60 protein-coding genes (1 of these 60 only partly in view) are annotated in these 56,715 nt (G+C 70.0%); 24 read left to right on the top strand and 36 right to left on the bottom strand.

Annotated features, from left to right (window positions below; translation table 11 throughout):
- From VF106_RS06005 to VF106_RS05980, 6 genes are all read right to left on the bottom strand, one after another.
- A protein-coding gene (locus tag VF106_RS06005) for a cation diffusion facilitator family transporter (RefSeq protein ID WP_330838556.1) crosses the window boundary here: on the bottom strand, positions 1-167 show its beginning. Its footprint begins 754 nt before the window's first position; 167 of the gene's 921 nt are visible here — the first part of the coding sequence; its start codon is at positions 165-167; its stop codon lies off the left edge, out of view.
- Between the two features lie 50 nt (positions 168-217).
- Positions 218-1,417: a mannose-6-phosphate isomerase, class I gene (manA, locus tag VF106_RS06000; RefSeq protein WP_330838555.1), complete on the bottom strand. Its 1,200-nt coding sequence runs from the start codon at positions 1,415-1,417 to the stop codon at positions 218-220.
- Positions 1,418-1,424: 7 nt separating this feature from the next.
- Positions 1,425-2,525 carry a phosphoheptose isomerase family protein gene (locus tag VF106_RS05995; RefSeq protein ID WP_330838554.1) on the bottom strand — a complete coding sequence of 367 codons (1,101 nt, stop codon included), beginning with the start codon at positions 2,523-2,525 and terminating at the stop codon, positions 1,425-1,427.
- Between the two features lie 43 nt (positions 2,526-2,568).
- Complete coding sequence (locus tag VF106_RS05990; protein ID WP_330838553.1) at positions 2,569-2,778, bottom strand: Trm112 family protein; 210 nt, start codon at positions 2,776-2,778, stop codon at positions 2,569-2,571.
- Positions 2,779-2,794: 16 nt separating this feature from the next.
- Positions 2,795-4,150: a phosphomannomutase/phosphoglucomutase gene (locus VF106_RS05985; RefSeq protein ID WP_330838552.1), complete on the bottom strand. Its 1,356-nt coding sequence runs from the start codon at positions 4,148-4,150 to the stop codon at positions 2,795-2,797.
- A gap of 525 nt (positions 4,151-4,675) precedes the next feature.
- Positions 4,676-5,044, bottom strand: a complete 369-nt coding sequence (locus VF106_RS05980) for a DUF3499 domain-containing protein (RefSeq protein WP_330838551.1) — start codon at positions 5,042-5,044, stop codon at positions 4,676-4,678.
- 93 nt (positions 5,045-5,137) lie between these two features.
- Between VF106_RS05980 and VF106_RS05975 the strand changes: the two genes are divergently transcribed.
- Positions 5,138-5,611, top strand: coding sequence for a metallopeptidase family protein (locus VF106_RS05975; RefSeq protein WP_330838550.1), 474 nt, complete (start codon positions 5,138-5,140; stop codon positions 5,609-5,611).
- Between the two features lie 118 nt (positions 5,612-5,729).
- On the opposite strand, the gene VF106_RS05970 is transcribed toward VF106_RS05975, so the two are convergent.
- Positions 5,730-9,056 (bottom strand): glycosyltransferase, encoded by a 3,327-nt coding sequence (locus VF106_RS05970; protein WP_330838549.1) that lies wholly within the window; start codon positions 9,054-9,056, stop codon positions 5,730-5,732.
- Positions 9,057-9,093: 37 nt separating this feature from the next.
- Positions 9,094-9,417 (bottom strand): WhiB family transcriptional regulator, encoded by a 324-nt coding sequence (locus VF106_RS05965; RefSeq protein WP_414638877.1) that lies wholly within the window; start codon positions 9,415-9,417, stop codon positions 9,094-9,096.
- Positions 9,418-9,666: 249 nt separating this feature from the next.
- Between VF106_RS05965 and VF106_RS05960 the strand changes: the two genes are divergently transcribed.
- The 4 genes from VF106_RS05960 to VF106_RS05945 are packed head-to-tail and all read left to right on the top strand — an operon-like array spanning position 9,667 to position 13,110.
- Positions 9,667-10,437 (top strand): site-2 protease family protein, encoded by a 771-nt coding sequence (locus VF106_RS05960; RefSeq protein WP_330838547.1) that lies wholly within the window; start codon positions 9,667-9,669, stop codon positions 10,435-10,437.
- A 15-nt stretch (positions 10,438-10,452) separates the two neighbouring features.
- Entirely contained in the window at positions 10,453-11,418 is a 966-nt protein-coding gene (cofD, locus tag VF106_RS05955; protein WP_330838546.1) for a 2-phospho-L-lactate transferase, read from the top strand.
- On the top strand, positions 11,411-12,580 hold the full coding sequence (locus VF106_RS05950; protein WP_330838545.1) for a coenzyme F420-0:L-glutamate ligase: 1,170 nt from the start codon (positions 11,411-11,413) through the stop codon (positions 12,578-12,580). Before cofD ends, VF106_RS05950 begins: the two co-directional genes overlap by 8 nt.
- Entirely contained in the window at positions 12,577-13,110 is a 534-nt protein-coding gene (locus VF106_RS05945) for an NUDIX hydrolase (protein WP_330838544.1), read from the top strand. Before VF106_RS05950 ends, VF106_RS05945 begins: the two co-directional genes overlap by 4 nt.
- 553 nt (positions 13,111-13,663) lie before the next feature.
- Here VF106_RS05945 and VF106_RS05940 read toward each other — a convergent pair.
- Positions 13,664-14,575, bottom strand: coding sequence for a DNA-3-methyladenine glycosylase family protein (locus tag VF106_RS05940; protein ID WP_330838543.1), 912 nt, complete (start codon positions 14,573-14,575; stop codon positions 13,664-13,666).
- A gap of 68 nt (positions 14,576-14,643) precedes the next feature.
- Between VF106_RS05940 and VF106_RS05935 the strand changes: the two genes are divergently transcribed.
- Both VF106_RS05935 and VF106_RS05930 read left to right on the top strand, forming a co-directional pair.
- Positions 14,644-15,108, top strand: coding sequence for an adenylyltransferase/cytidyltransferase family protein (locus VF106_RS05935; RefSeq protein ID WP_330838542.1), 465 nt, complete (start codon positions 14,644-14,646; stop codon positions 15,106-15,108).
- A gap of 132 nt (positions 15,109-15,240) precedes the next feature.
- The gene (locus VF106_RS05930; protein WP_330838541.1) at positions 15,241-15,741 is read left to right on the top strand and encodes a hypothetical protein; all 501 of its coding nucleotides are present in this window, start codon (positions 15,241-15,243) and stop codon (positions 15,739-15,741) included.
- Positions 15,742-15,816: 75 nt separating this feature from the next.
- Here the strand turns inward: VF106_RS05930 and VF106_RS05925 are convergent, their stop codons facing one another.
- The 3 genes from VF106_RS05925 to VF106_RS05915 all read right to left on the bottom strand — a co-directional run bounded on the left by VF106_RS05925 (position 15,817) and on the right by VF106_RS05915 (position 19,043).
- Positions 15,817-16,683 carry a glycosyltransferase family 2 protein gene (locus tag VF106_RS05925; protein ID WP_330838540.1) on the bottom strand — a complete coding sequence of 289 codons (867 nt, stop codon included), beginning with the start codon at positions 16,681-16,683 and terminating at the stop codon, positions 15,817-15,819.
- Positions 16,684-16,695: 12 nt separating this feature from the next.
- Entirely contained in the window at positions 16,696-17,844 is a 1,149-nt protein-coding gene (locus tag VF106_RS05920) for a glycosyltransferase family 4 protein (protein ID WP_330838539.1), read from the bottom strand.
- A 68-nt stretch (positions 17,845-17,912) separates the two neighbouring features.
- Positions 17,913-19,043, bottom strand: coding sequence for a glycosyltransferase family 4 protein (locus VF106_RS05915; protein ID WP_330838538.1), 1,131 nt, complete (start codon positions 19,041-19,043; stop codon positions 17,913-17,915).
- Positions 19,044-19,067: 24 nt separating this feature from the next.
- Between VF106_RS05915 and VF106_RS05910 the strand changes: the two genes are divergently transcribed.
- From VF106_RS05910 to VF106_RS05900, 3 genes are all read left to right on the top strand, one after another.
- Positions 19,068-20,114 (top strand): glycosyltransferase family 2 protein, encoded by a 1,047-nt coding sequence (locus tag VF106_RS05910; protein WP_330838537.1) that lies wholly within the window; start codon positions 19,068-19,070, stop codon positions 20,112-20,114.
- Positions 20,115-20,176: 62 nt separating this feature from the next.
- The gene (locus tag VF106_RS05905; protein WP_330838536.1) at positions 20,177-22,687 is read left to right on the top strand and encodes a glycosyltransferase; all 2,511 of its coding nucleotides are present in this window, start codon (positions 20,177-20,179) and stop codon (positions 22,685-22,687) included.
- The gene (locus tag VF106_RS05900; protein ID WP_330838535.1) at positions 22,680-23,759 is read left to right on the top strand and encodes a glycosyltransferase family 4 protein; all 1,080 of its coding nucleotides are present in this window, start codon (positions 22,680-22,682) and stop codon (positions 23,757-23,759) included. The genes VF106_RS05905 and VF106_RS05900 overlap by 8 nt, the downstream gene beginning before the upstream one ends.
- Here the strand turns inward: VF106_RS05900 and VF106_RS05895 are convergent.
- Positions 23,701-24,093, bottom strand: a complete 393-nt coding sequence (locus tag VF106_RS05895; RefSeq protein ID WP_330838534.1) for a DMT family transporter — start codon at positions 24,091-24,093, stop codon at positions 23,701-23,703. The genes VF106_RS05900 and VF106_RS05895 overlap by 59 nt on opposite strands.
- Complete coding sequence (locus VF106_RS05890) at positions 24,090-24,731, bottom strand: FMN-dependent NADH-azoreductase (RefSeq protein WP_330838533.1); 642 nt, start codon at positions 24,729-24,731, stop codon at positions 24,090-24,092. Before VF106_RS05890 ends, VF106_RS05895 begins: the two co-directional genes overlap by 4 nt.
- A 53-nt stretch (positions 24,732-24,784) precedes the next feature.
- Here VF106_RS05890 and VF106_RS05885 point away from each other — a divergent pair, with 53 nt between their 5' ends.
- Positions 24,785-25,342 (top strand): TetR/AcrR family transcriptional regulator, encoded by a 558-nt coding sequence (locus tag VF106_RS05885; protein ID WP_330838532.1) that lies wholly within the window; start codon positions 24,785-24,787, stop codon positions 25,340-25,342.
- A gap of 88 nt (positions 25,343-25,430) precedes the next feature.
- Here the strand turns inward: VF106_RS05885 and rfbD are convergent, their stop codons facing one another.
- Positions 25,431-26,324: a dTDP-4-dehydrorhamnose reductase gene (gene rfbD / locus VF106_RS05880; RefSeq protein ID WP_330838531.1), complete on the bottom strand. Its 894-nt coding sequence runs from the start codon at positions 26,322-26,324 to the stop codon at positions 25,431-25,433.
- A complete protein-coding gene (gene rfbB / locus VF106_RS05875) occupies positions 26,324-27,310 on the bottom strand; it encodes a dTDP-glucose 4,6-dehydratase (protein ID WP_330838530.1) in 987 nt (328 codons plus the stop codon). Before rfbB ends, rfbD begins: the two co-directional genes overlap by 1 nt.
- 173 nt (positions 27,311-27,483) lie before the next feature.
- On the opposite strand from rfbB, the gene VF106_RS05870 reads away from it, so the two are divergent.
- The 4 genes from VF106_RS05870 to VF106_RS05855 all read left to right on the top strand — a co-directional run bounded on the left by VF106_RS05870 (position 27,484) and on the right by VF106_RS05855 (position 31,838).
- Positions 27,484-28,980 (top strand): LCP family protein, encoded by a 1,497-nt coding sequence (locus VF106_RS05870; RefSeq protein ID WP_330838529.1) that lies wholly within the window; start codon positions 27,484-27,486, stop codon positions 28,978-28,980.
- 98 nt (positions 28,981-29,078) lie between these two features.
- Positions 29,079-30,530 (top strand): LCP family glycopolymer transferase, encoded by a 1,452-nt coding sequence (locus VF106_RS05865; RefSeq protein WP_330838528.1) that lies wholly within the window; start codon positions 29,079-29,081, stop codon positions 30,528-30,530.
- A 10-nt stretch (positions 30,531-30,540) separates the two neighbouring features.
- Entirely contained in the window at positions 30,541-31,227 is a 687-nt protein-coding gene (locus VF106_RS05860) for a TIGR03089 family protein (RefSeq protein ID WP_330838527.1), read from the top strand.
- 47 nt (positions 31,228-31,274) lie between these two features.
- Positions 31,275-31,838 carry a DUF2716 domain-containing protein gene (locus VF106_RS05855; RefSeq protein ID WP_330838526.1) on the top strand — a complete coding sequence of 188 codons (564 nt, stop codon included), beginning with the start codon at positions 31,275-31,277 and terminating at the stop codon, positions 31,836-31,838.
- Between the two features lie 112 nt (positions 31,839-31,950).
- Here the strand turns inward: VF106_RS05855 and VF106_RS05850 are convergent, their stop codons facing one another.
- Together VF106_RS05850 and VF106_RS05845 are read right to left on the bottom strand one after the other, a co-directional pair.
- Positions 31,951-32,073, bottom strand: coding sequence for a hypothetical protein (locus VF106_RS05850; protein ID WP_330838525.1), 123 nt, complete (start codon positions 32,071-32,073; stop codon positions 31,951-31,953).
- A gap of 30 nt (positions 32,074-32,103) precedes the next feature.
- A complete protein-coding gene (locus VF106_RS05845) occupies positions 32,104-32,457 on the bottom strand; it encodes a putative immunity protein (RefSeq protein WP_330838524.1) in 354 nt (117 codons plus the stop codon).
- Between the two features lie 337 nt (positions 32,458-32,794).
- Here VF106_RS05845 and VF106_RS05840 point away from each other — a divergent pair, with 337 nt between their 5' ends.
- A complete protein-coding gene (locus VF106_RS05840; RefSeq protein WP_330838523.1) occupies positions 32,795-33,436 on the top strand; it encodes a hypothetical protein in 642 nt (213 codons plus the stop codon).
- 166 nt (positions 33,437-33,602) lie between these two features.
- On the opposite strand, the gene VF106_RS05835 is transcribed toward VF106_RS05840, so the two are convergent.
- The 5 genes from VF106_RS05835 to VF106_RS05815 form a co-directional block, all read right to left on the bottom strand.
- Complete coding sequence (locus VF106_RS05835; protein ID WP_330838522.1) at positions 33,603-34,748, bottom strand: acyl-CoA dehydrogenase family protein; 1,146 nt, start codon at positions 34,746-34,748, stop codon at positions 33,603-33,605.
- Between the two features lie 39 nt (positions 34,749-34,787).
- Positions 34,788-35,321, bottom strand: a complete 534-nt coding sequence (gene purE, locus VF106_RS05830) for a 5-(carboxyamino)imidazole ribonucleotide mutase (RefSeq protein WP_330838521.1) — start codon at positions 35,319-35,321, stop codon at positions 34,788-34,790.
- Entirely contained in the window at positions 35,311-36,501 is a 1,191-nt protein-coding gene (locus tag VF106_RS05825) for a 5-(carboxyamino)imidazole ribonucleotide synthase (RefSeq protein WP_330838520.1), read from the bottom strand. Before VF106_RS05825 ends, purE begins: the two co-directional genes overlap by 11 nt.
- A 10-nt stretch (positions 36,502-36,511) precedes the next feature.
- The gene (locus VF106_RS05820) at positions 36,512-37,780 is read right to left on the bottom strand and encodes a glycosyltransferase 87 family protein (protein ID WP_414638876.1); all 1,269 of its coding nucleotides are present in this window, start codon (positions 37,778-37,780) and stop codon (positions 36,512-36,514) included.
- A 211-nt stretch (positions 37,781-37,991) separates the two neighbouring features.
- The gene (locus tag VF106_RS05815) at positions 37,992-38,756 is read right to left on the bottom strand and encodes a GGDEF domain-containing protein (RefSeq protein ID WP_330838518.1); all 765 of its coding nucleotides are present in this window, start codon (positions 38,754-38,756) and stop codon (positions 37,992-37,994) included.
- Positions 38,757-39,049: 293 nt separating this feature from the next.
- Here VF106_RS05815 and VF106_RS05810 point away from each other — a divergent pair, with 293 nt between their 5' ends.
- The 3 genes from VF106_RS05810 (at position 39,050) to VF106_RS05800 (ending at position 42,486) form a co-directional block, all read left to right on the top strand.
- Positions 39,050-41,278: a sigma-70 family RNA polymerase sigma factor gene (locus VF106_RS05810; RefSeq protein ID WP_330838517.1), complete on the top strand. Its 2,229-nt coding sequence runs from the start codon at positions 39,050-39,052 to the stop codon at positions 41,276-41,278.
- A gap of 62 nt (positions 41,279-41,340) precedes the next feature.
- On the top strand, positions 41,341-41,901 hold the full coding sequence (locus VF106_RS05805; protein WP_330838516.1) for a GtrA family protein: 561 nt from the start codon (positions 41,341-41,343) through the stop codon (positions 41,899-41,901).
- 36 nt (positions 41,902-41,937) lie between these two features.
- Complete coding sequence (locus VF106_RS05800) at positions 41,938-42,486, top strand: GtrA family protein (protein WP_330838515.1); 549 nt, start codon at positions 41,938-41,940, stop codon at positions 42,484-42,486.
- A gap of 224 nt (positions 42,487-42,710) precedes the next feature.
- Here the strand turns inward: VF106_RS05800 and VF106_RS05795 are convergent, their stop codons facing one another.
- From VF106_RS05795 to VF106_RS05780, 4 genes are read right to left on the bottom strand one after another with little or no spacing between them, the layout of a single operon-like run.
- On the bottom strand, positions 42,711-44,000 hold the full coding sequence (locus VF106_RS05795) for an ATP-binding protein (protein ID WP_330838514.1): 1,290 nt from the start codon (positions 43,998-44,000) through the stop codon (positions 42,711-42,713).
- Between the two features lie 3 nt (positions 44,001-44,003).
- Positions 44,004-44,663 (bottom strand): response regulator transcription factor, encoded by a 660-nt coding sequence (locus tag VF106_RS05790; RefSeq protein ID WP_330838513.1) that lies wholly within the window; start codon positions 44,661-44,663, stop codon positions 44,004-44,006.
- A 10-nt stretch (positions 44,664-44,673) separates the two neighbouring features.
- Entirely contained in the window at positions 44,674-44,853 is a 180-nt protein-coding gene (locus tag VF106_RS05785) for a DUF397 domain-containing protein (protein WP_330838512.1), read from the bottom strand.
- A gap of 14 nt (positions 44,854-44,867) precedes the next feature.
- Complete coding sequence (locus tag VF106_RS05780) at positions 44,868-45,686, bottom strand: helix-turn-helix domain-containing protein (RefSeq protein WP_330838563.1); 819 nt, start codon at positions 45,684-45,686, stop codon at positions 44,868-44,870.
- Between the two features lie 119 nt (positions 45,687-45,805).
- Between VF106_RS05780 and VF106_RS05775 the strand changes: the two genes are divergently transcribed.
- Both VF106_RS05775 and hisN read left to right on the top strand, forming a co-directional pair.
- Positions 45,806-46,015, top strand: a complete 210-nt coding sequence (locus VF106_RS05775; RefSeq protein ID WP_330838511.1) for a hypothetical protein — start codon at positions 45,806-45,808, stop codon at positions 46,013-46,015.
- Positions 46,016-46,027: 12 nt separating this feature from the next.
- Positions 46,028-46,813 carry a histidinol-phosphatase gene (gene hisN / locus VF106_RS05770; protein ID WP_330838510.1) on the top strand — a complete coding sequence of 262 codons (786 nt, stop codon included), beginning with the start codon at positions 46,028-46,030 and terminating at the stop codon, positions 46,811-46,813.
- Here hisN and VF106_RS05765 read toward each other — a convergent pair.
- The 9 genes from VF106_RS05765 to VF106_RS05725 all read right to left on the bottom strand — a co-directional run bounded on the left by VF106_RS05765 (position 46,780) and on the right by VF106_RS05725 (position 54,070).
- Positions 46,780-47,049, bottom strand: coding sequence for a hypothetical protein (locus VF106_RS05765; protein ID WP_330838509.1), 270 nt, complete (start codon positions 47,047-47,049; stop codon positions 46,780-46,782). The genes hisN and VF106_RS05765 overlap by 34 nt on opposite strands.
- Positions 47,046-49,589 (bottom strand): TNT domain-containing protein, encoded by a 2,544-nt coding sequence (locus VF106_RS05760; RefSeq protein WP_330838508.1) that lies wholly within the window; start codon positions 49,587-49,589, stop codon positions 47,046-47,048. The genes VF106_RS05765 and VF106_RS05760 overlap by 4 nt, the downstream gene beginning before the upstream one ends.
- Entirely contained in the window at positions 49,590-49,910 is a 321-nt protein-coding gene (locus VF106_RS05755; protein ID WP_330838507.1) for a WXG100 family type VII secretion target, read from the bottom strand. It lies immediately after the preceding gene.
- The gene (locus VF106_RS05750) at positions 49,900-50,343 is read right to left on the bottom strand and encodes a YbaB/EbfC family nucleoid-associated protein (RefSeq protein ID WP_330838506.1); all 444 of its coding nucleotides are present in this window, start codon (positions 50,341-50,343) and stop codon (positions 49,900-49,902) included. Before VF106_RS05750 ends, VF106_RS05755 begins: the two co-directional genes overlap by 11 nt.
- Positions 50,344-50,418: 75 nt before the next feature.
- Positions 50,419-51,024: an adenosylcobinamide amidohydrolase gene (locus tag VF106_RS05745; RefSeq protein ID WP_330838505.1), complete on the bottom strand. Its 606-nt coding sequence runs from the start codon at positions 51,022-51,024 to the stop codon at positions 50,419-50,421.
- A complete protein-coding gene (locus tag VF106_RS05740; protein ID WP_330838504.1) occupies positions 51,021-51,578 on the bottom strand; it encodes a GNAT family N-acetyltransferase in 558 nt (185 codons plus the stop codon). The genes VF106_RS05745 and VF106_RS05740 overlap by 4 nt, the downstream gene beginning before the upstream one ends.
- 1 nt (position 51,579) lies before the next feature.
- Entirely contained in the window at positions 51,580-52,521 is a 942-nt protein-coding gene (locus tag VF106_RS05735; RefSeq protein WP_330838503.1) for a hydroxymethylglutaryl-CoA lyase, read from the bottom strand.
- Between the two features lie 83 nt (positions 52,522-52,604).
- Positions 52,605-53,150 carry a PH domain-containing protein gene (locus VF106_RS05730; RefSeq protein WP_330838502.1) on the bottom strand — a complete coding sequence of 182 codons (546 nt, stop codon included), beginning with the start codon at positions 53,148-53,150 and terminating at the stop codon, positions 52,605-52,607.
- Between the two features lie 98 nt (positions 53,151-53,248).
- Positions 53,249-54,070: a biotin--[acetyl-CoA-carboxylase] ligase gene (locus tag VF106_RS05725; protein ID WP_330838501.1), complete on the bottom strand. Its 822-nt coding sequence runs from the start codon at positions 54,068-54,070 to the stop codon at positions 53,249-53,251.
- 44 nt (positions 54,071-54,114) lie between these two features.
- Between VF106_RS05725 and VF106_RS05720 the strand changes: the two genes are divergently transcribed.
- From VF106_RS05720 to VF106_RS50840, 3 genes are all read left to right on the top strand, one after another.
- The gene (locus tag VF106_RS05720; RefSeq protein WP_330838500.1) at positions 54,115-55,752 is read left to right on the top strand and encodes an acyl-CoA carboxylase subunit beta; all 1,638 of its coding nucleotides are present in this window, start codon (positions 54,115-54,117) and stop codon (positions 55,750-55,752) included.
- Positions 55,749-55,967, top strand: a complete 219-nt coding sequence (locus VF106_RS05715; protein WP_330838499.1) for an acyl-CoA carboxylase subunit epsilon — start codon at positions 55,749-55,751, stop codon at positions 55,965-55,967. Before VF106_RS05720 ends, VF106_RS05715 begins: the two co-directional genes overlap by 4 nt.
- Positions 55,968-56,158: 191 nt before the next feature.
- Positions 56,159-56,512 carry a transposase family protein gene (locus tag VF106_RS50840; RefSeq protein ID WP_414638875.1) on the top strand — a complete coding sequence of 118 codons (354 nt, stop codon included), beginning with the start codon at positions 56,159-56,161 and terminating at the stop codon, positions 56,510-56,512.
- Positions 56,513-56,715 lie beyond the last annotated feature (203 nt).

Below are 56,715 nucleotides of genomic sequence, written 5' to 3'. Positions count from 1 at the left end.
CCCAGGAGCAGCAGGCCCTGGTTGGACGTGTCCGCGACCGAGTGCACGGCCTCGGCGAGCATCGACGACGCTCCGGTGATCGCGAAGCCGATGAACTTGGCCACCGCGATGCCCGCGTTCGCCGCGAGCGCCGCGAGAATCGCCTTGGTCCCGCCCCCTGTAGCCACAGCCGCTCCCTCACGCCATGTCGGATTTGTCGCGTGTGCAGATTAGAGAGTCAGGCGAGATCGCCCAAGCCAGGGGTTGCCGCGAACGCCCGTACGTATGCCTCGGCCGGCGACAACACCACGTCCGGGTCGGTCGCCGGGATCCACAACGCCTGACCCCGCCCCAGTGTCAGGTCCGACACCGTGAGCGTGCCGTCGATGGTAACCACGATGCGCGGGGTGCCGCCGGGTAGCGTCACGGGCTCGCGGGTGCCGTCCGTCCACTCCAGCCTGGACAGTTCGAACTCCGGCGCCGGGGTCCGGTAGACGTGCCGGGCCCCCACCGGCTCACCCGTCGTCACCGCCATGTCACCGCAGCTGAAGTCCAGCACCCGTAACAGCTCGGGCACGTCGACGTGCTTGGGCGTCAGGCCGCCGCGCAGCACGTTGTCCGAGTTGGCCAGCACCTCGACGCCCGTGCCGTGCAGGTAGGCGTGCAGGTTCCCGGCCGGCAGGAAGATCGCCTCGCCCGGCGCCAGCACCAGGCGGTTCAGCAGCAGCGCCGCCAACACGCCAGCGTCGCCCGGGTAGCTCTCGCCCAGCTCCAGGACCGTCCGGCACTCCTGTTCGAACGAGCCGTGCTCCTTGACGTGCAGCACGCACTCGTCGAGCAGCTCCGGCAGCAGCGCGTCGATGGCCGGCTGCGGCAGCGTGATCCATGTCGTGAACAGCGCACGCAGGCCGTCGCTGTTCGGCTCCCCCGCCAGCAGGTCGACGTACGGGGCGAGGCCGGGCGTCGACACCGACCGTAGTAACTCGACAGTCCGATGTGGATCGCGGAACCCGGCCAGCGCGTGGAACTCCGTCAGCGCGCACAGCAGTTCCGGCTTCGGCGTCGGGTCCGGGTAGTTGCGGTTCCCCGCGTCCCTGGCGATCCCGCGGGCCTCCTCGCGGGCATACCCCTCCGCGGCCTGTTCGGCCGACGGGTGCGCCTGCAGACTGAGCGGTTCCTCGGCGGCGAGGACCTTCAACAGGAACGGCAGCCTGCCGGCCCAGCGGGCCGCGACGGCCTCGCCGAGCTGGCCCTTCGGGTCCGCCGCCAGCACGTCCAGAAGCGGCTTGTCGCCGACGCGGGACGGGTCACCCGGATGGGCGCCCAGCCACAGCTCCGCCTCCGGGTGCGGCGCCGGCACCGGCTTGCCAAGCAGGTCGGCGATGGCGGTCCGGGAACCCCAGGCGTAAGGCCTTACGGGGTTGTCAAGCAGCTCCACGAAGGTCTCACTCTCTTGGCCGGGCCGGCAGGTACCTGGCGGTGCCGCCGGTCGTCCCGGCCGCCAGCCCCAGGTAGAGGGCGGCCAGTTCGAAACGCAGCGCGAGCACCATCGCGACTGCCGTCGTGTCCGCGGTGATCTCCTCGCCCGGCGCGACCAGGTCGGCGTCGGGCAGCATCTCCGCCGCCATCCGGCGCACCGGGTCGGTCGGCAGCGCGTTCACGGCCAGCAGGAACGCACGCAGCGGCGACGTGGCGGACGGGTCGAGGTCGTCGGGGTCGGCGAAGATGTCGGTGCCCGCGGCGGCCTGCGTGGCGGCGCGGTGCAGGGCGGTGCGGCTCGCGGCCTGCTGGTACGGGGCAACGTCGCACACGAGGTCGGTGTGGGTGGCCAGTGTCTGCGCCGCGTACATCGCCACACCGGTCGCCACGTCGTCGAGACCCCACAGCAGCGGGGTCCGCTCGGCGAGCCGCAGCGCCAGCGACTTGGCCGGATTGACGAACGTCTCGTGCTGCATGTGGTCGCGCTCGGCCTCGCGGTCCAGTTCGTCGGCCACCATGTCGAGGTCGGTGCGCAGCAGCTCCAGCGTGGTGCACGCGAGCAGGCCGGCGGCGAGCGCACGGGGGAAGCCGAAGCCGGGCGGCACCGGCACGCGCGGGGTGATCAGCACGGCCTGGCCTGCGGCGGCCGCGGCGACCGGGCCGTCCTCGGGGGCGGTCAGCACGACGCTCGCGCCGTAACGGCCGGCACGGTCGATCGACTCGGCCAGCTCGATGTCACCCGGGTCGTCGGTGTGGGCGACGAGCACGTCCAGCGGGCCGAGCCACGGCGGGGCGGTGTCGGTGAGCACGACCGGCACCGGGCAGGCGCGGCCGAGCAGCATCATCAGCACCTTGGCCGCGACGGGACCGAGACCGGGCCTGGTCAGCAGCACCAGGGCCCGCGGGCGGTGGCCGGCGAGCCGGGCGATGTCCGCCTCGCGGCCGGCCTCCACCGTGGCACGCACCTGCGCACCCGCCCGTGCGGACGCGGGGAGCAGCCCGTCGGCGTCGACGTCGGCCAACCGGCCGAGGTCGTCGAGAAGGGTGTCGTCGACCGCCGCGCTCACGGCCCCTCTCCTAGCGCCTCAGGTTTCGCCCCGCAAGGTCCTCTCACTCCTCAGCACTCTCCTTGGCCGGCATGATCGCCTCGTCGAGCAACAGCACCGGGATGCCGTCCTCGACCCGGAACTGCCGGCCGCACGACGTGCAGGTCAGCACGTCCGCCTCCGGGTCGGTCGGCGAGCCGACGTGCAGTGGCGCGTGGTCGTCGGAAGGACACGCGAGGATCTCCATGAGCCTCGGGTCGAGCTGGACGGCCATGTCCTCTCCTCTTTGTTCAGGCCCGGACGATCCCGAGCACCTCGTCGCGGATGGCCGCGACGCCGGCCTCGTCCGGTGCCTCGATGTTCAGCCGCAGCAGTGGCTCCGTGTTGGACGGTCGCAGGTTGAACCAGCCTCCGCCAGGCAGTTCCACGGTAAGCCCGTCCAACTCGTCCGTGCGTACCCCGTCCCGGGCTTCGAAAGCCTCCTTGACGGCTGCCATCCGGCCGGCCTGGTCCGCCACTGTCGAGTTGATCTCGCCGGACGCCGCGTAGCGGCTGTACTCGCTGGTCAGCTCGGACAGCGGCTGGTCCTGCTCGCCGAGGGCGGCGAGCACGTGCAGAGCGGCGAGCATGCCGGTGTCGGCACGCCAGAAGTCGCGGAAGTAGTAGTGGGCGGAGTGCTCGCCGCCGAAGATCGCGCCCGTCCTCGCCATCTCGGCCTTGATGAACGAGTGGCCGACGCGGGTGCGGACCGGCTTGCCGCCGTGCTCGGCGACGATCTCCGGCACGCCCTTCGACGTGATCAGGTTGTGGATGATCGTGCCGCCGGGGTCCTTGGCCAGCTCACGCACGGCGACCAGGGCGGTGATCGTGCTCGGCGGCACCGGCTCGCCCCGCTCGTCGACCACGAAGCAGCGGTCCGCGTCGCCGTCGAACGCGAGCCCCGCGTCCGCGCCAACCTCCCGGACCTTGGCCTGCAGGTCGACGATGTTCTTCGGGTCGAGGGGGTTGGCCTCGTGGTTGGGGAAGCTGCCGTCCAGCTCGAAGTACATCGGGACGATCTCGAGCGGCAGGCCCTCGAACATCGGCGGCACGGTGTGCCCGCCCATGCCGTTGCCGGCGTCGACGACGACCTTCAGTGGCCGGCTACCGCTCAGGTCGACGAGTTTGTGCAGGTAGGCGACGTACTCGGTGAGCATGTCACGGGTCTCGAGCCTGCCGGCCGTCTTGCCCTCGGACGGCGCGGTGCCGGCCTCGACCTCGCGCTGGATGTCGGTGAGGCCCGTGTCCTGGCCGACCGGGGCGGCGCCGGCGCGGCACAGCTTGATGCCGTTGTACTTGGCCGGGTTGTGGCTCGCGGTGAACATGGCGCCCGGCAGGTTGAGGTGGCCGGAGGCGAAGTAGAGCATGTCGGTGCTGGCGAGGCCGATCAGCACGACGTCGACGCCCTCGCGGGTGACGCCCTCGGCGAACGCGTTCGCCAGCCCAGGGCTCGACGCGCGCATGTCGTGGCCGATCACGATCGCGCCGGCCTCGGCCGACTGGCGGGCGAACGCCGCGCCGATGTCCCGGACGAGGTCCGTGTCGAGTTGTTCGCCGACGACGCCGCGGATGTCGTAGGCCTTGAAGACTCCGGACAGGTCACGCACCAGTGCTCCCCGAGAGGTCAGCGGATTTGCCTCAGGCGAGCCTACCGGCGCGGAGGTCAAGCGTCCGTAGGTGTTACTCGGTTCTGTGTCGGCGGGCCGGCCGACCCTCGCAACCCTGTTCGAATGTGTCCCGAACAAACCCGAACAGCGTTTTCACAGTCCACCCCCGGAAACAAGATCTTCGTGACCTGGTACGACGGCTGCAGCGACGGCCAGCCGGGGCCTGCCAACCAGGGCTGCCAGAGCGGTCCGACCGCGGCCCAGAACCCGAAGAAGGGCGTGCAGGTCAGCATCTACACACCAGGCAGATCTTCGACATGACCGAGCGGCACGGCACCCATAAGTGGGTCCCCGGCGACGTGACCAAGGTCGGCCGGCACAACAACCAGTGGTACAGCCACGGCTACCTGAGGACCTCAGCTACGACACGAGCGGCGGGCGGGTCTACTCACTCTCGGAGTACTACGGCAGGCGGGCGATCTACTCGGTACCCGCCAACTTCTGAGCTGACCCGGTGACCGGTGCCTAGTCGGTCACCGGGTCCGGCAGGACGCGCAGATGACCCCGGCGACCCGTGGTCGTGTTGACCGCGGGCTCGGGCGCCGGCTCGACGGGACGGTCGGGCCGGCCCGCCTCACGGACCGCCTCGGCGAGCGCGGTCAGGTCGTCGACCGTCGGCTCGGGGGCGGCGAACTCGCCGTCGTGCCGGACAACCTCCCAGCCCCTCGGGACCGTCAGGCGCAACGCATGCTCCTCGCACAGGTCGTAGCTGTGCGGCTCGGAGTAGGTCGCGAGCGGTCCGACGACGGCGGTCGACTCGGCATAGGCGTAGGTCAGCGTCGCGACCGCCGGGCTTCCGCACCCGGTACGCGAACACTTCCGCACGCTTCGCACGAACGTGGACGATAGCGCGTCGCGATGGAAATAGCCGCTCGCCACACCGTGGTCGTGTACACCCCGGTGCGGGCACTGGATACGCTCAAGCCCGTGACCTCGACACGTGGCCGTCTCGGGCGCAGGCGGCGCCCCAACCGGGACCGCCATGGCCGTGGGCTGCGCGGCTCGCTGTACCCGTCGACGCTGCCGGCGGCGTCCACCCGTGCCGAGCGGTTCGACGCGCTGGTCCTGGCCGCCCTGGAACCGATCGAGGCACGCTGGCGCACCGAGCTCACGAAGCTGGACGTGGCGGTCGACGACGTCCCCGACGTCCGAGGTGACGACCCGACCATCGCGGCGGAAGGCACCCTGACGGACGCGGGCGTCCCCCTGGCCCGCCTGGTCCCGGCCGGCGTGGACCGCCGAGGCCAACCGACGAAGGCCCGCATAGTCCTGTTCCGCCGCCCACTGGAAGCCAGGGCACGAGACGGCGCGGACCTGGCGGACCTGGTCCACCACGTCCTGGTAGACCAGGTAGCCAACTATCTGGGCGTAGACCCCACGGTCATAGACGGCGAAGCCTGACCCGCGCGCGAGTCCAACCGCACAGACCCGCGTGTCCAACAATCTGGACCGCTGAGTTCAACAAATCGGGCATGCTCGATTTGTTGAACTCAGGGGTCTCTGCTGTTGGACACGCGGGTCAGGAGCGTTGGACACGCGTGTCTCGGCTGGGGATGGCTGTCAGTGCTGTGAACAGGACCATCGCGGCTTGTATCAGCAGTAGGACGCTGCGTAGGGCTGTGGGCTGTTCCACGCGCACTTCCGCCGCTCGTTCGGGGAGGCTCACCGCTACCAGGTGGTTCCAGGCTCGGGTGATCGGGACCTGTCGGCCGTCGATCGTCGCGGTCCACCCGGGTTCCTCTTCCGCCGCCACCACCAGGAGGCGGCCCTCCGGGCCCTCCGAGACGCGGACCGCCACCAAGGGGGGCGCAGCGTCCACCGGGACGACGCCGGCCGTGCCCAGCTCCGTCGGTGGTTCGCCACCCGTTAATGCCCGGCGCGCCATCTCCGGGGACAGCAGCGTGACCTGTCCCGCCGCCGGCTGTAGGCGCAGGACCGGGCGGCCGTCGGACATCGCGGGGGCGTCCGCCACCAGGTTGCCGGCCGACTCGCGGATTTCGGCGGCCTCCTCGGCGGTCGGCACGACGACGAACAGCACGCCGGCTGTCGCGGCCTGCGCCACCCCGACCTTCGGGTCCAGGCGCAGCACCTCGGCGAGTCCTCGCACGCTCGCGCCGTCGTTCACCGGCGCCAGGTCGTCGTCGCCGAACACCGGCGCGCGACCGGCGGTCATCCTCGGCTCGTCGCCCATCACCAGCACCCAGCGGCCGGTCGCCGCCAGCTCACGGGTCAGCGTCGTGGCAAGCCGTGGCGCGTCGTCGGTCAGCGGCCCCGCCCCGCCCGCGACCAGCGCACCCACCGCGAGCCCGCCCACGCCGAGCACCCCGAGCACCGCGGCCGGCCGGACCCACGAGATCGACGGCCCACCCGTCCGGCACACCCCTAGCAGCGCGTGCAGCAGCCCCCATCCCACCAGCACGAGCCCTGGCCCCGTCCACCCGTACATCGGCAGCTCGCCGGTGATCGGCGTCGCCCCCATCATCCGCACCAGGGCGACCGCGCAGCCGCCCAGGATCGCCAGCGCCAGCCCGGGGAACGCCGTTCGCCTCGGCCGCACCGCGATGCCGACCAGCGGGAAGATCACGACCGCGAGCCCGACCACCGGCCAGGCACCCGGCCCACCGGGGTCGAGCGTGGCCAGCTCGAACAGCGACACGACCGGCGTCGGCAGATACGCGCCGAGCCCGTGGACCACCACGGCGGGGTGCTGGATCACCACCGCGGGCCACGGCAGCAGCAACGCGAGCGGCATCAGCACCACCACGAACAGCGCCGCCACCCGCCGCCCGCCCGTGCCCCGGTAGCCGGGCAGGACGACGAACCCGGCCAGCGCGTACGCCATCAGCAACAGGTGCACCAGCGGCGAGAACGCCCCGATCACCGCAAGCCCGATCGCGGACGACGCCGCCGTCGACAGCCACGCCGCCGAGGTGGTCCGCGACCGGCCGAGCAACGCGATCAGGCCCGTGGTCACCGGCGGCACGAGCAGGTGGGCGACCACCACGTCCAGCCTGCCCTGCGCGACGGCCGCGGTGGCCGACGGCAGCAACGCGTACGCCGCCGCGACGAGCGCACGCACCCAGCGATGCACGGGCAGCCGCCGCGTCGCCACGTACGCCAGCAACCCGGACAGGGGCATGCTGCCCAAAAGCACCAGGGCGACAGCCGCCTGTGTGCCTCCAAAAGGGGCCAGCACCGCCCCCAGCCCACCGATGATCGCCAGCGCGGCCGGCGCTGGCGCGGCCGTGCCACCGGCCACCGGGTGCCACGTCGCGAGGTAGGTCGACCACGTCGACGCCAGGTCGGGCACCGGAAGCAGCCGGCCGCCGGCGAGGTCGAGCCCGAGCCGGCCCGCGTTCACGTACAGCGCCACCGCCAGCAGCCCGGCGAACAGCAGGACCGGCGGCGCCAGCAACACCTGCCGCGCGAGCCGCGCCCGGTCCACCTCCACCACCATCAGCTCCGGCTCAGGCGCGCCGGAGCCGTCCCTCGGCACCGGTGACGGCCTGCGGCGCGGGCTGGGCCGCAGTCCGTGCGGCAGGACCGCGTCCGGCACGGTGACCGACACGGCGACAGCGGTCGCCGGCTGTCGCAGCCCGGCCGGTCGGCGCGGGCGGACCACGGCGCCGGCGGGTAGCGCGGCCGGCCCGACGGGCAGCCGGATCTCCTTGACCACCTGTCCGTCCGACGGCACCACGACCGCGTCGGGCAGCCGGCCGAGCGCCGCGTCCGCCTGCACCCGCCGCCGCACGAGATGCGCGACGGTCGCGCGAACCCCGTTACGCAGTCGGGTGAGCCGGGAGGTGAACAACCCGCGCACGCTGCGGACCGCAACGGTGGCGCGCCGCAGCGCCCGCCCTTCCAGCAGGGTGGCGCGCCCGGTCAGCACGTACGCCGCGGCCCCGAGCTCGGCCCGCGCCTCGACGAACCGGCGCTGCATCGCGAACCCGAGCGCGCGCACGACCGACAGCGACACCAGCCGGGGCACGCCGACCAGGAACGACAGCAGCGAACAGTTCACGAGGAACGCGCGCACGGCCTGTGCCCGCTCGACCGACGCCGTCGAGGCGCGTGGCGCGTCGACCGGGCGCACCCCGGTGGTCACCGCACGCGCGTGCCGCATCCGTGCCGCGGGCACGCACAACACCACGCTGCCGGCCCGGTTCGCGCGCCAGCCGAAGTCGATGTCCTCACGTAGCAACGTGATCGCGGGGTCGAACCCGCCGAGCTTCTCCCACAACTCGCGGCGCACGAGCATGCCGGCCGACGGCACCGCGAGCACCTCGGTGCTCTGCCGGTACTCCCGACCAAGCCGCCCCCAGTCCACTTCGGACGGTCCGAGCCCGGTCTGCCGGTGCCCGGTCGAGTCCGTGGACAGTCCCGCCTCGACCACGATGCGAGAGTCGGTCCAGTCCAGTGCGAGTGGGCCGAGCACACCAGCGGACGGCGACGCCTCGGCAACGCTCAGGAGCGTGGCAAGACACCGAGGGTCGGGCGCACAGTCGTCGTGCAGCACCCAGATCCAGCCGCCGGGGTCACCCCAGCGCTCGATGGCCGCCGACACCGCGTCCCGCACGGCAGCGGCGAACCCGGTGTCCCGTGACACGGTGAGCACACCGTCGAGCACGCGGTCCTCACCACGCGCCGCCTCGCTCAGCAGGCGTGGTGTCTCGTCGATCGAACCCGTGTCGACGGCGAGCACATGCCGTGGCCGAGGAGTGGACCGCCGAAGCGCCGACAGCGCCTCCGGCAGCCACTCCTCACCGTCATGACAGACGAGCACCGCGAGTACAGGTGCGGTGCGCAGCACGGGCGCGGCGGCCCCCCGAGAGCCGTAGCGAGGCATTCGCACAAGATGCCACGAACGGCTTCTGTTTCGTGTGTCAGCCCGCGCGTTTCTTCAGCTTGCGCCGCTCCCGCTCGGACAGCCCGCCCCAGATGCCGAAGCGTTCGTCGTGCCCGAGCGCGTACTCGAGGCACTCCGCGCGGACCTCACAGCCCTGGCAGATCCGCTTGGCTTCCCGAGTGGACCCACCCTTCTCCGGGAAGAACGCCTCCGGATCGGTCTGCGCGCACAGGGCGCGCTCCTGCCACTCCTGCTCCTCGGCGTCGTCGAGCAGGTCGGCAAGCACGTCGAACTCCCCGTTCGGGCGCTCCCCCCAGTCCACGACGCCATCACTCCCACTGATCAGTTCGTTCAGTTCGATTCCCTGCATGCCCGTCCGCCTCCTCGCCTTTCGCGCTCCCCGGGTTGGCGGACACCACCCACCACTACTCCACTCGTGGCGAATGACATCGATGTGATTACACCCGTGTAGTCGCGGCGCGTCAAGCGAAGCACCCAGCTGGGTGATGCCCTATGGGGCAGAACGAAATACCTCGACAACCTGTCGCAATATCAGGAAAATGGCGGACCCGCACGACGAGCTCACGCCTTACGTTGACACACTGTTGAGGTGCAGAGATCAGCGGTCCGTCCCTCGCCCGTGTTCCTCGCCATCCTCGCCATCACCATCGGTGGCGGGATCCTCATCGTCTTCGGCGATCCGTCCCCGTTCGGGGAACCCGATGTGGCGGTCAAAGCCGGAACGTTCCTGATGGTGCTCGGCGGCTGGGGTGTCTCCCTGTGCCTGCACGAGTTCGGGCACGCGTTCGTCGCCTTCAAGGGCGGCGACCGCGAGGTCTACTTCAAGGGCTACCTGACACTGGATCCCCGCAAGTACACCGATCCGGTCTTCAGCCTCGTGCTGCCGTTGCTGATCCTCGCGGTCGGCGGGATCCCGCTGCCGGGCGGCGCGGTGTTCATCAACCACCACTCGTTGCGCAGCAAGCGGATCGAGTCGATGGTGTCGCTCGCGGGGCCGTTCTTCAACCTGGTGCTCGGCGTGCTGCTGATGATCGCCGTGTCCGTGTTCCAGCCCACGTGGTGGCTCGCGGCCGCGCTGTCTTACCTCGCGCTGTTGCAGATTTTCGCTTTCGTGTTGAACATCCTGCCGATCCCGGGCCTGGACGGCTGGGGCGCGATCGAGCCGTGGCTTTCGCCACAGGCACAGCGGTTCGGCGCGAAGGCCCGCCCGTGGGCGCCGCTGATCCTCTTCGCGTGCATCATCGCCCTGGAACCCGTCGGGGACGCGTTCTTCGCCCTCGCGGACGGGGTCTACAACCTCATCGGCGGCAACAGCACCCTCTCCGCGCTCGGCCAGTACGCGTTCATGTTCTGGCGCTGAGGCACGATGGACGCTGTGAAGGTTGTGGTTCTGGTCGGTGGTGTCGGTGGGGCACGGTTCCTGCAGGGGGTGAAGCACGCGCTCGGGCCGGGGCACGAGATCACGGCGATCGTGAACACCGGTGACGACGTGTGGCTGCACGGCCTGCGGATCTGCCCGGACCTGGACACCTGCATGTACACGCTCGGCGGCGGCATCGACACCGAACGCGGGTGGGGCCGCACCGGCGAGACATGGACGGTGAAGGACGAGCTGGCCGCCTACGACGCGGGCTCGGAGTGGTTCGGGCTGGGCGACAAGGACATCGCCACGCACCTGATCCGGTCCCGGATGCTGCGTGCCGGCTACCCGTTGTCGCAGGTCACCGAGGCCCTGTGCGCGCGCTGGCAGCCGGGGGTGCGGCTGCTGCCGATGAGCGACGACCGGGTCGAGACCCACGTGGTGATCGACGACCCGGAGACGGGCGAGCGCGCCGCTGTGCACTTCCAGGAATGGTGGATCAGGCACCGGGCGGCGCTGCCGGCGCACTCGATCGTGCCGGTCGGCGCGGAGGAGGCGAAGCCGGCGCCGGGTGTGGTGGACGCCATCGCCTCGGCGGACGTGATCTTGCTCGCGCCGTCGAACCCGGTGGTGAGCGTCGGCACGATCCTGTCCGTGCCCGGCCTGCGGACCGCACTGGTGAAGGCGGAGGCGAAGATCGTCGGGATCTCCCCGATCGTGAACGACAAGCCGGTGCGCGGCATGGCCGACGCGTGCCTGGCGGCGATCGGCGTCGAGACCACGGCCGAGGCCGTTGGGCGGCACTACGGTGCCCGCACGTCCGCCGACGGCCTGCTGGACGGCTGGCTCGTGCACACGGGCGACCCGGCCACCGTGCCGGACGTCGAGGTGCGCGCGGTGCCGCTGCTGATGTCCGATGTGGACGCCACGGCCGCGATGGTCCGCGAGGCGTTCTCCGTCGCCGGGGTGCGAGTTGACTGATCACGCGGCCGAGGGCCGGATCGAGATCCTGCCCGTCGAAGGACTGCCCGAGTTCCGTCCCGGCGGTGACCTGTCCGGGGCGATCGCGACCGCGGCACGGTGGCTGCGGTCCGGCGACATCGTGGTGGTGACCAGCAAGATCGTGTCCAAAGTAGAGGGACGGCTGGTGAAGGTGCCCGCCGACCCGGAGGAGCGCGACCGGATCCGGCGGCGGCTGGTGTTCGACGAGTCGGTCCGCATCCTCGCCCGCAAGGAGCGAACGCTGATCACCGAGAACAATCTCGGCATCGTGCAGGCGGCCTCGGGCGTCGACGCGTCGAACGTCGCCGGCGACGAGCTGGCGCTGCTGCCGGCGGACCCGGACGCGTCGGCCCGCGCGTTGCGGTGGGGTCTGCGGGACCGGCTAGGCGTCGAGGTGGCGGTCGTGATCACCGACACGATGGGCCGGGCGTGGCGGGTCGGCCAGACCGACGTGGCGATCGGCTCGTCGGGCATGCAGGTGCTGCACGGCTACCGCGGCCAGGTGGACCGGTACGGCAACGAGCTGGCGGTGACGGAGATCGCGGTGGCTGACGAGGTCGCCGCGGCCGCGGACCTGGTGAAGGGCAAGCTGGGCGCGATGCCGGTGGCGGTTGTCCGCGGCCTGACCATCGGAGGGCCGGAGGCGACCGCACGCGAGCTGGTGCGCCCGGTCGAGGAGGACCTGTTCCGCCTGGGCACCGAAGAGGCCATCGCCCAGGGCCGGCGCGAGGCCGTGCGTCTGCGGCGCCCGGTCCGGTCGTTCACCGACGAACCGGTGGCCGAGGAGTCGTTGCGCCGGGCAGTGGCCGCGACCGACCTTGGGTGTGCGCACCTCGCCGACCGGGCCCGACGCAAGCGCTTGCTGGACGAGCTGCGGGACGACGTGCTGTACCAGGCCCCGGAGATCCTGCTGACGTTCACGGTCAGGCCGGTGGCGCCCGTCGAGGCCGGCGGCGCGATGCGGGACCTGCAGGTGGCGTTGGCGGCGGAGGGCCTTGGCTCGTACTGGGTGCCGGCGGCGTTGGCCGTACCGGACCTGCCGGCGGACTGGGAGCCGCTCGGCGTGGTGGCGGTGGGCCACCCCGCGGACGGCCCACTGACCCCACGCCCCGAGAACGACGGAGGATTCCTGACGCTGTGAGCCTGCACGCGGACACGATCGAGACGCTGGCGGACTGGCAACCGTCGACCATGGGGCAGCGTTCGCTGCGGGAGGCGTTCCTGGGCTTCCTGGCGGCGAGACCGGACGCGTGCGCGCGTTCGTGCGAACCCGGCCACATCACGGCGTCGGCGCTGGTGCTGTCGTCGTCGGGTACCGAGGTGCTGCTGACACTGCACCCCCGGGTCGGCGCGTGGCTACAACTGGGCGGCCACTGCGAGCCGACGGACACCACACTGGCAGGCGCGGCCCTCCGCGAGGCGACGGAGGAGTCGGGCATCGACGGTCTGACCATCGCACCGGTACCCGTGCACGTGGACGTCCACCCGATCACATGCTCCCTCGGCAAACCGACACGCCACTTCGACGTCCGTTTCGTGGTCCACGCACCACCCGGCGCGTCCCCAGTCCGCAGCGACGAGTCACTCGACCTGCGCTGGTGGCCGGTGAACGCCCTCCCGGAGGACCCAACCGGCTGGACCGGCCTGTCGGAGATGCTGGCAGCGGTCTGAGACCCGTCACCCGACGCACGGCGTTGACGCACAAGCACAGGGCGCGGTGCGGTGCGTACGGGGACCGTCGCCGTGTCACGAAAGACGCGATCGGGACGTTCAATGACCCGAGCGCGTCGTTCGGGGCAGCGCCGGGCGCGGCCCGCATGTCCCGAAGGTGCCCTTCGGGACGTTCAGCGCCCTCAAGGGCAGCTTCAGGACACCCACGCACCGTTCGTCCCGAACGCGGCGTTCGCGGCGCTGAAGGCAAGGAGTTTGGGCGAAGCAGCAGGCCAAGCGCTTTGCCCGCCGCCTGGCCGCAGAACCGCCAATCCACCGCACTCGACAGATCCGAGCCCAGCACCCAAAAGCTCTTCGCCGAACGGCTCATCCCTTGAGCACGCCGTTCGCTCAACGCAAGCGCGACTTTGCCGCGACGCCACCTAGTACTAATCCAACCCCCACCCGATCCCGGGGGCGTCCCGCCGTGCCAGTCTACCGGTACGGGGTGACGGTCACCGCGATGTCGATCTTGCCTGTGGACAACTCGGTGGGCTGTGGATGGATTGTGTTGTCACAGGTCACGGTAGTCGCGGGCCGCGTAGCGGGGGCCGTAGCGGGGTTTGCCGGGGCCGCCGGCCTCGATGTAGCGGACCACGCGGTGGCGTTGGGGGGCGTAGGGGGCGAGGACCTCGAGCATGCCCTGGTCGTCGATCTTGCGGCCCAGTAGCGCGTAGCCGACGAGTGCGGGGATGTGGTAGTCGCCGACGCTGACCGCGTCCGGGTCGCCCCATGCGCGTTGTGCGATCTCCGCCGCGGTCCAGAAGCCGATGCCTGGCACCTTGCGCAGCAGGTCACGACCTGGGCGGCCCTTCAGTTCCACGGCCTTCTCCAGTCGGTGCGCGATCTGCGCGGCGGCGACGATGGCCTTGCGGCGTGTCAGGTCGACACCTGCCTTGTGCCATTCCCAGTCTCGGATGCCCAGCACGGCTCTTGGCGTCGGCGGGGCGTACATGCCGTCGGGCGTGGGGCCGGGTGCGCGGGTGCCGAAGCGGCGGCACAGCTCACGCCATGAGCGGTGCGCCTCGTAGCCCGTGACCTTCTGTTCCAGCACCGAGGCGACGAGGTGGTCCCACACGCGCCCGGTCGCGCCCAGCCGGAGGGTCGGCATGCGGCGGCGTAGGTCGGCGATGATGTCGTGGTGGGCCTCGAAGCCGGAGTCGTCGTCCTGTGCGCCGAGGAGGTTCGGGAGGCCGTCGAGCATCGGCTGTGCGCCGTCGCCCCAGGCGTTGGCTCGGACCTCGCCGTTCGCGACGTGCAGGGCCAGTGTGCCGACCCCGGCGTCGGTGTTGGCGACGAGCCAGGTCAGGCCGGTTTCCGTGGTCTGGAAGGTGGGGTCGGAGAAGCCGCGGCGCAACGGCGCGAGCAACGAACGCAGGTCCAGTGCGAACCCCGGTTGCCAGCCGCGCTCGAGAGATGCCCGCACGGGTGATGACGCTACCCGGTTATGCTGCTTGACTCGTCAGCACCAACCGGCCCTCCGGAGGACACCGCATGACCACCCCCCAACGACCGGCCAAGGCCTCGATCGTGAGCGGGTACTTCAACCCGCTGCACCACGGTCACCTGGACCTGTTCGAGGCGGCGGCCGAGCGGTCCGGCTACCTGATCGTGATCGTCAACAACGATGTCCAGCAGACCCTGAAAAAGGGCCGGGTCATCCAGGTGCAGGACGTCCGGGCGAGGATCGTCCGCGCCCTGCGGGTGGTCGACGACGTGTACGTCGCGGTGGAGCAGGGTCCGGGCATCGACGGCACGTTCGACCTGATCAGGGCGAACTACCCGGACACGGTCCTGGAGTTCTGCAACGGCGGCGACCGCAGCCCCGACGCCGACAACCTGCCGACCGAGGAGCTGGCGGCCGCCAACCGGAACGACATCTCGATCCACTACGGAATCGGCGGCACGGACAAGGCGGACTCGAGCACTCGCATCCAGGCCGAGCTGGAGACCCAGTAAGTCCAGCCGATCACAGGACAGTTTGATCTTTCCTGCGTGTGATGTGATTTCCCGGTTCTTCGCTGACGTGGCGGGCAGAAAGGAATACCCTAGAGCCCACACATCGACGACGCGACAGGGAGAGGTCGACGCATGGACCCCCGTGAGCGGGCCGACGCCATCCTGGCGCGGGCCCGTGCGCGAGGCGCCTTCGTGGTAACCCCGGAGAGCGCCGTATCGCCGATGGACGCGGCGAACACGCTGCAGATCCCACGCGCGGTGGTAGCCGCGGCGGACGAGCGGGACTCGGAGACAACGATGGTTGTGCCCGCTGTCTCCGCAGGACCTACCGCCCAGGCTCCACCGGCCGCCCCCGCAGGACAGGCACCGCCAGGACCCCGTCCTCCGGTGCCCGCCGGACCGCCCAAACAGGAGGAACTGCCCGCAATCGCCCAGGAGGCGTTGACGGACGTGGTTCCTTCGCCGCATCCCGGGCCCCGCTCCCGGCAGCGGCGGTTGGAGCAGCACCAGAACATGCTGGCGGCGCAGGCGGCGGCACGAGCCGCGGCCGAGCCCCAGGAAGTCGACGGTTTGGTGCCCACGGTGAAGCAGCCGCCGCCCACGGGGTCGCTTTCCCAGCGTCTCGATGGTTGACGGCTTTTCCCGGTGTGCCGGGGCGCGGTATTAGCCCGTATTACTGCGGACTTCTGCTGACCGTGACCCCGGCTTTCATGGCTTCTTTCGGGTTTCCGCCTTCAGGCGCAGCGCAAGACCAGCCTTGATGCCAGCGCGTACCGGAGCCCACTTCAGTCCCTGGTGGCGGTCCGAGATGTACCGGTAGGCACTCTCGTGGTGCACGGCCAGCATCCTGTCGGACGAACGAGCCGTCGAGTGCCCCTGGATGTGCACGACCTCCGCGGCGGGCACGTACACGTTCTGCCATCCGGCCTTGGTCAGCCGGTCGCCAAGGTCGACGTCCTCGAAGTACATGAAGTACCTCGGGTCGAAGCCGTCCACGGAGTCGAACGCCGCGCGCCGCATCACCAGGCACGAGCCCGACAGCCAGCCGGCCTCGCGTTCCTCCACCGACGTCTCCGACTGCTTGTACGCCTTCGTCCACGGGTTGTCCCGCCACACCCGGCCGACGACCGCGTGGCCGATCCCCTTGCCCAGGGACGGGGTCAGCCGCGCCGACGGGTACACGTCGCCCGACGGTTCCCTGATCAGCGGGCCGAAGGAGCCACCCCGTGGCCAGCGCGTGCCGGCCTCGAGCATCGTGTCGAGCGAGCCGGGAGCCCACTCCAGATCCGGGTTGGCCACCACGATCCAGCCGTACTCGGGGCCCAGCTCGGCGACGCCCCGGTTGGCCGCGGTGCCGTAGCCCAGGTTGCCGCCGGTCCGCAGCAGGGTCACGTTCGGGCGTTCGGCCGCCTTCTCCGGTGCGCCGTCCACCGACCCGTTGTCCGCGAGCACGACGCGGTATGGCCTGGTGGTGGCCTTCTCCAGCGTGTCAAGGCAGCGTTCCAGTGTCTCGCCCGGCGAGTAGGTCACGATGACGACTGCCAGTTCCTGGCCGTATTCGGAGGACACGCTCACGCATTCTGCCCGTCAACGCCGCCGGCGGTGCGCCCGGTATGCCTTGTCGTATGACAGGCGGTGTGCCTCGGCGCTCGTCAGCCACGAGAACTCCTTGGCGCGCCGCTGTGCCGCGGTCGCCAGACTGGACCGCAGAGCCGGGTCGTCCATCAGTTCTGCCAGCGCCGCGGCGATGTCACCGGCGCCGACGCCGCAGTACGCCACCGCATCGCCGCCCACCTCCGGCAGGGCGAGCCTGCGGGTGGTGAGCACGCACGCGCCGCACGCCATGGCTTCCAGCACCGGCAGGCCGAAGCCCTCGCCCAGCGACGGGTACGCCACCAGCATCGCCCCGCCGAGGAAGCCGGCCAGGTTGTCGAACGGGAGATATCCGGCGCGGATGACCCGCAGGCGGTGCGGCACGTCGTCGAGTGCGCGCTCCACCTGGCGGTCCCAGCCGGGCTGGCCGGCCAACACCAGTGCCGGCGGGTTGGCGCGACCACGGCAGGCCGCCGCGAAACCCCTGATCAGCGCCGGCACGTTCTTGCGTGGCTCCAGGGCACCGAGGAACGCGACGTACGGGGTGTCCGGGCCAAGGCCGACCATCCGGCGTGCCGCCGACACCTCCTCGTGCGTCGGCACGTGGAAGCGGTCGTTGTCCACGCCGTGTTGGATGATCTCCAGGCGGGCCGGGTCGGCGCCCGCCACCCGGGTCAGCTCGGTGGCCGTCGCGGCGGACGGCACCACGCACAACGACGCGCGGACGAGCGCTGCCTTGGTCCACGCGCGGAAGAAGCGCGCCTTGATCGAGTGGTGCAGGGACGCGTCGGTGAAGAAGGTCGCGTCGTGCAGCGTCACCACCGAGGCCGCCGGGTTCGCCAGCGGGGTCGTGTAGTGCGGTGAGTGCAGCACGTCGATGCCGAGGCGACGGACCAGCCTCGGCAGCGTGGTCTGCTCCCAGGTCAACCGTGCGGTGCGGGTCGCGTTCGAGTCCGAGGTCGGCACGATCCGCGAGCTCGGCGCCAGGCGGCCGTAAAGGTCCACGTCACGGGGTTGGCACACGACGGTGGCGCGGGCGCCGTCGGAGTCCAGCGCATACACGAGTGAATCCACGTATCGCCCGACGCCGCCACGGTCCGCGGGCACGGCGGTAGCGTCGATCAGTACGCGGGGATCCTCCACGAGTAGCAGACTACGACTTCCCTACATGGCGCAATCACGACTGGGTGAAAAACCCACCGACCTGTTGTTCAACGCGCGTTGGCCCGGTCGAAAAACCGCACGTGCAGCCGCCAGAGCTCGGTCGCCGCGTGCTCCCACGTGAACGCCGCGGCCCGCAGCTGACCCTGTGCGACGCGCTCGGCCGTCGCCACCGTCTCGCTCACGACGTTCCGCAACGCGTTGGCGAGAGCGTCCGCGTCGCCCCGCGGCACGATCAGTCCCGTGCCGCCGGCCACCTCGACGAGCGCCGGCACGTCCGTGTGCACGACCGGCGTGCCGACGGCCATGGCCTCCAGCACCGGCAACCCGAACCCCTCGGCCCGGCTCGGCACCGCGAGCACGGAGGCGCGGCGCAGCACCGCGGACAGGTCCTCGTCGTCGATGCGGCCGAGCACGTGCAGGCGTTTGGCCGGGAAGTTGTACTCGGCGGCCAGCTCGAACAGGTCGACCTGCCCCCATCCGCGCGGGCCGACCACCACGAGCGGCAGCTCCGGAGCGTGCTGTTGGGCCATGGCCTGCACCAGGAGGTCGAGGCCCTTGCGCGGTTCGAGTGTGCCGACCGCGAGCACGTAGGTCTCCGGCAGGCGCAACCGGCCGGCCCGCAGCGCGGCCTCGTTGGGGTCCATGGGTTTGCAGAACACCTCGGGCACGCCGTGCGGGACGACCGCGACGGTCGCCGGGCCGGACGCGTACCTGGCGAGTTCCTCGGCGACGGCGGCGGTCGGCACGACGATCGCGTTGGCCCGCTCGGCGGCGCGCCGGATCGCGGACTGGTGCCAGGACGCGCCGCGCCGGGTCAGGGTTTCCGGATGCGTGAACGGCACCGTGTCGTGCACGGTCACCACGAGGCTGCGGCCGCGCTTGCGCGCCGGCGGGGCCAGCGGGGTCGGCGCGTGCACGGCGTCGCCGCCGGGCCAGAAGTGCACGCCGCGCTCCCAGAGCGCGGTGAGCCCGCGGCGGGGCAGGGGCAGCGCGCGGGGGCCCGCGACGTTCGGCACCACCGCGGGCCGCAGGTCGCGGTGGGTGGCGGTCACCCCGGCGACGGTCCAGCCGGGCGGCGCGTACGCGACCATCGCGGCGAGCAGCTCGCGCGTGTAGCGCCCGGTCCCACCCGGGACGGGCGCGAGGAGCTGCTCGGTGAGCACGACGAGCTCAGGCACGGCCTCAGGGTACGGTTTCGCACCGTGACCGGCCCGTTGACACGCAGCACGATCGTGGTCGTCACCTGGAGGGGTAAAGGGCACGTCAGCGCGTGTCTCGACGCGGTCGCCGCACAGACCCGCCCGCACCGGCTGCTGGTCGTCGACAACGCCTCCGACGACGGCACCGCCGAGGTACTCGCACGGCACCCGTCGGCGCCGCCGGTCCTGCGGCTGCCGGCCAACGCCGGATACGCGGGCGCACTCGCCGCGGTCACGGTCGACACCGAGTTCACAGCCTGGCTGAACGACGACGCCGAGCCGGCGCCGGACTGGCTGGCACGGCTGGAGGACGCCCTCGACCAGCGAAAAGACGCGGCCGCGGCCACCTCACGCATGATCGGCACGGACGGCGCGGTGATCTCCGTCGGCGTCGGCCTCACCGCCGACGGCCACGGCGTGGACCTGGTCTCGCCAGACCTACCGCCGTTCGGTTTCTGCGGCGGCGCGGCCCTCCTGCGGACGGCGGCACTGCGGGAGGCGGGCGGCGTCCCGGCCCGCTTCTTCTGTTACTACGAGGACACTGACACCGCGTGGCGCCTCCGACTGGCAGGCCACACGATCGTGTCGGTGCCCGACGCGGTCGTCACGCACCGGCACGGCGCCAGCTCGCGCCCCGGTTCGCGGCAGTTCCACCTGTGGAACGAACGGAACCGACTGGCCATGCTGATCCGCTGCGCCCCAGCCACGGTCGCGACCCGAGAGGCAGCGAGGTTCGCGGCGATCACAGCGTTGCTGCCACTGCGCAGAACGCTGGGACGCCTCCGACCGGCAGGCGACAGCGAAGCGACGCAGTCTGTGGACAACCCAATGCTGGCCGGCCAAAAACGTCGGTGGTCGCGGGTAACGTGGAACCGGGGGCCGGAGGCCGTCCCCTGGAACTTCCGGGTTGGGCTTCGGCTGCGCGTGTTGTGTGAGGTGCTCGTCACGCTGCGTTCGCTCCTGCGAGAGCGGAGAACCGTCACCCGGCTCGCCAACGTCCCCCGTTCGGTGGTGTGGCGTCGAGCAAGATCAGTGAACTCGTCCAGTTGACCGCCTGTCACGTGGTGTGATGGTGCAGTCTTTGAGCAACCGCCCGACCCTGAGGAGCACGCGTGCCCGATCCGGCACTTCTGCCTGTCGTCTCGGTCATCGTGGTGAACTACCGCGGCGCCGATGACACGATCGCCTGCCTGCGCGCGCTGCGTGACGGGCTGGACTACCCGGCCGAGCGGCTGCAGGTGGTCTGCGTGGACAACGCGTCGGGCGACGGCAGCGCGGAGCGGATCAGAGAGGTACCGGACACGACCCTCGTCGAGGCGCCCGCCAACCTGGGCTTCGCCGGCGGATGCAACCTGGGGGCGCAGCACGCGACCGGCACCGTGCTCGCGTTCCTCAACAACGACGCCCGGCCGCACCGCGACTGGGTCGCCTCCGCCGTCGACGTCCTCAAACAGGACCCGACCGTCGCGGCCGTCGCCAGCAAGGTCCTCGACTGGGACGGTCAGCGGATCGACTTCGTGGACGCCGGCCTCACCTGGTTCGGCATGGGCTACAAGCGGCACGCCGGCGAAGTTGACGACGGCGGCCATGACCAGGCCAAGGACGTCCTCTTCGCGACCGGGTCGGCGATGTTCGTCCGCGCCGAGGTGTACCGGCGGCTCGGCGGGTTCGACGAGCGGTTCTTCATGTTCTATGAGGACGTCGACTTCGGCTGGCGGCTGAACCTGCGGGGCTGGCGCGTGCGGTACGAGCCGCGTTCGCTCACCTACCACCGCCACCACGCCTCTATCTCCAAAGTGGACACACAGGACAACGCACGCGAGCTGTTCCTGTTGGAGCGCAACGCGTTGGCCGCCCTGTACAAGAACGTCTCCGACACCACGCTCGCCAAGGCGCTGCCCGCGGCACTCGCGCTGGCGATCCGCAGAGCCACCGCACGCGGCGACGTCGACCCCACCCAGCTGGAGATCGGCAAGCCGGACACCGGGTCCACAGTGGAGATTCCACGCACGACACTAGCCGGTGTCCTCGCCATCGACCAGTTCGTCGAGCTACTGCCATCGCTCGCGGCCTCGCGACAGGCCGAGCAGCAGGCGCGTGTGCGCTCCGACGCGGACCTGATCCCGTTGATGCGCCGCGCGATGGAGCCCGCGTTCCCGTTGCCGAGGTATCTGGCCGCACACGATGTGCTGGTCGACGTGTTCGGCCTGGAAGAGGCGTTCGGCGCGCGGCGGAAGGTCCTCGTGCTCACCGGTGACGCACTGACCGAGCGGATGGCCGGGCCCGCGATCCGCGCGTGGAACATGGCCGACGTCCTCGCCGCCGAGCACGAGGTCCGACTGGTCACCGTGAACCCACTGTGCTCACCGCCGGAGGCGCCGTTCGCCGTGGCACGCGCCAGGCACCGTGAGCTGTCGCCGCACGTGGCGTGGGCGGATGTGGTGATCCTGCAAGGACATGCGCTGGAGTTGGTGCCGGAGCTGAAGAAGGCGTCCTCCACCAAGATCGTGGTCTGCGACATGTACGACCCGATGCACCTCGAACTCCTCGAGCAGGGCAGGGAAGACACCGACGAACAGCGCGAGCTGGACCTGATCGGCGTCACGAAGGTGCTGAACACGCAGCTGGAACGCGGTGACTTCTTCCTCTGCGCGTCCGAGCGGCAGCGCCACTTCTGGCTCGGGCACCTGACCGCGCTCGGCCGGCTCACACCTTCCCTGTACGACAGCGACCCCACGGTCAAGTCGCTGCTCGCGGTCGCGCCGTTCGGCCTGCCGGGCAAGCCACCGCAGAAAACCGCGTCACCGATACGCGGCCGGCTCGTCGCCGACACGGACAAGGTGATCATCTGGGCCGGTGGCGTGTACAGCTGGTTCGACCCGCTGACGCTGGTCCACGCGGTGGATCGCCTGTCCCGCAAGCATTCCGACGCGCGCCTGCTGTTCCTCGGCATGAAGCACCCGAACCCCGAGGTGCCCGAGATGGACATCGGCGCGCAGACCCGCGCGTTGTCCGAGCGGCTCGGGCTGACGAATCAGCACGTGTTCTTCAACGAGACGTGGGTGCCGTACGCGGAGCGGCAGAACTGGCTGCTCGATGCCGACTGCGGGGTGACCACGCACTACGAGCACGTCGAGACCACGTTCGCGTTCCGCACCCGCGTGCTGGACTACCTGTGGACCGGGCTGCCGATCGTCACCACGGACGGCGACTCGTTCGCGGATCTGGTCAGGGCAGAGGGCCTCGGCGTGGTCGTGCCCCCGGAGGACCCGGACGCGCTGGCCGACGCACTAGCGAAAGTGTTGTACGACACCGAGTTCGCCACGGCGGCACAGGAGCGGATCGCGGTCGTGCGGGAGCGGTTCACCTGGGAGACCGCGCTCGCGCCGCTGGTGTCGTTCTGCCGCAACCCGTCCCTGGCCGCGGACCGGCTGCCGGGCAGGGCGCCGCTCGTGCGGAACCCACCTCTTGGCATCGGCGGCACGATCCGCCGCGACATCGACCTCGTGAAGTCCTACATGGACGCTGGAGGTCCGGCTGAGCTGACCAGACGCGCCGCGGGAAGAATGCGCAGACTCGCGGCGGAGCGCTGGCAGGCGAGGAAAGGCCAGCAGGATGGCTAGTCGTACACGAGTGCTGCTGGACGGCACGCCATTGCTCGGAGCTCGCACCGGAATCGGCCGGTACACGTCGGCACTGGCCGAGGAACTGGCCTCGATGCCCGATGTGGACCCACGAGCGGTGGCGTTCACGCTGCGGGGCTGGCGAAAGCTTCGCCGGGTGTTGCCGCACGGCACGCGGTCGCGCGGCATGCCGGTGTCGGCGCGGCTGCTGCGGCAGTGTTGGCTGCGTGCGCCGTTCCCACCCATCGAGCTGTTCGCCGGTTTCACGGATGTCGTGCACGGCACCAACTTCGTGCTCCCACCCGCGATCCGGGCGGCTGGCGTGCTCACCATCCACGATCTGGCGTTCCTCGACTCGCCAAGCGACCTGCCGCCGTCGGACGAGCAGCTACCCGAACTGGTGGCCCGCTCGGCCGAGCGGGCGGACATGGTGTGCACGCCGACACAGGCCGTGGCGGACGTGGTGATCGACCGGCTGGGCCAGCCGGCGGAGAAGATCATGGTGACGCCGCTGGGCATCGACCTGGCCTGGTTCACCGCCCGGCCACCCAGTGACACGTTGCGGCGGCGGATCGGGCTGCCGAAGGAGTACCTGCTGTTCGTCGGCGCGGCCGGCCCGAGGAAGGCGCTGGACTGGCTGCTGAAGGCGCACGCGAACACCCCGGACCTGCCGCCACTGGTGCTGGCGGGCCCCGGCCACACGGCCGTTGACGACACGGTGCGCCCGATCGGCTATCTGTCCGATGTGGACCTGCGGGGTGTGATGGCCGGCGCGTCCGCGTTGGTGCTCCCGTCCCGCGACGAGGGTTTCGGGCTGCCGGTGCTCGAGGCACTGGCCTGTGACGTGCCGGTGGTCTGCTCGGACCTGCCCGCACTGCGCGAGGTCGCGGGCGGCCACGCCACGCTGGTGCCGTTCGGGGACGTGGAAGCCATGGGCACCGCCCTGACCGACGCCGTGGCCGCGACGTCGGACGCCCCGACGCTCGCCGCGCGCCGCACGTACGCGGCGGGCTTCACCTGGCGGCGCACGGCCGAGCTGACCGTCGAGGCATACCGCCGCGCGATGGCCTAGCTATTGCCGTGACCGCTAGGCGGTCGCCCTCGCCAGCCAGTGCCACGCCGCCGACGATGAGCGCGAGGGCCGCGATCCGGCCGAACGTCAGCGGATCCCGGTAGATGACCACACCCAACGCGATCGCCCCCGCCGCGCCGATGCCAGTGAACACCGCGTACGCCGTGCCGACCGGTAGTGAGTTCATGGCGAGCGAGAGCAGGTAGACGGCCGCCACGCACAGCACGAAGCACACCAGGGTCGGCAGCGGCCGGGTGAAGTTCTCCGTCGGTTTGATGCTCTGCGCCCACGCGACCTCCACCAGCCCGGCGAGCACCAGCACGAGCCAGCTCACCGCACGACCTCCTCGATCCGAGTCAGTGCCGCCGCGAGCGACGACTCGTGCGCGTCGCGGCGGTCCGCGAGCCGAGGGTCGACCAGCGCGTTCGTCAGCTCGACGTGCACGAACACCACGTCCTCGACGTCGAAGTGGCCGGCCAGGAAGTCACGCAGGTAGCGCTCCTCGTGGTCGAACGGCGCCCGAGGGCTGCCCGGCCTGTAGGTCCCGCCCCTGGCGCCGGCGATCACGAACCGCCTGCCACGCAACGACATCCGCGGGAACGTGACCTGGTCCAGCCACGCCTTGAGCGTCGCGGGAACCGAGAAGTTGTACATCGGGGTGCCGATCAACACGGTGTCGGCGGCGACCAGCTCGGTCAGCAGCGGTTCGACGACCGCCCACGCCGCCTGCTGGGCCGGCGTCGCGACCACCGAGGGGTACTGGCCGGGGTCGGTGATACCGGCCGACAACACGGCGTCGCAGATCTCGGTCCACGCCTCGGTGAGGTGCGGCACGGGGTGGGCGGCGAGGTCGCGGTACCGGTACGTACCACCCGGATGCGCGGCTTTCCACTGGTCAGCGAAATGTGCGGACAGCGTCCGGGAGAAGGAGCGCCGACGGACACTGGCGTCGAGTTGCAGCAAACTGGACATCATGTCCGCTTACAACTGGGCGCGATGTCCGCTTATTCCCTAGGCTGTGCGGCATGAGAGCGGACGCTGCCCGGAACCAGGAGAAGGTGCTGGCCGCGGCCGAGCAGCTGTTCGCGACGCGGGGCGCGAACGACGTGACGATGGACGACATCGCCAAGGCCGCCGGGGTCGGACGGGGCACGCTGTACCGGCGGTTCCCCGACCGCGCGTCGATCGCCGTGGCGTTGCTGGACTCGCACGAGCAGGAGCTGCAGGCGCGGTTGCTGGGCGGCCCGCCGCCGCTCGGGCCGGGCGCGCCGCCGGCCGAGCGGCTGACCGCCTTCTACGACGCGATGCTGGTGCTGCTGGACAAGCACGTGCACCTGGTGCTGGGCACCGAGGTCGGCGCGTCGCGCTTCGCGACCGGTGCGTACGGGTTCTGGCGGGCCCACGTGCGCTCCCTACTGTCCGATGTGGATGATCCGGATGCCATCGTGGACGTGCTGCTGGCCCCGCTGGCGCCGGACGTGTTCCAGCACCAGCGATCCCTTGGCATAAGCCTCGATCGTCAGCGTTCCGCCCTTTCCCAGCTCGCGACCGGAGTACTCTCCTGGCGCGGTGGACACCCATGAGGCGAAACGGATCCAGACAGGTGCTGTACTACATGGATCCCCGGCTGACCCGTGCCTGCGAACAGGGACGAGGCATCTTCCTATACGGCTAGGCCCGGAAGTGCTCGCCGTGTTCGGCGAAGGCCGCGGCCAGTGCTTCACGCCAGGGGCGCATCGGCGGTAGGCCTTCCTTGCGCCACGCGCTGTCCGACAGTACCGAGTAGGCCGGACGCGGTGCGGGGCGCGGGAACTCCTCGGTCGTGCACGGCTTCACGCGTTCCGGGTCAAGGCCGAGTTCGGCGAAGACGGCCTGTGCGAAGCGGAACCACGTGGTCTCGCCGCCCCCCGCGCAGTGCAGGACGCGCGACGTCGGCGCGGAGCCGGACGCGATCCGTGAAGCCAGTGCCAGCAAACCGTTCGCGAGGTCACCCGTCCATGTCGGACAGCCGCGTTGATCGTCCACAACGGACACCGTGTCGCGGGTGGCGGCCAGCCGGGCCATGGTCTTCACGAAGTTGCCGCCGTACGCGCCGTACACCCAGGCGGTACGGACCACCCAGGCTCGCGCGCCCGAGCCGAGCACGGCGTCCTCGCCGGCCGCTTTCGTTGTGCCGTAAGCGGTTCGCGGCCGCACCGGGTCGTCCGTCTCGTATGGACGGTCGCCGTCGCCGGCGAACACGTAGTCCGTGGACACGTGGACCAGCGGCACGTTCGACGCCGCGCACGCCGCCGCCAGGAGGCGGGGGCCGTCCGCGTTCACCGCGTAGGCGCGGGTGGTGTCGGTTTCCGCCTGGTCGACGGCGTTGTAGGCGGAGGCGTTGATGACGACGGGCGCCAGGCCGTCCCCCGCGGCGGACTCCGCCAGCGACTTCACGGCCTCGATCACCGCGCCGGCGTTCGTCACGTCGAGCTCCGCCGAGCCGGGCGCGCGGACGACAGACGCGCGGGCGGCCAGCTCCCGTCCGAGCTGGCCGTTCCCGCCGGGCACCAGGAGTGACAGCATCAGCGCAGCTTCGCGCGGTCCTTGAGCGGCTCCCACCACGCACGGTTCGCGCGGTACCACTCGATCGTGCCGGCCAGGCCCTCGTCGAACGACATCAGCGGCCGGTAGCCGAGCTCGTTCGTGATCTTCGTGATGTCCACCGAGTAGCGGCGGTCGTGGGCCTTGCGGTCCTCGACGGGCTCGACCATCTCGTCGCCGACGCCGAACGCCTTGAGCAGGAGTTCGGTGAGCTCCAGGTTGGTCAGCTCGGTGCCACCACCGATGTTGTAGATCTCGCCGGGCCGGCCGGACTCGGCGACCAGCTGGATCCCCCAGCAGTGGTCGTCCACGTGCAGCCAGTCACGTACGTTCAACCCGTCGCCGTACAGCGGGACCTTCCTGCCGTCCATCAGGTTCGTGACGAACAGCGGGATGACCTTCTCCGGGAACTGGTACGGCCCGTAGTTGTTGGAGCACCGGGTGATGCACACCGGCAGGCCGTGCGTCCGGTAGAACGACCTGGCCAGAAGGTCAGACGACGCCTTGGACGCCGAGTACGGTGAGTTCGGCTCAAGCGGGTGGGTCTCCGGCCACGAGCCGGACTCGATCGAGCCGTACACCTCGTCGGTCGAGACGTGCACGAACTTCGAAACACCCGCGTCGACCGCGGCCTGCAGCAGCGTCTGCGTGCCGAGCACGTTCGTGACCACGAAGTCGGCCGCGCCGAGGATCGAACGGTCCACATGCGACTCGGCGGCGAAGTGCACGACCAGGTCGACACCGGCCATGACCTGCGAAACCACGGCGGGGTCGCAGATGTCGCCGCGCACGAACCGCAACCGCGGGTCGTCCTTGACGGGTGCGAGGTTGGCTTCGTTGCCGGCGTAGGTCAGCTTGTCGAGCACCACGATCTCGGCGTCGGCGAGTGACGCGTACGCCCCGCCAAGTGCCTTGCGGACGTAATGCGATCCAATGAACCCGGCACCGCCGGTGACAAGCACGCGCATAAAGCTCCCATTTCTCACCGCGGGTAAACCCCGGACGGCCGCTGTTGCGTCCTTATTGATAGCAACACCCCGGGCCTCAGGGTGACCTAGGTATCCTACTGGCAGGGATTCTCCGGGGGTGGGGAGGAGCGTACGTGGGACAACGTGCGCGTGGTTGGCGCAGGGCAGGAGCGGTGACGAGCAGATCACTCGTCGCACTGCTGTCTGCCGCTGTGCTGGGCACGATGGGTTACGGCTGGTGGGCGTTCGGTGATGTCGACGAGAAGACCGTCACCACCGACGTGATCGCCAAGGACGTCAAGGACCAGCGCATTCCCCTGGACGGCGCCGTCGACATGCTGTTGGTGGGCGTCGACAGCCGCACGGACGCCTACGGCAACCCGCTGCCCAAGGACGTGCTCGCCATGCTGAACGCGGGCAAGAACGACGGCGAGCGCAACACCGACACGATGATCCTCGTCCACATCCCCGTGGACGGCACGCGGGCGATCGCGATCTCCTTCCCGCGCGACTCGTGGGTGGAGATCGCGGGCGGCTACGGCAAGCACCGGCTCAACTCCGCGTTCGCCTACGCCTACAACAACGCACGCGAGGAGTTGGCGAACACCGCGCCGGACGAGAAGACCCTCGACGAGCAGGCGAAGGTCGCCGGCCGCAAGAACCTGATCGAGACGGTCCAGAACCTGGTCGGCGGTTCGGTCACCATCGACCGCTACGCCGAGGTGAACCTGCTCTCGTTCTACGACGTCACCAACGCCATCGGCGGCGTCGAGGTGTGCCTGAACGCGGCGACGCAGGACAAGCTGTCCGGCGCCAACTTCCCCGCCGGACCGCAGGTCGTGTCCGGCGCGCAGGCGCTCGCGTTCGTGCGGCAGCGACACGGGCTGCCCAACGGCGACCTCGACCGGATCGTGCGACAGCAGGTGTTCCTCGGCGCGCTGGCCAACAAGGTGCTGTCGGCGGACATGCTCACCAGCCCGTCGAAGGTGCGTGAGCTGATCAGTGCCGTGCAGCGGTCGGTGGTCCTGTCCGACGGCTGGCAGCTGTCGACGTTCGCGTCGCAGATGTCCGGCCTGAACGCGGGCGGCATCGACTTCTACACGATCCCCACGCTCGGCAACGCGAGGATCGGCGGCGCCGACGTGTTGCGGATCGACCCGGCCGCGGTGGCCGATTTCGTGACCTCACTGACCAAGGACGACCTGCCGGCCAGCCCGTCCGACTCCGCGGCTCCCGGCACGAGCGCCACCTCGGCGCCGACGACGGAAGCGGACCGCCCGGCCCTTGGCACCATCACCGTCAACGTGTTCAACGGCTCCAACACCAGCCGGCTCGCCTCGCAGGTGCGGGACTCGTTGGTGGAGAAGGGTTTCCTGGGCGGTGACATCGGGGACGAGCAGGTGCGGTCGTCGTCGGTGATCCAGTACGCGGCCGGGGAACGCAGCATCGCCGAGTACCTGGGCGGCGAACTGGGTGGGCAGTTCACCTACGAGGAGAACAACTCGCTCGAGGCCAACCACCTCACGGTCGTGCTGGGCACGAACTACGAGCCTGCGTCCTCGGCGACCAACGGGTTGCGGGCTCAGCCGAGCACGCCGTCCGTCCCGCCGTCGTCGGAGACCAAGCCCGCGCCACAAGTCAATGCCAGCGGGTTGAACTGTGTGAACTAACGGACTTCGGCCAAGCGGGTTGAAGAGGGCTGATCCGAGCGGCTTTGTCGGGGCGACAAGCTAGCCTGGACAAGGGGACCGACTGGGGGAGGTGACCGGTGGCCGACGAGCGCGCGGAAGAGCACGGCGAGGACACGACAGCGGACGCGGTGGAGCCGCCGGCCGGGGATGCGGCGGACACGTGTGATGCCACCGAGGATCCCGCCGCCGAAGACACCGTGGACACATCCGTTGCCGCGCAGGACCCCGCGGGCACATCCAGCACCGCCGAAGACACCGCATCCCGCGACGCCGACGACCCCGCCGACACGCCCAGTGACGCCGAAGACACCGCGAGCGCGTCCCGCGACGCCGAGAGCTCCGATGCCGCCGAGGACACCGAACCGGCTCCGGTTCGGCGGCGGCGGACGTCCAAGCTGTTGGTGGTCGCGCGGGTGGTAGCCGGGTTGGTGTCCGTGGCGGCACTCGCCGCCATGTCGTTCGTGTACCTGCGGGTCGACGAGCTGGACCAGAGCAAGAACACCACGGACGCGGTCGACGAGGCGCAGACCGTGCCGAACGCCCCGGAAGCCCCGGCCGACGACGACGGCGCCAACGACATCCTCGTCGCGGGCAACGACAGCCGCACGGACATGCAGGGCCGCCCGCTGTCCGCGAAGATCCTGCGCCTCCTGCGCACCGAGGCGACGGAGACGACGAACACCGACACGCTGATCCTGCTGCGCATCCCGCACGACGGCACCAAACCGTCGGCGATCTCGATCCCGAGGGACACCTCGGTGTTCGTGGCGGAGCGCAACCGCGAGGAGAAGGTCAACGGTGTGTACGGCATCACCAAGGACGCGGTGATGCGGCGCATGTCCGGTGAACCCGACCGCGCCAGGGTGCAGCGCGAATCCGACGACGCCGGCCGGGCGTCGCTGATCCAGGCCGTGCAGGGGCTGACCGGCGTGCGGGTCGACCACTACGTCGAGGTGAGCCTGTACGGGTTCTACCTGCTGACGGAGGCCATCGACGGCGTCGACGTGTGCCTGAACCACGCGACGAGCGACCCGGACTCGGGTGCGTTGTTCCCCAAGGGCCCGCAGATCGTGCGTGCCGGCGACGCGGTGGCGTTCGTGCGGCAGCGGAAGAACCTGCCACGGGGCGACCTCGACCGGATCGTTCGACAGCAGGTGTTCCTGTCGTCGGCGATGCAGAAGGTGCTCTCCGGTGACCTGCTGACCAACAACGCGAAGCTGAACGCGTTGGAGGATGCGGTGTCCAAGACGGTCATCATGGACGCCGGCCTGCACTTCCTGGACCTGGTCAACCTGGCGCAGACGATGGCGTCGGGCAACGTCTCGTTCGTGACGATCCCGGTGGAGGCCGTGGGCGCCCGCAACGACCGGCAGCAGAGCATCATCATCGTGGACGTGCCGAAGGTGCAGGCGTTCGTGAAGAGCCTGCTCACGACCACACCGCAGCCGGTAGGCCTTGGCGCGCCGGGTGACTACGGCACGGCCCCGGCAGCGGCCGTCGCCCAGCCGTCGATCCCGTGCGTGGACTAGCGTCTGCGGCGTGAGCCTCACGGAAAAGCTGCTGCAGGGCGCGCCGGCCCAACCACTGATCACGCACTACGACGACGCGGCGGGCACCCGCGTCGAACTGTCCGTGGCGACAATGCGCAACTGGGCGGCGAAGACGGCGAACTGGTTGGTGGACGAACTGGACGTCACGCCAGGCGACCGGGTCGCCGTGCTGCTGCCAGCACACTGGCAGACAGCGGCCGTGCTGCTGGGCGCGTGGTGGTGCGGCGCGGAGGTCGTGACGTCCGGCCCGGCCATGGTCGCCTTCGTCGCCCCGTCCGGTTCGGCTCCCGACGCCGAGGTCACCGCGGTGGCCTCACTGGACCCGATGGGCCGAGACCTCCGAGGCAACGTCCCCGCAGGCGCCCTCGACTACATTGGCGACGCCCGCCTCTTCGGCGACGACTACCTGGCACTGACCCCGGTCCCCGGCGACACCCCGTGCCACGCGGGGTCCACTGTGGACGAGGTACTGACCGCGGCGGCGCGTCGCGCGGCGGAACTGGGCTATACGCCGAAGTCCCGCGTACTGTCCACTTTGTCCTGGCCGGCGGGCGTGATGGACGGTCTCATCACGGTCCTGTCAGCCGGCGCGAGCCTCGTCCAGGTGACGAACGCCGACCCGGCGAAACTCGACAAGCACCAGGAAACCGAACGCACCACGGACGTACTCATGTAGCGGGAAACCAACTCGACCCGGCGGCCCGGGTTGGAGAAGATCTCGACATGACGTTCGAACTGGTGCCAGGCTGGCAGCGCCTCGACAAGGACGAAAGCGACCAGATCTGGCGCGCCTTCGACGAGCGCTTTCTGTTCCGCCCCAGCACGAGAGCCAAAGGGAGGCCGGCGATCGTCGAGCCTGTCCCGTCACTGACGTGGGACCTGGCGATCAGCAGACACGACCTCGAGGAGCGTGTACAGGCAGGAGTGGAGCGCTTCGCGGCCAACGAGGACGACGTCAACAGGCTGGTCATCGGAGCACTCCGGGACTGCCTGCCCGAGGACGGCTGGGTGTATGTCCTGGACTGGCAGCATCCCACGTACCGGTGCTGGCCGCACAGGTTCGACCCCTACGTGCGCAGGGAAGTCTGGCCGACAGGCGCCTTCCCAGACGGCGACTACTACAGCTTCGTCAGCCCGGACCTGAGCTTCGGCACGTTCGGGCACCCCTGGGAGACCACACTGTGCGTGTGGGGCGTTGACCTGATCGAGGCCGTGGAGACCCGAAACAGGGACGTCCTGAAACAACTCCACCGCCGCGACGGCCACCCGGTCGATCGCCCACGTTGATGAGCTTCGCGGTGCACGCACGGAAAGTGCGAACCTCAGGCACCGCATCGCCATCGCGGCGGGTCAGCCCTTCAGCCGGACCTCGCCATCACCGTGCGCCCGTGGCTCGGACTCAGTGACGTAGGTCAGCGTCCAGCATGCGGATCAGCTCCCCTACCCGTCCGCCGCCTGCCGGGGCCGCCGGATGGCGTTCGAGCACGTCGACGACGGCTGGTGTCGCACGACGCAGTGCCATCCCGACATGCTCGCACCGACTGTCCGATCGTCACCGGCGACGAGTTCTGCCGCTCGGGCGCTCAGGCACCCGCACCGAGAATGTGTTTGACCTGGGTGGCCTTGGCCAGCGGATGCAGTAGGCGGCGCTCGCCGCGGCCATCGCCGCCTCGCACGCCGCGGCGGTTTCCGCGGCCTTGGCTGCCCTGAGCGCCGCCCAGGCCGTGTCGCGCAGGACCTTCCCACGCTCCCCACCTCGAGCGAACTCCCACGCGGCACCAACCGCGTCCCGCGGCCGCGAGTCGTCCGGCTGGTCGGCCTCGAATATCGCCAGCACCACCTCCGCGCACCCCGCGGCAAACGCGGTGACCTCACGAAGATCCTGCTTGCTCAGCACAACACTCATGCGTCTTGATCGTGTCGCTGAAAAACCGTTGGGACTTCGACAGCGCTGGCCTGGGGCCTGCGCGGCGAAGTCTCAAACCGTCGCGGGCTAGCCCTTCAGCAGGGCGCGGGCCATGAAAGCTGGCACCCACTTGGGGCATGCGGATCCCGGGTTCACGCTGCGCGTCTATACACACCTCGTTCGTCCAGCCACCAGCGGGCAAGGCTGGCGATCGACACTGTGTTCGGCGAGCACAAAAACGGCAAGTTGACGACTAATCGAACGGTTGCTTGAGCAGCGTTGCAATAGGCACACCTTCTCGATTCATCGACTTTTGGACGATGCTAGCGTCGATACCATGAGCATAGACTTTGGGACAGTTCCAGCTTGGATAAGCTCTTTTGCCCTCCCGCTTGCAATCATCGTATTCATGCGTGACCGAGGCAGCAATGAACGGTCACAAGTGGATCTAATCGGCGCATGGACGGTTCCCTCGTACGAATTTCGCACGCCCGACGACTCTTCAAAAGAGTTCATGATCAAGGTCCAGGTATTCGTTAGAAACTCGTCGCAACTTCCCATAAACCTGACGCAGCTAGCCTGCGAGGTCAAGACCGTGTGGCTGGTCCCCGACTGGCAGCAGATTCCCTCTGGTCAGAAACCAGACATTTGGACCCCAACACCGGGTACGACTACGAGCAGTTTTTTCGTCTATGACATCGTCGTACCCCCCGGCGATACTCGCGAAATCAATGCGGAAATAGACGTCTCAAATCATGGCCCCAAAGACGCAAAGCAACTTACATTCCCGGACGGCGCACAAGGCCACATCCAATGGTTGCTAGTTCACGACAACGCCGGAAGGCGCTGGGAACTGCGCCCCAGCAAAGGACGTAGAGCAAGACGAATCCGCTGGCACAGCCGTCTCAAGGAATACCAAATTCCAACTTTCCGAAACGCTCCGCCCCGCTGGCTTCCATTCCGCGGGAGGGTCCGCTGAAAGCCAGCCTGATGATCTCCACCGACTGGCCCCTCCGCCCATACGGCGGTCGCGGGGTAAGAGCCTTGCTCGAATCGACGGCCGGACGACGTGATGACAGTAATGGCCTGGGGACGACCTGATCATGAAATCGATGCACGGCCGTCCCCAGGACAAGATCGTCGAGCTAGCCCTTCAGCAGGGCGCGGGCCATGACCATGCGCTGGATCTGGTTCGTGCCCTCGTAGATCTGGGTGATCTTGGCGTCGCGCATCATGCGTTCCACCGGGAAGTCCTTTGTGTACCCCGCGCCGCCGAACAGTTGGACGGCGTCCGTGGTGACCTCCATTGCGATGTCGGACGCGTAGGTCTTCGCCGCGGAGGCCATGAAGCTCGCGCGCTTGTCGCCGCGTTCGGTGGCCGCCGCCGAGGCGTACACCAGGTGGCGGGCGGCCTCGATCTTCATGCCCATGTCCGCCAGCATGAACTGCACGCCCTGGAAGTCGGCGACGCGCTGCCCGAACTGCTTGCGGTCCTTGACGTACGCCAGCGTCGCGTCCAACGCGCCCTGCGCGATACCCAGTGCCTGCGCGCCGATCGTGGGGCGGGTGTGGTCCAGTGTGCGCAGTGCGGTCTTCAGGCCCGTGCCCGGCTCACCGATGATACGGTCGGCCGGGATCTCGCAGTTCTCGAAGTAGATCTCGCGGGTCGGGCTGCCCTTGATGCCGAGCTTGCGCTCCTTCGGGCCCACCGAGAAACCCGGGTCGTCCTTGTGGACCACGAACGCCGAGATGCCGTTGGCCTTCTTCGCCGCGTTCGGATCGGTCACCGCCATCACCGTGTACCACGTCGACTCGCCCGCGTTGGTGATCCAGCACTTCGTGCCGTTCAGCACCCACGTGTCGCCCTCGAGCGCGGCCCGACAGCGCATCGACGCCGTGTCCGAGCCCGCCTCGCGTTCCGACAGCGCGTACGACGCCGACGCCTCGCCGGACGCGATGCTCGGCAGCACCAGCTGCTTCACCTCCGCGGAGCCCGACAGGATGATCGGCTGCGTGCCCAGCTTGTTGACCGCCGGGATCAGCGACGCCGACGCGTCGACGCGGGCCACCTCCTCGATGACGATGCACGCGGCGATCGCGTCCGCGCCCTGGCCGTCGTACTCCTCGGGGATGTGCACCGCGTTGAAGCCGGCCTTCGCCAGTGCCTCCTCGGCCTCGACCGGGTAGCGCTCGTGCTCGTCTACCTCCGCGGCGTACGGCGCGATCTCCTTCTCCGCGAGCCCGCGGACGGCCTCCCGCAGCGCCTCGTGCTCCTCGCCAAGCTCGTACACCGCAACTACCTCCCGAACAGCGGATCAACCACCCAAATGTTAGCGCTCGTTAGCGTCGTCGGGAGTGTTGAGTCCAGCACGCAGGTTGGCGTCCTTGTCCAGCACCAGCTGTTCGAGATCCGCCGCGAACGACGCGAGCCGGTCGCGGAGCTTCTCGTCGGCCACCGACAGCATGCGCACGGCCAGCAGGCCGGCGTTGCGGGCGCCGCCGACCGACACGGTCGCCACCGGGATGCCCGCCGGCATCTGCACGATCGACAGCAGCGAGTCAAGGCCGTCGAGGTACTTGAGCGGCACCGGGACGCCCACCACCGGCAACGTCGTGGCCGAGGCCACCATGCCGGGCAGGTGTGCCGCGCCGCCCGCGCCGGCGATGATCACTCGCAGGCCGCGGTCCGCGGCCGTGCGGGCGTAGTCGAGCATGCGCTGCGGCGTGCGATGCGCCGACACCACGCTGACCTCGTACGGCACCTCGAACTCGGACAGTGCCTCGGTCGCGGCCTTCATGACCGGCCAGTCCGAGTCACTTCCCATGATCACCCCGACGAGCGGCGTCACTGTGTCAGCTCCCATGAATGTCGTATCCGTCCAGCCACTCGGCGTGCGACAGCCAGTGCGCGGCGAGCTTCGCCCTCTCCCGCACGTCCGCCATCGTCGCGCCGAGCATGGTCACGTGGCCGATCTTGCGGCCGGGCCGTTCCTGCTTGCCGTAGTAGTGCACGTGCGCGTCGCGGTACCGGGCCAGCAGGTGGTGCAGCCGCTCGTCCGGGCTCATCGCCGGCGCCTCCGACGCGCCGAGCACGTTCGCCATGACGACGGCCGGTGCCATCACGTCGGTCGCGCCGAGCGGGTAGTCGAGCACGGCACGCAGGTGCTGCTCGAACTGTGACGTGCGTGCGCCCTCGATCGTCCAGTGGCCCGAGTTGTGCGGGCGCATGGCCAGCTCGTTGATCACCAGGCCGGTCTCCGTGTCGAACAGCTCGACCGCCAGCACACCGACCACGCCCAGCTCCGACGCGATCCGCAGCGCCAGCTCCTGCGCGACCCCGGCGTCCTCTTCGGACATGTCCGGCGCGGGCGCGAGGACCTCGACGCAGATGCCGTTGGACTGCACCGTCTCGACGACCGGCCACACGCCGCCCTGCCCGAACGGCGACCGCGCGACCAGCGCGGCCAGTTCCCGGCGCATCGCGACGCGTTCCTCGACGAGCAGCGGCGTGCCCCACTCGAGCAGGCGCGGCACCAGCTCGCTGGCACTGTCGGGCCCGTTGAGCAGCCAGACGCCGCGGCCGTCGTAGCCGCCGCGCGCGGCCTTGAGCACACACGGCCAGCCATGCTCCGAAGCGAACGCGGTCACGTCCGCCACGCTCTCGACCTGCGCGAACGGCGGCACGGGCAGGCCGAGCGAAGCGAGCTTGCGCCGCATCACCAGCTTGTCCTGGGCGTGCAGCAGCGCGTCGGGGCCGGGGCGGACGTGCACGCCCTGGTCGACGAGCCTCTGGAGGTGCTCGCCTGGCACGTGCTCGTGGTCGAACGTGAGCACGTCACAGCCCTTGGCGAACGCGGTGAGCGCGTCGAGGTCGGTGTGCGAGCCGAGCGTGATGTTCGGCGACACGAGCGCCGCCGGGTCATCCGGAGAGACGGCGAGCACGTGAAGAGACTGGCCGAGCGCGATCGCCGCCTGGTGGGTCATGCGTGCGAGCTGCCCACCGCCAACCATGCCGACTGTCGGCAAGCCGGTACGAGTGTCCACAGCGACGAACCTACCTACGCCGTGTCCTGGTCAGCACTAGGACGCCCGCCACCAGAGGCACCAGGAGGTAGATGTTGCCGAGCAGGACCTCCGGCGGTGTCCACTCCAGCTCGGGTTTCGAGCCGGGTGGGCGGTTCGGGTCGGACGTCCGCATGATCAGCAGCACGCAGCTCGCGAACACCAATACGACCGCCCAGACCCCCGACAGGGCCCGGACGCGCGCCCAGCCCGTCGGTAATCGGTCGGGCAGACGGGCCAACAGATAGACGAGCAGCGGCACGACCCATACCCAGTGGTGCGACCAGCTGACCGGGCTGAACAGGAGCCCGAAGAACGCGGTGACCAGCAGCGCCGGCAGCGGTTGCCCGGCCTGGTGGAAGCGACGCGCCAGGATGAACGCCGGCACCGCGAGCAGCGCGCCGATGCCGATCGCGATCTCGTTGGACCACGGGGAGAGGTCCGTCAAGCGCTGCACCATGCCGTTGAGGCCCTGGTTGCCGGCCCAGAACGTGGGGCCGGTGCGCTCGGGGTCGGTGACGGTCAGGAACTTGCGGACGTCGTGCGGGGCGATCACGAAGATCAGCAGCTGGAGCAGCGCGAACGTGACCACCGCGCGCACGGCGTCCATGCGGCGCCCGGTGAACCACAGGTGCGGCACGAAGACCAGCGGCGTCAGCTTGACGGCGGCGGCGACCCCGACGAGCACGCCGCCGAAGTAGCGGGATCGGCCGAGCACGAGCACGTCGACGACCACGAGCGCCATCAGGATCAGGTTGATCTGCCCGAGGACGAGCGTGCGCCAGACGGGTTCGAGCGCGCCGGCGAGGACCGTGACGACGATCGTGGTCGTGGCGGGCGCCATCCATGCCGGGCGCCGCGGGACGTTCTGGATGGCGACCCGGACGACCAGCGCGAGCGCGAGGACGGACAGCGCGCCGAGCACACCCCAGGAGATCTGCGTCGGGAAGAGCGCGAGCGGCACGAACATGAGCGCGCCGGTGGGCGGGTAGGTGAACGGCAGCCGCGCCCACGACGGCTCGGCGCTGAGGAACATCTTGTCGTAGAGGGGTTCCCCGGTGAGCAGTGCGACCGCCCCTGACCGGTAGACGGCGCTGTCGACGCCGAGCCGCCAGTCGATGACCCAGCTGACGATCCCGGCGACCAGCAGCCCGGCCGGCACGACGAAGAGCGCGCCGACCAACCGCGGTCGCGCGAAGAGCCGCCGCAGCGACTCACGAAGCCAGCTTTGCGCAGCGGCGGGAACAGCAGGGACGTCCACACGCACGCACAGAGCAAACCACGCCCCACCGACACCCCCACCACCGGCACAAACGCCGCGAGTCGCGCGTTCAGCCCCGGCGAGTTCAACGGCCTGGACTCGCGGGGGGTGTGGGGTTGGACACGCGGAAGGGTTGTCCTGTCCGAACGCGGGACTCGCGCGGTGTGTGCGGGATGGACGCGCGAATCAGGGCCGCGTTCGGACAGGAGTCTCAGGCCCTGCTGATCGAGTGCAGCAGGGTGCGGGCCTCCTCGTGGGTGGGCGGGAGGCGTTCCAGGCGGAGGACGGGGTCGCTGGACGGCGCCAGCTGGCGGTCGACCTTCAGGCGTTCGGTGATCAGCCAGCCGGCGCTCAGTGCGCGGTCGGCGAAGCCCGGGTCGCGTTCCGACAGGACCGCGGCCACGGACGGGCCCAGCAGCGCGAGGCTCTCGCCCCCGTCGAAGACCTCGCGCAGGGCGTCCGCGACCAGGACCATCGCCATGATCCGGGACCAGCCGGTCACCGCGGACAGGTCCAGCGTCACCACCAGCAAGGCGTGGGTGTTGGCCGCCGGCACGTCGAGCCGCGCGGCCTGCCGGTACACCTCGCCGAGCCGCGTGCGCAGGTACGCCTGCGTCGTCAGGTTGGTCAGGTTCTCCTTTGCCTCCGCACTACGTAGGTCCCCACAGGCCGCCTCGGCCCACCCGAGCGCCGCCGTCCGCACGAGCGGGGTCGGCGCGGCGTCCGGGTCCGTCGCGATCAGGCCGTCCTGCGCGTCGGTGGTCAGCACCGCGTGCAGGGCCGCCAGGTCGACGAGCGTCTCCTCCAGCCCGGCGCCCGCCTGCGCGCGTGCCCGCCCCAGGCCGGACAACGCGCTGGTCAGGTCACTTCGCCGGACCGCGGACAGGCACACCTCGTCCACCTCCGGCACGCCCCAGTCGCTGGGAAACCGCCACCCAGCCGCGATGCTCGCCGTTCGCCATCGCGACCGGAGCATCCGGAGCTCGTGACCAGTACCCTCCGCGTCGCCACGATGTGAGCGCGGATCAGCTTCACGTACCGTCACCGTCGTCTGTCCCTCCGGCCATTCGCATTCGGAGAGGAAACGCGGGCCTGTTGTAACCATGACGCCGTTGCGGCGAATTTCTTGTCGATGGGTTATCGCGTACGGCCATTCCGGTGACCGCGAATGCCAGCCCGCAGGGCATCCGTCACACTGGGCGCGGGAGTGCGTCTGATGGGGATCCGGGCAGCAAATGCCGAGGTCGACGCGCAAGTCGAGGGAGGACCGTGGCCACCGTTCCGGCCGAGGTTGATGGGCCAAGCGACGCCGAGCTGATCGAATCCGTGCGCAAGGGCACGGTGTCCGCATACGGGGGGCTTTACGAGCGCCATGTCGCGGCCGCCTACAACCTCGCCCGCCAACTCGCCCGCTCTCCCGCGGAGGCGGACGACCTCGTTTCCGAGGCCTTCTCCAAGGTTTTGGACACGCTCCGTGCTGGCCGCGGCCCGGACTCGGCGTTTCGCGCGTACCTGCTGACCGCCCTGCGCCACACCGCGTACGACAAGACCCGCCGCGACCGCCGGCTCGAGCTGTCCGACGACGTCACCACGGTCTCGGGCGTGCCGGTCGACGCCGTCAGCGAGGAGTTCGACGACACCGCGGTGGCCGGGTTGGAACGCAGCCTCGCCGCGCAAGCGTTTGCCCGTCTGCCGGAACGCTGGCAGGCCGTGCTCTGGCACACCGAGATCGAGGGCCAGTCACCGGGCGAGGTCGCCCCGATCCTCGGGCTGACACCCAACGGCGTGTCCGCACTCGCCTACCGCGCCCGCGAGGGCCTCCGCCAGGCATACCTGCAGGTGCACCTGGCCGAGACCCCGGAACGGAGCTGCCGCGCGGCCGCCGAGAAGCTCGGCGCGTGGACCCGCGACGGCCTGTCGAAGCGCGAGAAGGCCCAGGTCGAGGCGCACCTCGACACGTGCGAGCGGTGCCGCGCGCTGGCGGCCGAGCTGGCCGACGTCAACGGCGCCATGCGGACGTTCGTCGCTCCGGTGGTCCTGGGCGCCGGCACGCTCGGGTACTTAGCCGCCACCGGCACCGCCCATGTCACGGCGGCCGCGGCCGGCGGCGCGGCGGGGGCGGCCGGTGCGGCAACGGCCGGGCCCCGGCAGTTCGTCGGTGTCGCGGCGTCGACCGTGGTGCTGGCCGCCGCGATCATCCTGGCGATCTCCGCGGGTGGCGACCCGCAGGAGGTCCCGGTCGCCTCGCCGGCACCGACGCTGGAACAGCCGCCGCCCCCCACGGGTGTGCCGCCGCAACAACAGCAACCTCCGGTCCCCGCGACCCCACCACAACAGCCGCAACAACCGCAACAGCCACCCTCGGCGCCGCCGCCCACGCCCGCTCCGGCCGGGCAACCGGGCGCGCAGCAACCGGACGAGCCGCCGGCGGAGCAGCCCGGGCCGCCACGGCTGGGCGCGAGCGCTACCGCGGTCACACTGGTCGCGGGCGGAGGGCCGGTCGAGCTGCCGGTGACCGTCCGCAACACGGGCAGCACGACGTCCGAGCCGGTCACCGCGGTACTCAACCTGCCGGCTGGAGTGAGCGCGATCCCGTTCGACCGGTTCGCCGCGCCCCAACTGCTGTCGCTGAACGGCGTCAAGGCCGGCGCGGTCACCTGCCCCGGCGGGTCCGGCGCCGTGACCTGTTCGAGCACCGCGGGCCTGGCTCCCGGCGAACTGGTGACGTTGACGTTCCGGTTGGTCGCGGCGGAGACCGCCAAGGGCGGCCAGATCACCGGGGCCGTGTCGGCCGGAAGCGTCAGCGCCGGCTTCACCGCTCAGGTGAACGTGCGACCGGCGCCGGTCAGCGACGCGGTCACGCTGTCCGCGAAGGCCGACGCCTGGATGGGCGTCCTCGGGTTGTTCGCGCACTCGCTCGTGGAGGTGAACGTCACCAACTCGGGGACCAGCTCACGACCGGTGACCGTACAGATCGACCAGCGGGCCAAGATGCGCTCGTCGTCGCAGGACGTGGAGTGCTCGAAGGGGCAGACGACGACCTGCGCCACCACGGCGGAGCTCGCGCCGGGCGAGAAGCTCACGGTCACGCTGCGGATCGACCCCGGGCTGCGGGCGGAGTGGAAGTCCACTGAAGACCACCAGGCGACCGTGACGGTGACACTCGGCACGGCCACCGCCAGCCAGCAGGTGACGATCTGGAAGTGCCCATGGCCGCTGGACGTGACCCCGCCGACGCCACCGCCGGCCGCACCGCAGGACCCCGAACCGGTCAAGCCATCGACGCCACAGGCACCGCCGAGCAGCAGCACGCCAGCGCCAGCAGAACCGGCCGCCCCACCGTCGACGACAACGCCAACCACACCGACCACACCGGACGGACCCGGCAAGTCGGACGAAGCGCCCGGGCAGTCGAACCAGCCGTCGACACCACCGGCGAAGGACCCGGACGAGGACTCGGGTGTGCTGGAGGACCTGCTGGGCTGGCTGCTGGGCTGATCAGCCGTTCGGGCGACGGCTGATCACCGTACGGTCACACGGCGTGGATAGACTTCGCCGCCATGACCTTGCTCTACCGGGTGCTTGCGCGGCTGCCAAAGCCGTTGCGGGACAAGCTCGTCAAGCACAAGGAGCTGCTCAAGTTCGCGACTGTCGGCATTGTCTGTTTCGGGGTCACCAACGTCGTGAACTACGGGTTGAAGTTCACGATCCTCAACGACAATCCGGTTACCGCGCTGGCGATCGCGGTCATCATTGCCACGATCGTGTCGTACGTGCTCAACAGAGAGTGGTCCTTCCGCACCCGCGGTGGACGGGAACGGCCACATGAGGCGGCGCTGTTCTTCCTCATCAGTGGGCTTGGTGTGGTGCTGAACTCGGCGCCACTGTTCGTGTCACGCTACGTGTTCATGCTCGAGGTGCCACACGTCACCCTCCTGGTTCAGGAGGTGGCCGACTTCGGCAGCGGCATCATCTTCGGCACGCTGCTCGCGATGGTTTTCCGCTGGTGGGCGTTCCGCAAGTGGGTGTTCCCGCAGTCCGACGCACGTCCGCGCGTCGTCCGGGTCGGCCGGCGCGGCGCCCGGTTGGTCCGACTCGGCGAGGACGACGAGGCCGCGTAACCACGCCCGAGCGGTCGCGCTCCGTAGACTGCGCTGGTGACCGTCGTCGACGCGGTGCTTTCACGCGTGCCGGAACCCCTGCGAAAGCTGCTGCTCAAGCACCGCGAGCTGCTGAAGTTCGCCATCGTCGGCGGCACGACGTTCGTGATCGACAACGGCATCTGGTACCTGCTGAAGCTGTCGATCCTGGAGGAGAAGCCGGTCACCGCGAAGGTCATCGCGATCATCGTGGCCACGATCGTGTCGTACGTGCTCAACCGGGAGTGGTCCTTCCGAACCCGCGGCGGCCGGGAGCGACACCACGAGGCGGCACTGTTCTTCCTGTTCAGCGGGATCGGTGTGGCGCTGAACTCGTTACCGCTCTACATCTCGCGGTACTGGCTCAACCTGGAGGAGCCGCACGTGACGCGGCTCGTCCAGGAGGTGGCGGACTTCGCGAGCGGCTCGATCATCGGCATGCTCCTCGCGATGTTCTTCCGCTTCTGGGCGTTCCGGCGGTGGGTGTTCCCGGACGACCTGGGCGGTAAGCGCCGCGGCAGCGCACAGGCGGCGGACGACCCAGCAGAAGAACTGGGACACTCCTGAGCGAACGGCAGCGGCCCAATGCCCTGAAGGTGCCCGTCGGGACGTTGAGTGCAGCGCCCGGCGCGGCCGCTGGGTCCCGAATGACGCGTTCGGGGCACCGCCGATGTCTCGAAAGACGCGCTGATGACGTTCAACGACCCGACAGCGTCTTTCGAGACAGCGCCGGCGGCACAAACACGCCACTCGCAGCGCCGGGTCTCCCTGGCGATGCGACACCAACCTGCTCAGCGTGGGGAGCGTTCCGCCGGCCAGCGGACGCCCTGGACGTCGCCTGCTCGGGGGACCGGGAGGAACACCGTGAACGTGGCCGGGCGTTTCGCGGACAGCTCCAGACGGCCGCCGTCCGAGTCGACCAGTGCGCGGGCCAGTGCCAGGCCAAGGCCCGTGGAGCCGCCGCCCGAGACGCCGCGTTCGAAGACGTGCTCGGCCAGTTCGTCCGGAACGCCAGGGCCCATGTCGGTCACCTCGATGACCACTGTGTCGTTGCCGCTCGTCCCCACGCTCTCACGGGCGGACAGCGTGACGGTGCCGCTGCCGTGACGCAGTGCGTTGTCCAGCAGCACGCCGATGACCTCGCGTAATCGGCCGGGTGACACCTTCGCGTACAGGCCCGCTTCCACTCGTACTTTCAGTGATCGGCCCGCGGCTCGGAGCGGGGCACGCCACTCCTCCGTGATGCTCGGCAGGTCGACGGCCAGGTCGACGGGCTCGGCGCCTGCCGACCGTGCTTCGCGGGCGGCGGCCATCAGCTCGTCCAGCACCTCCGCCAGGCGCTCGGCCTGCTCCAGCGCCGCCTGTGCCTCGCCCGCGACCTCCTTGTCGGGGACGACCGTCAGCTCCTCGATCCGCAGCTGCAGCGAGGTCAGACGGCTGCGGAGCTGGTGGGAGACGTCGCCGGCCAGCTCACGCTCGCGTTGCACCAGCTCGGCGAGTGCGGTGGCGGACGCGTCCAGCGCCTCGGCCACGGAGTCCAGCTCCGGGATGTCGTAGCGGGTGCGGTCCAGCCGGAAGTCGCCAGCGCCGAGGCGGGAGGCGCGGTCGGCGACGTGCTTCAGCGGGCGGCCGAGGCGCTGGGCGGTGACGGTCGCGACGGCCGTGCCACCGCCGATCGCCGCGATGACCACCAGCACGACCAGCAGCGCGACCTGTGTCTGTGTGGTCCGCATCGGCTCGGCGTCGATGGAGAGGCGGACTTTGCCGTGCTGGACGATCGGCTCCTCCTCGGTGACCGTCTCCCCCTCCAGCGTGGAACCCGTCTCCGCCCGCTGTCCGGGCAACGTCACCAGGAGGTGGCCACCGGGCGGCACGGCCAGCTCGACGATGTCGAGGTCGAGGTCACCACCGTTCGAAAGCTGGTCGTCGAGGAGGGCCGCGATCTGGCGGGCACGGGCGCCGAGCTCCTCGCGCGTGATGCTTTCGACGACCGCGGTGGCGGACAGGCCGAGCGGGACCCCGAGCGCGGTCGCGGTGACCGTGACGGCCAGCACGATCGCCAGGAGGATACGACGGCGCACGGGCTAGTCCGTGTTGAAACGGAAGCCAACACCGCGCACGGTCGCGATGCGGGAGCCGCCCTGCCCGACCTTGCGACGCAGCCAGGACATGTGCATGTCCAGCGTCTTGCTCGTGCGCAGCTCGGGGCCGCCCCAGACCTCGTCGAGGATCTCCTCACGCGTGACGACCTGGCCGGCCCGCTGGATCAGGACCCGCAGCAGCTCGAACTCCTTGTTGGCGAGCGTGACCTCCTCGCCGTCCACGATCACCTGGCGCGCAGCCAGGTCCAGCTTGACGCCGTTGACCTCGATCGTGCCGGGCGCCTGCCTGCGGAGAAGAGCCCGGATGCGCGCCAGCAGCTCGGCGAGCCGGAACGGTTTGGCAACGTAGTCGTCCGCCCCGGCGTCGAGACCGACCACGAAGTCGACCTCGTCGGCACGCGCGGTCAGCATGAGCACCGGGATGCCCCGGCCGGCGGCCCGCAGCCGACGGCAGACGTCCAGCCCGTCGATCCCGGGCAGGCCGAGGTCGAGCACCAGCAGGTCGACACCGCCGCCGTTGGCCACCTCGTAGGCCTGATGGCCGTCGGCGACCACCTGGACCTCGTAGCCCTCGCGGTTCAAGGCCCGGGACAGGGGGTCGGCGATCGCCGCGTCGTCCTCGGCAAGCAGCACCACACTCACGGTGCTCAGACTATGCCTGCTTCCCCCGGAGATCAGCGCGGAAAGCGTCCCAGCTCACGGTGGGGAAGGTGAGGTTGGGCCCGGAGGTGTTCTTCGAGTCCCGCACGGCAACGGCCTCGGGCACGAAGGCCACCTCCACACAGGCGCCGTCGTCGCTTGCATTACTGCGGCTACTTTTGCGCCACTCCATCACATTCCTCTCAGCTAGCTGGCGACCTCGGCGATCAGGTGCCGCGAGTCCTCTTCGGAACGCGCGGCGGCCGATAGCCTCTTCCATGCCAGCCTAGCCCGGCCAATGAACTCCTCATCCTCCAGGAATGTGGCTGTGGTCCGGCCGTCCTCGTAGCAGAGGGTGGGCTGATCAGGGCATTCGAGGATGATCAACGGCCCCTGCGTGGCGATTGCGGCCTCCGCATCGAATGGCAAGACCTGGATGCGGATGTGCTGGCGAACGCTGGCGGCCTGCAGGTATTGCAACTGGCCAACCATCATCGCGGGATCATCCATCGCGCGACGGAGTGCCATTTCCTCGATGATCAAGCTCAGGCGGGCGGGATCGGCTCGGTCGAGCACTCGCTTCCGGTTCATCCGCACCGCCACCATGTTCTCGATCTCCTGATCGGTTCGGTTGGTGGCGGCCTTCCTCATCAGAGTGCGGGCATACTCGGCGGTCTGCACCAGGCCAGGTACGAGCAGCGGCTCGAAGTTGTAGATGGCCGTCGCCACGGTCTCGTAGCGGATCAGATCGCGCAGCAGCCTTGAGATGGGCGCCCCACCGATCTCGTGCCAGTTTCGCTCATTTCCGGAGCGGACCAGTTCCATCAACTCTTGCCGGATTTCCGCCGGCACGCGAAGGAACCCGAGAACAGCGGCGACGTCGTCTGCGTAGAGGCCGCGCTCTCCGGTCTCCATTCTGCTGACTTTGCTCTCGGACCAGCCGAGCGCTCTCGCGACTTCCTTGCAGCTCAAACCACGTTTGATGCGCCATGCCCGCAGCTCTGCCGAGACTCGCCGCTGGCGCATCGACACGCCTTTTCGCCTTGCCATTCCGCTAGCTTCTCGTCATGCCACAGTGGCACGAAAGCGACGTCACCCGATCGGTAATTTGCGGGACCATATGGCGTGGCGCGACCGTTTCGGGCATGGAGATGACCTGGGAAGTCAGTGGGGCGTACGCGAACTGGACGTTGACGGTGACGGTCGGGCCGCCCGACCACGAGTGCGTGTACCGCGACGACTGGCGGGAGGAGCCGTTCAACCGGCTGCACCTGCACTTCGTGGACGTCGTGAACCTGCTCGAACTCGGCCGTCAGCTGCAGAACACCCCCGGGTACCCGCCGGCGTTCCCATGACAGCATCGCGGCATGCACTCTGACGACCTCGCCGTCGCGTTGCGGCTCGCCGATGCCGCTGACGAGATCACCATGAGCCGGTTCCTGGCGTCCGACCTCGTCGTCGACCGCAAGCCGGACCGCTCGCCCGTGACCGACGCGGACACCGCCGTCGAGGACACCGTTCGGGAGATCCTTGCCGAGCTGCGTCCCGACGACGACATCGCCGGGGAGGAGCGGGGCGGCGTCATCGGGGACGGGCGGACGTGGGTGCTCGACCCCATCGACGGCACGAAGAACTTCCTGCGCGGCAACCCCGTGTGGGCGACCTTGATCGCGTTGGTGGACGGTGGGACGCCGGTTGTCGGGGTGGTCAGCTCGCCGGCGATGCCGCGGCGGTGGTGGGCGTCGGCCGGTGGTGGGGCATGGCTCGGGGAGCGGCAGTTGAGGGTGTCGGGGGTGGCTTCACTGTCCGACGCCTATGTGTCGACGACCGATCTTGGGGCGTGGGTGGAGTACCAGACGCGGGAGGCGTACCTCGCGCTGGTGGACGCGTGCTGGGAGAGCCGGGCGTTCGGGGACTTCTGGCAGCACGTGCTCGTCGCCGAGGGCGCGCTCGACCTGTCCGCCGATCCGATCGCGAACCCGTGGGACCTGGCCGCCGTCCAGGTGCTGGTGACCGAGGCCGGCGGACGGTTCACGGGCCTCAACGGCAAGCCGGGTTTCGCGCACGGCGACGGGCTCGCGTCGAACGGGCTGCTGCACGACGCGGCGCTGGCGGTGCTTCAGGCGGGGGTCAACGCGCCACGCACGACCTGAGCCCAGGTCAGCCTGCCGAACAGGTAGTGGCAGGCGACCTGCTCGTTGGTGAAGCGGGCCCAGTCGTAGCGGTTGCCCTGCTCGCGCCAGAAGACTTCCCAGGCGTAGGTGCCGTCCTCGTCGGGGTTGTCGTCGCGGACGAGGCACCACGCGTTGTCGGCCTCGGCGCCCACCGACACGACCTCGGCCGGCACGCCGACGGCACCCAGCCACTCGGTGATGGACTCGGCGTTCATGCGATCTCCTCGAGGTACCCGAGCGCGACGAGCTCGACGGCGGAGTAGGTGGTGCGGTAGCGGACGCCGCCGCCTGGCTGCCCGAACCACGCGGCGGACACCGCACGCCACGCGGGAAGCGGCTTGGTGACGCGGTAACGGCGGTAGCCGGTGTCCTTGTGCGGCGGCGGCAGGGACCGCTGCGGGAAGGCCGTGCCGTCCTCGGCGAAGACCCGGCCGTGCGGCGTGCCGAAGCGGTCGATGACGGTGTCCGCGGCGAGGACTTCCGGTTCGCCGGGGGCGCTGCCGCCTTCGGGGTACTGCTCGCTGGTGGGCCAGTTGTACTCGAGGCCTTCTGGGCTGATGCCGTGCGCTGTGACGCTGCCGAGACGCACCAGGTAGCGGCGGTCCCAGTCGCGTTCGTGGTTGCCGCCCAAGGGATCGTGGTTCTCGAGGAGCGTCTGGACGGTGGGGTGGTCCGCGGTCAGGCCCGCGCTCGGGGTGACCAGGGGCCGGTCGGGCGCGGGGGTCGTGTCGACCAGGTCGGACTGGGGGTGGTCCCCCGGCTCGAAACGGAGGCCTGCGGCGTAGTCCAGCTCCTCCGGGGGCGGGGGCGTCTGGCGCGCCGGCCGGTAGGAGGCGACCGGCAGGTGGCCGATCGGGAACATGTGGATCCAGAACGCGGCCAGGACCTCGTTGCGTTCGCCTCGCGGGGGTGGGGCACCGGGCGGGCCGGCCATTTGCTTGCGTGGCAAGGGATCCTGCGGCCGGTCGGCCGGGAGCGGAGCCGCTGCCGGGGCCGGCGCCGGGGCGAACGCCGCCGCGCGGGCGGCCGCGGGTGGTCCAGCCGGTGCGCCAGGTCCGGCTGGTGCGGCCGGAGCTGGGCCGCCGCCGGGTGCGGGTGCGCCGCCGACCACGGGTGGTGCGGCCGGGACGCCCGCGAACGGGGCGGCCTGTCCCCCGCCGAACGCCGGCGCGGGGGCGGCGGGGTTGGCGAGTGGTGCGGCTGCCGCCGCCGGGGGCAGGTTGGGCTGGGCGGCAGCGGACAGTTCGAGCCCACCGGCGAACGCCTGCACGGTCTGGCCGGTCGGCGGGGTGGGGACGTCGCCGGGGAACTGGTCCGCTGGTACGGGACCGGTGATCGCGCCGGGATCGCCGTGCGGGAATTCTCCGGGAAGACCCGGCACGATGCCGCCCGGGTGACCTGGACCGACTTCCACGCCGACCGGCGGCAGCTCACCCGGCGGCACGGGACCAACCGGGCCTGTTCCCGGTAACAGATCCCCGGGCTGGCCAGGTCCGCCCGGCTGCCCAGGACCCGTCCCGGGCAACAGATCCCCGGGCTGCACTGGCAACACACCGCCAGGATTCCCCGCACCGGGCTGACCGGAACCCGTCCCAGGCAACAGGTCCCCGGGTTGGCCCGGCAGCACGCCGCCCGGCTGCCCAGAACCTGTCCCCGGCAGCAGATCTCCCGGCTGCACCGGCAGCACACCGCCAGGCTGCCCAGAACCTGGCAACAGGTTGCCGGGTTGGCTGCCTGGCACAACCTGGTCGGCGGTATCGCCCACGAGGGCTGTGCCGTGGTGCACGAGGTCGGAGGCACTGGCCGAGGCGGCGCCGGGCAGCGCACCCGCGGCCCCGCGGGCCGCATCCGTCGCACCCTGAGTGGTGTCCGACACCGAGTGAATGACCCCGTCCACCAGACCAGTGCCCTGGCGCACCAAGTCCGCCGGAGCGCTCGCAGCGCCAGCGGGCAGCCCGCCCACCGCACCACGGGCCGCATCCGTCGCACTCTGAACGGTGTCCGACACCGAGTGAGTGACCCCATCCACCAGACCAGTGCCCTGGCGCACCAAGTCCGCCGGAGCGCTCGCGGTGGCAGCGCCGGGCAGCGCACCCACCGTGCCCACAGCGCCGCGGGCAGTGTCGGTCGTGGTCTGCGTGACGGGTTGGGCGATGTCCGTCACCGTGTGGGTGACCGCGCCCGTGCTTGTTCCTGCCAGTAGGTGGTGGCCCGGGCTCGCGTTCACCGGGTTCTGGACCGTTGCCATGTCCACGCCGGACGTGGGCTGCACCGCGCTGACCAGCTGTGACTCGATGTTGGCCACGTTCGCCGCGGTGCCTCGTACGGCCGTGTCCAGACCGGCCAGTGCGAGCGGCTGGCCGGCTTGTGCCGCGGCGTGGGCAGCGTCCTGGTTCTGGGCCAGGTTGACCAGGTTGCGGACGATCTCCACCTTCGCGGTGCCGACCTGGTTCGCCGCGTGTTCGAGGCGGTCGGCGGCCGCGTTGCAGTCTCGGACGGCGGCGGTCAGGTGGCCGGTGTCCGGTTCGACGAACGCCTTCCACTCCGTCGACGCCGCCGATCCCGCGTCGCCAGCGACCGAGGACAGGGCGGAGCGGGCCGTGGTGTCGGCGTCCGTCGCGAGGGTGGACATGCTCGTCGCCGTGTCGCGCCAGGCCTGGGCCTGTCGGGCCATCGCCTCCTCGTCGGCTTCCGGCCATGCGACGCCAGCCTGCGCGGCCACGTCCGCAAGCTCCGGTGGCAGCTCGATGCCCATTTACTGCTCCGCGGCTTTGAGGTGGTCGGTGCCGGCCTGGTCCACGGCGCGGTATGTCTCAGCGGTGTCGGACAGGCGGGTGCCCACCGAACCCAGCCGCTCGGAAAGTGCGGACAGCCGGGCCACCGTGTCGTCCGCGGCGCCGGAGTGGACGGACGAGAAGGCCTGGCCCACCGCGTCGCGGCCCCAGCAGGCGCCGTCGGCGGACAGGGCGTCCGTCAGTTCTTTGTGGATGGTGCCCATCCGACCGACCAGTGGCTCGAACTGCGCCGCGCGCGCCGCCAACTGGTCGGCGTCGACCTCGAAGCCGTCACCGTGCATCGCGTGTGCTCCCCGAACGCATCCACGTCGTGTTCTCGAACGTCTCGTCCGGCTCGACCAACTCGATCGGAGGCATCAGTTCCTCCGCCGACAGGTCGGCCGTGCCACGTAACAGCGCGTCCGGATCGGTGTCGGTCGGCAACACCGGGGCCAACGCCTCGGCGGCCGCACGGGTGGCCCTTGCCGTGGCCTCCGCCGTCGTTCTGATGATCACCGCCGCCAGCTGGTCCGGGCGCAGGGACCGGTACGCGTTGTCCGCGATGTCCAGATCGGACAGCGAGCCGGACGCGGACACGGTCACCGTGACGAGCCCGTCCTCGCTGGTCACCGTCTCGCTGACGGTCGCCAGTTGGCGCTGCACAGCCCCCAACTGCTCCCTGCTCCGCCGGTAGCCGGCAATCAGGTCCTCGACCTGCGCTCTGTGGTCAGCCACCACGGCCACCTCCGCTTGGGGACGGCATTGGTCCCGTGTTGGACGCTCACGCACCCCACACGGTTCCGTTGATTCTCACAGCCTCGCGCGGATCGCGCCGTGCACCGCGCGGGCAAGTGCGGCACCTGTCGGTGAACGTGGGCCGCCGAACGTCTCGGCGTCGCCGGTCACGGGGCAGAGGATCGCGACCGCGTCCGTCGGGGTGCCGGTGCCGGGCACGCCCGCCTCGAACAACGCCTGCGCCTTGGCCTCGGCGACGGTCGCGACCGTGTTGACCAGCGCCGCCGGGGTGAGCCGCCTTGGCAGCCAGCAGATCGCGTTGATCGTGCCGACTGGCTCAGGAACGGCGGTGCGGCCGGCCGCCCACGTCGGGTGCGCGCCGATGCCGGTGGTCACCGAGGCCCGGACACCGCTGTCGGCGCGGTGCTCGACCTCACGGACGTCGACCGCGGTGAGCATGCCGATGCCAGGGCCGGACAGTCCCAGCGCGGCGGCGATCTCGGCCAGGTGCCGGTCCGGGTCGGACCGGTCGTAGTCGGGGGAAACGGTCGCGTTGAGCACCCAGTTCCGCTCGCCGATCCCGCCGCCGAGCACTGCGGACGAGATCGCGAACCACGGCGCCTCGGCCCGCTGGACGAGGACCGGCGCGCCGTCGACCAGTGCGATGAAGCACGCCTTCATCGCAGTTTCCTGCGGACGAGGGCGCGGCGGGTGCCGCGGTGTTCTATCAGGTCGAAGCCGGCGGCGAGGAACATCGCGAGCGTGCCGTGGTAGAGGTCGCCGGAGCCGCGACGCCCGCCCTCGGTGTCCACCGGATGGCCCTCGACGGCCACCGCGCCGTGTCTGCCCGCGTAGTCGACCGCCGCGTCGAGCAGTGTCGCCGCCAGGCCGCGGCGGCGGGCGGTGCGGTGGACGAAGAAGCAGGTCACCGACCAGGTGTCCGGGCCGGCGTCCGAGCGCGTGATCTTCGAGTTCGCCAGCCTCGGGTAGTTCGGCCGTGGCGCGACCGCGACCCAGCCAAGTGGTTCGTCGTCCTCGACCGCGAGCAGACCGAGGTGCGCCGATGTGTCCACTTGGGACCGCAGGAACGCCTTGTTGCCCTCGCCCCAGCCGGCGTCGACCTCGGCGGCTGGTCGCAGGAACCAGCAACACCAGCAGCCGCCGACTGTCTTGTTGGCACTGAACAACCGCTCCAGGTGCGGCCAGGAGTCGGTGGTCAGCTCGACGATCTCCACGTCAGCCCCGCAGCGCGCGAACCACCCGGGACGGGCTCGGCCGGCCCAACTGGCCCGCCATCCACGCGCTCGTGTCCGCCAGCTTGTCCAGGTCGACGCCAGTCGCCACGCCCAGACCGTCGAGCAGCCACACGAGGTCCTCGGTCGCGAGGTTGCCCGTCGCGGACTCGGCGTAGGGGCAGCCGCCGAGCCCGCCGGCGGAGGAGTCCACTGTGGTCACCCCGTGCCGCAGAGCCTCCAGCGTGTTGGTGAGGGCCTGGCCGTAGGTGTCGTGGAAGTGCACGGCCAGCGCGTCGACCGCAGTGCCGGCCTTCGAAAAGGCGGTCAGTAGGGCGGCGACCTGACCCGCGGTCGCCACGCCGATCGTGTCGCCCAGCGAGAGCTGCGAGCAGCCCATGTCGAGCAGCCGCTGCCCGACCGCCACCACCGACGCCGGGTCGACGGAACCCTCCCACGGATCGCCGAAGCACATCGACACGTAGCCGCGAACGTCGAGCCCCTCGGCGACCGCGCGCGTCACCACCGGTTCGAACATCGCCATCTGCGAGTCGAGCGTGCGGTTGAGGTTCCTGCTGGCGAACGTCTCCGTGGCGCTCGCGAAGATCGCGATGTGCTCGACACCGGCCGCCAGTGCCCGGTCCAACCCACGCTCGTTGGGCACGAGCACGGGATAGCGGACGCCCTCCCGCCGCGTCATCCCGGCCAGCAGTTCCTCGGCGTCCGCCAGCTGCGGCACCCACTTCGGGTGCACGAAGCTTGTGGCCTCCAACGTGGTGAGGCCGCCGTCGGCCAGCCGGTCGAGGAACTCGAGCTTCACCGACACGGGCACGACCGCGTCCTCGTTCTGCAGTCCGTCCCGCGCCCCGACCTCCCAGATCGTGACGCGATCCGGCAGACCGGGGGCCGGCACCCGGGTCGGCAGCCCGAGATCCCGAGCGGTCACAACCGCACCTCGCCCACTCCTCGCAGGCTCCGAGTGGGCGGGCGCCGGTCGTGGTGTCTCATGGCTCGCTTCGCAAGCTCCGCTCACCGCCGGCGCTGGTCGCCCTGCGGCGGGAGCTGCTGGGTCTGCTGCACGAAGTCGTCGTGCGGGTTGTCGTTGATCTCCCGGTACAGCAGCGTGTGCACCTTCTCGACCTGCGGGATGTCGTCGAACTCGAGCGGCTCCTGCGACGCCGACTCGATGATCAGCGTGCCGCAACCGAAGATCCGGTCGATCAGCCCGTGCTCGAAGCGGACGCTGTTGATGCGGGCCAGCGGGATGTCGATGCCGGTCCGGTTGATCACGCCCTCGCGCGCCATCACGCGGTCGGTCGTGACGATGAAGTGCGTGGTGCGCCAGCGCACGAACGGGATGAAGAACAGCCACACGAGGAGGATCAGCGCGACCGCGCCGATCGCGATGAAGCCGATCGTGCTCCAGGACTGGTCCTGGACGAGGATCGCCAGCGTGATGGCGGCCGCGACCGTGACGATGAGGATGATGTAGGGGAAGAGCAGCATCTTCCAGTGCGAATGCCGGTGGAAGACGACAGCTTCGCCGTCGCTGAGCAGGTCGTCTGGGTAAGCCACGGCGTCCTCCCGGTTTCAACACGCCTCGCCGACGGTGTCGCGGTAACCGTACCGGCGCGACACCCGTTCGCGTGGGCTGACCCGGGAAGATCCCCCGGTCAGTCCGCCTTCAGATGCACCACGTCACCGGCGGAGACGGCCTTGGGGGTGCCGTCGTCCAGTTTGATCAGTAGCTGACCGTCGGCGTCGACGTCCACCGCGACCCCCGTCAGGGCCGTGCCGTCCGGGAGCTCGGCACGAACCCGCTGGCCGATCGTGCCGCAGGCCTCGCGGTAGCCGGTGATCACGCCCGACCGCACGATGTCCCCGTCCGACAGCCGCCACGCGGCCTCCATCTCGGCGAACGCGCGCAGGAAGCTCGCGGCGATCTCGTTCCGGTCGGTGACCGTGGCACCCGCGTCGGTGAACGAGCCGACCGGGAGCCCGCCAGGACCGGGCTCCGCGCCGGGTGGCAGGGCGGTGACGTTGAGACCGACGCCCACGACCGTGGCCTGCCCCGGACCGACCTCGGACAGGATGCCGGCCGCCTTCGCCCGGTCGGTGCCGACTAGCAGGTCGTTCGGCCACTTCAGGACGGCGTCGACGCCGGCGGTCTCACGGGCGGCGTGGATGAGCGCGAGGCCGGCGACCATGCTGAGCGTGCCGAGCCGGCCCGGCGGCACGGTGGTGGGACGGACCAGAACGGAGAGGTAGACACCGGAGCCCGCTGGCGACGCCCAGGTGCGGGATCTCCTGCCCCGCCCGGCGGTCTGCTGCTCGGCGATCAGGACCGTGCGGTCCGCGGCACCCTCGGCGGCGGCGCCGAGCAGGTCGGCGTTGGTCGAGCCGGTGGTTTCCACCACGTCCAGCGCCAGGTACGGACCGTTCGGTGCGACGAGCTGCTCGCGCAGGGCCAGCACGTCCAGCTTGTTCTCGGTCACATGTGTGAACCTACCGGTAGTAACCCGTGAGTAGGCTCCCGGACATGAGCAGCGCGACCGAGCCCCTAGGTCAGGCGCCCAGCGGCGAGACCGATATCCACACCACCGCCGGGAAGCTCGCCGACCTGTACCGGCGCAGCGACGAGGCGGTGCACGCCGGCTCCGAGCGGGCGGTGGCCAAGCAGCACGCCAAGGGCAAGATGACCGCCCGCGAGCGCATCGACATGCTGTTGGACCCCGGGTCGTTCGTCGAGCTGGACGAGCTCGCGCGGCACCGGTCGACCAACTTCGGCCTCGAGAAGAACCGGCCGTACGGGGACGGCGTGGTGACCGGCCACGGCACCATCGACGGGCGCCCCGTGTGCGTGTTCAGCCAGGACGTGACCGTCTTCGGTGGCGCGCTCGGCGAGGTGTACGGCGAGAAGATCGTCAAGGTGATGGACCTGGCGATCAAGACCGGCCGGCCGATCATCGGCATCAACGAGGGCGGTGGCGCGCGCATCCAGGAGGGTGTGGTGTCGCTGGGGCTCTACGGGGAGATCTTCGTCCGCAACACGCGGGCGTCCGGGGTGGTCCCGCAGATCTCGCTGATCATGGGCGCGAACGCGGGCGGGCACGTGTACTCCCCCGCGCTGACCGACTTCGTGGTGATGGTCGACCAGACCTCGCACATGTTCATCACCGGCCCCGACGTGATCAAGACCGTCACCGGTGAGGACGTTGGCTTCGAGGAGCTGGGCGGCGCGCGGACCCACAACACCAAGTCCGGCAACGCGCACTACATGGGGGCGGACGAGGAAGACGCCATCACCTACGTCAAGGAGCTGCTGTCGTTCCTGCCGTCCAACAACATGTCGGACTCGCCGGTGTTCGACGGTTTCGCCGAGGAGGGCTCGGTGGCGGCCAACGTCTCCGAGACCGACCTGGAGCTGGACACGCTGATCCCGGACTCGCCGAACCAGCCGTACGACATGCACGAGGTCATCACCCGCGTGCTCGACGACGGCGAGTTCCTCGAGGTGCAGGCGATGTTCGCGCCGAACATCCTGTGCGGCTTCGGTCGGGTCGAGGGCCGCGCGGTCGGCATCGTCGCGAACCAGCCGACACAGTTCGCGGGCTGCCTGGACATCGACGCGTCGGAGAAGGCGGCCCGGTTCGTGCGGACGTGCGACGCGTTCAACGTGCCGGTACTGACCTTTGTGGACGTTCCGGGCTTCCTGCCGGGCACCGACCAGGAGTGGAACGGCATCATCCGCCGCGGCGCGAAGCTGATCTACGCGTACGCCGAGGCCACGGTCGGCAAGGTCACTGTGATCACGCGAAAGGCGTACGGCGGCGCGTACGACGTCATGGGGTCCAAACACCTTGGCGCGGACATGAACCTGGCGTGGCCGACGGCCCAGATCGCGGTGATGGGTGCCCAGGGCGCGGCGAACATCGTGCACCGCAAGACACTGGCCCGCGCGGTCGACTCCGGCGAGGACGTGGACGCGTTGCGGATCCAGTTGCAGCAGGAGTACGAGGACGCACTGTGCAACCCGTACGTGGCGGCGGAACGCGGCTATGTGGACGCGGTCATCCCGCCGTCCCACACGCGCGGCCACGTCGCGAGGGCACTGCGTTTGTTGCGCGACAAGCGGGAGACACTGCCGCCCAAGAAGCACGGGAACATCCCGCTATGAGCGAGCGCCCGCATCTCCGGATCGTCAAGGGAAACCCCTCTGACGAGGAACTCGCCGCACTGGTGGCTGTCGTGTCCGCAGTGGACGCTTCAGCTTCGGACTCGGCTTCCGAGGAGTCGGCGCGGAACTCGGCCTGGTCCGACCGCCGCGGCCTGGTCCGTGAGCCACTGCCCCACGGCCCTGGCGCGTGGCGCGCATCGGGATTTCCGCGCTAGCCCCGAGTCGCGGCCACCCGCTGGTGGCCGACGTCTCAAGGGTGCCGGGTGCGACGCTGCCCAACCGCGAGACCGCCGCCCGGGTTCAACGCCCCGACATCACCTGAGCGGTAGGCATCCCCCACCGATACCCGCAGGGGTTCGTCAAAGTCGATCACCCGCATGGGAGCAGGCGCGGTCTCTGGTTGATCATGTGGGTGTCTAAGTCGCACGATCATGTGAGAGCTGTGCCTGCTGTTGTATCTTCCCCGATCACTCCTGTGTTGGATCGTCTGGGCCGGGTCAACCTTCAGCACGCCGCGGACTTGCGGGTGTGTCTGGGGCGGGTGACCGATCGGCGTGCTCGACGGGGTGCTCGGTATTCGTTGGCCTCGATGTTGACCATTGCGGCGGTTGCGGTCGCGTCGGGAGCGCGGTCGGTGTTGGTGATCTGGGATTGGGTCAATGACCTGCCGCTGTGGGCGCTGCGGGTGCTGGGTGCGTGGTGGAGTCCGCACCGGAATCGGTTTGTCGGGCTGGGGAGGCCACGTTACGACGCGTGCTGATGCCGCCGCTGATGCCGTGTCCGGGGGCTCAGCACCGCCGCAACTGCCGGTGCCAGTGCCGCTGGTCATCGCGGTGGATGGCAAGTCGTTGCGGGGACACGTTCGCCCGTACCGGCGCACCAACATCGCCCCAACACTGCGCCGCATGGCCCGCGACATCACCCGAGACCGTTTTCATGATCAACGCCAACACAGATGGTTGC

It is taken from the genome of Actinophytocola sp. (assembly GCF_036378875.1).
Classification (GTDB): domain Bacteria; phylum Actinomycetota; class Actinomycetes; order Mycobacteriales; family Pseudonocardiaceae; genus Actinophytocola.
The sequence above is the reverse complement of the archived record's forward strand: the minus strand, read 5'-3'. Positions and strand labels throughout refer to the sequence as shown.

Excerpts from the sequence above, each read along its gene's own strand:
- VF106_RS05990 (WP_330838553.1), bottom strand. The coding sequence starts at position 2,778 with ATGGCCGTCCAGCTCGACCCGAGGCTCATGGAGATCCTCGCGTGTCCT.
- VF106_RS05970 (WP_330838549.1), bottom strand. The coding sequence starts at position 9,056 with ATGCCTCGCTACGGCTCTCGGGGGGCCGCCGCGCCCGTGCTGCGCACC.
- VF106_RS05935 (WP_330838542.1), top strand. The coding sequence starts at position 14,644 with ATGACCACCCCCCAACGACCGGCCAAGGCCTCGATCGTGAGCGGGTAC.
- VF106_RS05930 (WP_330838541.1), top strand. The coding sequence starts at position 15,241 with ATGGACCCCCGTGAGCGGGCCGACGCCATCCTGGCGCGGGCCCGTGCG.
- VF106_RS05900 (WP_330838535.1), top strand. The coding sequence starts at position 22,680 with ATGGCTAGTCGTACACGAGTGCTGCTGGACGGCACGCCATTGCTCGGA.
- VF106_RS05890 (WP_330838533.1), bottom strand. The coding sequence starts at position 24,731 with ATGTCCAGTTTGCTGCAACTCGACGCCAGTGTCCGTCGGCGCTCCTTC.
- VF106_RS05885 (WP_330838532.1), top strand. The coding sequence starts at position 24,785 with ATGAGAGCGGACGCTGCCCGGAACCAGGAGAAGGTGCTGGCCGCGGCC.
- rfbD (WP_330838531.1), bottom strand. The coding sequence starts at position 26,324 with ATGCTGTCACTCCTGGTGCCCGGCGGGAACGGCCAGCTCGGACGGGAG.
- rfbB (WP_330838530.1), bottom strand. The coding sequence starts at position 27,310 with ATGCGCGTGCTTGTCACCGGCGGTGCCGGGTTCATTGGATCGCATTAC.
- VF106_RS05855 (WP_330838526.1), top strand. The coding sequence starts at position 31,275 with ATGACGTTCGAACTGGTGCCAGGCTGGCAGCGCCTCGACAAGGACGAA.
- VF106_RS05850 (WP_330838525.1), bottom strand. The coding sequence starts at position 32,073 with ATGGCACTGCGTCGTGCGACACCAGCCGTCGTCGACGTGCTCGAACGC.
- VF106_RS05845 (WP_330838524.1), bottom strand. The coding sequence starts at position 32,457 with ATGAGTGTTGTGCTGAGCAAGCAGGATCTTCGTGAGGTCACCGCGTTT.
- VF106_RS05840 (WP_330838523.1), top strand. The coding sequence starts at position 32,795 with ATGAGCATAGACTTTGGGACAGTTCCAGCTTGGATAAGCTCTTTTGCC.
- purE (WP_330838521.1), bottom strand. The coding sequence starts at position 35,321 with ATGGGAGCTGACACAGTGACGCCGCTCGTCGGGGTGATCATGGGAAGT.
- VF106_RS05815 (WP_330838518.1), bottom strand. The coding sequence starts at position 38,756 with ATGCTCCGGTCGCGATGGCGAACGGCGAGCATCGCGGCTGGGTGGCGG.
- VF106_RS05805 (WP_330838516.1), top strand. The coding sequence starts at position 41,341 with ATGACCTTGCTCTACCGGGTGCTTGCGCGGCTGCCAAAGCCGTTGCGG.
- VF106_RS05785 (WP_330838512.1), bottom strand. The coding sequence starts at position 44,853 with ATGGAGTGGCGCAAAAGTAGCCGCAGTAATGCAAGCGACGACGGCGCC.
- VF106_RS05780 (WP_330838563.1), bottom strand. The coding sequence starts at position 45,686 with ATGCGCCAGCGGCGAGTCTCGGCAGAGCTGCGGGCATGGCGCATCAAA.
- VF106_RS05775 (WP_330838511.1), top strand. The coding sequence starts at position 45,806 with ATGGAGATGACCTGGGAAGTCAGTGGGGCGTACGCGAACTGGACGTTG.
- hisN (WP_330838510.1), top strand. The coding sequence starts at position 46,028 with ATGCACTCTGACGACCTCGCCGTCGCGTTGCGGCTCGCCGATGCCGCT.
- VF106_RS05765 (WP_330838509.1), bottom strand. The coding sequence starts at position 47,049 with ATGAACGCCGAGTCCATCACCGAGTGGCTGGGTGCCGTCGGCGTGCCG.
- VF106_RS05760 (WP_330838508.1), bottom strand. The coding sequence starts at position 49,589 with ATGGGCATCGAGCTGCCACCGGAGCTTGCGGACGTGGCCGCGCAGGCT.
- VF106_RS05755 (WP_330838507.1), bottom strand. The coding sequence starts at position 49,910 with ATGCACGGTGACGGCTTCGAGGTCGACGCCGACCAGTTGGCGGCGCGC.
- VF106_RS05745 (WP_330838505.1), bottom strand. The coding sequence starts at position 51,024 with ATGAAGGCGTGCTTCATCGCACTGGTCGACGGCGCGCCGGTCCTCGTC.
- VF106_RS05720 (WP_330838500.1), top strand. The coding sequence starts at position 54,115 with ATGAGCAGCGCGACCGAGCCCCTAGGTCAGGCGCCCAGCGGCGAGACC.
- VF106_RS05715 (WP_330838499.1), top strand. The coding sequence starts at position 55,749 with ATGAGCGAGCGCCCGCATCTCCGGATCGTCAAGGGAAACCCCTCTGAC.
- VF106_RS50840 (WP_414638875.1), top strand. The coding sequence starts at position 56,159 with ATGTGGGTGTCTAAGTCGCACGATCATGTGAGAGCTGTGCCTGCTGTT.